Genomic DNA, 55,251 nt, shown 5'->3' on the forward strand with positions numbered 1-55,251 from the left:
ACTGCACTCGGCTCAACCTTGTGGATGCGAGCTCTCGCCAGCGGCGGGCTCTGGATACCGTTCGAGCTTCAAGAGTGAGTGTGGAAGGCCGGAGCAGTATCTACTTCACAGGCTCAGGGCCTCAGGGGGGGCACGGCTTCCTGACCTTCCCCCGATGATCAGTCGGGAACTATCACCCCGGATGGCGTGGTAGTCGAGATACAAGGGTGGGCTTCAGCCCACCAACCCACCACCACCACCACCACCACCACCTACCAACAAACCAACCAAACCAACGGAATGCCCGCGTGGGCTCGACGCGAAACGCCTCCCGCTCAACCCTCCGGCGCTTTTATCGGCCCCACGCTTTTATCGACCTATCCCTGGCCCTATAATCCGCGGTCATTTTTTGCACATCCGGTTCGCGCAATGTCCCGCAAGCTTTTCATCGAGACCCACGGCTGCCAGATGAACGAGTACGACAGCTCGCGCATGGTAGACCTGCTGGGCGAGCATCAGGCGCTGGAGCTCACCGAGAATCCGGCCGAAGCCGACGTCATCCTGCTCAACACCTGTTCGATCCGCGAAAAGGCCCAGGAGAAGGTGTTCTCCCAGCTCGGCCGCTGGCGCGAGCTGAAGCAGGACAACCCGGACCTGGTGATCGGCGTCGGCGGCTGCGTGGCCAGCCAGGAAGGCGAAGCCATCCGCGACCGCGCGCCCTACGTCGACGTGGTGTTCGGCCCGCAGACGCTGCACCGCCTGCCGGAAATGATCGATGCCGCGCGCACCACCCGCAAACCGCAGGTGGACATTTCCTTCCCCGAGATCGAGAAGTTCGACCGCCTGCCCGAGCCGCGCGTCGACGGCCCCAGCGCCTACGTCTCGGTGATGGAAGGCTGCAGCAAGTACTGCACCTTCTGCGTGGTGCCCTACACCCGCGGCGAGGAAGTCAGCCGGCCGTTCGACGACATCCTCGCCGAGGTGCTGCACCTGGCCGAGAATGGCGTGCGCGAAGTCACCCTGCTCGGGCAGAACGTCAATGGCTACCGCGGCGAGACCCACGACGGCAAGGTCGCCGACCTGGCCGACCTGATCCGCGTGGTCGCGGCCATCGACGGCATCGACCGCATCCGCTACACCACCAGTCACCCGCTGGAGTTCTCCGATTCGCTGATCCGCGCGCACGCCGAGGTGCCGGAGCTGGTGAAGTACCTGCACCTGCCCGTGCAGGCCGGCTCCGACCGGGTGCTGGCGGCGATGAAGCGCAACCACACGGCGCTGGAGTACAAGTCGCGCATCCGCAAGCTCAAGGCCGCGGTGCCGGACATCCTGATCAGCTCGGACTTCATCGTCGGCTTCCCCGGCGAGACCGAGAAGGACTTCGAGCAGACCATGAAGCTGATCGAGGACGTCGGCTTCGACTTCTCCTATTCCTTCGTCTACAGCGCACGCCCCGGCACGCCGGCCGCCGACCTGCCGGACGACACCCCGGAGGAGGTGAAGAAGCAGCGCCTGGCGATCCTCCAGCAGCGCATCAGCCAGCAGGGCTTCGAGAACAGCCGACGGATGGTCGGCAGTGTCCAGCGCATCCTCGTCAGCGATTACTCGAAGAAGGACCCCGGCATGCTCCAGGGCCGCACCGAGCACAACCGCATCGTCAATTTCCGCTGCGACAACCCGCGCCTGATCGGCCAGTTCGTCGACGTGCACATCGACGATGCCCTGCCACACTCGCTGCGTGGCTCGCTGTTGACCGAGGCCATCGCGGTGTGATCGCCGCCCGGCCGCTCCGCCGGCCGGGCGGGCCCACCCTCATGCGACGAGCGTCGCCTTTCGCCCCCGCGGAGGCGGCGCTATTCTCTAGTCATTCTCCTCAGCCTGAACGGGCCACATACCGACCTTGAACGCCGCCACAGAACCGCACCGTTTCACCCTCGAACCCTTCGAAGCACGTCGCTTCGCCAACCTCAGCGGCCAGTTCGACGAGCATCTGCGATTGATCGAACAGCGCCTGGCCATCGAAATCCGCAACCGCGGCAACCAGTTCGAACTGATCGGCCCGCCGGACGTCACCCAGTCCGCCGAGAACCTGCTGCGCCGCCTGTACCGGGAAACCAAGAGCACCGAGCTGTCGCCGGACATGGTGCATCTGTTCCTGCAGGAATCGGGCATGGAAGAACTGGCCAACCCTTCCGCGGAAAAGGGCGTCACCCTGCGTACCCGCAAGGGCAACATCCGCCCGCGCGGCGCCAACCAGCAGCGCTACGTCAAGTCGATCCTCGACAACGACATCAACTTCGGCATCGGCCCGGCCGGCACCGGCAAGACCTACCTGGCGGTCGCCTGCGCCGTCGATGCGCTGGAGCGCGAGCAGGTGCGTCGCATCCTGCTGGTGCGCCCGGCGGTGGAGGCCGGCGAGAAGCTCGGCTTCCTGCCCGGCGACCTGGCGCAGAAGATCGACCCCTACCTGCGCCCGCTGTACGACGCGCTCTACGAAATGCTCGGCTTCGAGCACGTGGCGCGGCTGATCGAGAAGCAGGTGATCGAAATCGCGCCGCTGGCCTACATGCGCGGCCGCACGCTGAACAACAGCTTCATCATCCTCGACGAGAGCCAGAACACCACGCTCGAACAGATGAAGATGTTCCTCACCCGGATCGGCTTCGGCTCCACCGCGGTGATCACCGGCGACATCACCCAGGTCGACCTGCCGCGCGGCACCCGCTCTGGCCTGGCCCATGTGATACAGGTGCTCAAGGACGTCAACGGCATCAGCTTCACCCACTTCCAGGCCAAGGACGTGGTCCGCCACCCGCTGGTGCAGCGCATCGTCGAGGCCTATGACGCCTACGAGAGCGGCCAGGCGGACGAGAGCAAGCGGGACGAACGCCGTGCTTGAACTCGACCTGCAGCGCGCCAGCCAGGCGCCTGCCCCCGACGACGACGCCTTCCGCCGCTGGTGCGAGCTGGCCCTGCGCCAGCGCCGCGGCGACTCCGAACTGACCATCCGCCTGGTGGACGAGGCCGAGGGCCGCGAATTGAATCGCACCTGGCGGCACAAGGATTACGCCACCAATGTGCTGTCCTTTCCGGCCGAAGTGCCGGAAGGCATCCTCGACATCCCGCTGCTCGGCGACCTGGTGATCTGCGTGCCGGTGGTCGAGCGCGAGGCGGCCGAACAGGGCAAGGCGCTCGAGGCCCACTGGGCGCACCTGGTCATCCACGGCTGCCTGCATCTGCTCGGCTACGATCACATCGACGACGACGAAGCCGAGGAAATGGAAGCGCTGGAACGGCAATTGCTGGCCGAACTGGGTCACCCCGACCCTTACACAGACGACGACACCGGCCCGATGGCCGAACGCAGGGAATCTTGAGTCGAACGACATGAGCGAAGACCGATCGAGCAACGGGCAGAGATCCTGGCTGGAACGCATCACCCAGGCCTTTGCCCACGAGCCGAAGAACCGCAAGGAACTGCTGGAACTTCTCCACGAGGCCCACGAGAACAAGCTGCTGGACAACGAGGCGCTGGCAATCATCGAAGGCGCGATCCAGGTCGCCGACCTGCAGGTGCGCGACATCATGGTGCCGCGCTCGCAGGTGATCAGCATCCGCGCCAACCTCACCCCGAAGGAATTCCTGCCGGCCATCATCGACGCCGCCCATTCGCGCTACCCGGTGGTCGGCGAGAGCGTCGACGAAGTGATCGGCGTGCTGCTGGCCAAGGACCTGCTGCCGCTGATCCTCCGGGACAGCCACGACGACTTCAACATCAAGGAACTGCTGCGCCCGGCCACCTTCGTGCCCGAGTCCAAGCGCCTGAACGTGCTGCTGCGCGAATTCCGCGCCAACCACAACCACATGGCCATCGTCATCGACGAGTACGGCGGCGTGGCCGGCCTGGTGACCATCGAGGACGTGCTCGAGCAGATCGTCGGCGACATCGAGGACGAGCACGACGTCGAGGAGGACAGCTACATCCGTCCGCTGCCCAACGGCGACTTCGTGATCAAGGCGCTGACGCCGATCGAGCACTTCAACGAATACTTCGATACGGACTTCCCCGACGACGAGTACGACACCGTCGCCGGGCTGGTGATGAGCCAGTTCGGGCACCTGCCCAAGCGCAACGAGGTGACCGAGGTCGACGGCTACCACTTCCGCGTGCTCAACGCCGACAGCCGCCGCCTGCACCTGCTGCGCATGGCACGCCTCGATACCCCACGCCGCCGCGACGAGTGAAGGTCCGCCTGGTCGCCTCGGTCGGGCCAGGCCTGCATCGCCGCGAGGGCGCGCCTCCCACAGGGTCCGTGACAACGCCGCCTTTGTGGGAGGCCCGACCTCGGGGCGAGCCTGCTAAATGAATGACAGTGTGACGGCACCCGGGCTTGCCGCCACGAGCCACTGCCGTTAGCCTCCTGCCGCCTCCCTGCGAAGGATTTCCAATGCGCTGGATCACCCGGGCCGGCTGGCCTGGCAACCTGCTGGCGATGGCCGCCGGCGCCCTCGCCACACTCTCGCTGTCGCCCTTCGACCTGTGGCCGCTGGCGCTGCTGTCGATCGCCCTGTTCTACCTCGGCCTGCGCGCCGTCGCCCCACGCCAGGCCACCGGCCGCGGCTGGTGCTACGGCTTCGGCCTGTTCGCCTCCGGCGCCAGCTGGGTCTACGTCAGCATCCATGACTTCGGCGCCGCAGTGCCGCCGCTGGCGGCCTTCCTCACCCTCGGCTTCGTCGCCGGGCTCGGGCTGTTCTTCGCCCTGGCCGCCTGGGCCTGGGTACGCCTGCTGCGCAATACCGAGCGACCGCTGAACGACGCGCTGGCCTTCGCCGCCCTGTGGGTCGCGCAGGAAGCCTTCCGCGGCTGGTTCCTCACCGGTTTCCCCTGGCTCTATGCCGGCTACAGCCAGCTCGACGCGCCGCTGGCACCGCTGGCGCCGCTCGGCGGCGTATGGCTGCTGTCCTTCGTCCTGGCCCTCGCCGCGGCGCTGCTGGTCAACGGGCCGCGGCTGTACCGGCACCGGCCGTCCCTGGCCGTGGCGATCGCCCTGCTGCTGGCGCCCTGGCTGTTCGCCCTGGCGCTCGCCGGCAAACCGTGGACGCAGCCGTCCGGCGCGCGGCTGAGCGTCGCCCTGGTGCAGGGCAACGTCGCCCAGAGCCTGAAGTGGGACCCGCAGCAGCTCGAGGCCCAGCTGGCTCTGTACCGCGACCTGACCCTGGCCAGCCCGCGCACCGACCTGGTGGTCTGGCCGGAAACCGCGGTGCCGGTGCTCAAGGAGTATGCCGAGGGCTACCTCGGGGTGATGGGCCGCGTCGCCGGCGACCGCCAGGCGGCACTGATCACCGGCCTGCCGGTGCGCCAGCCGAACCCGCAGGGCGAACTGCGCTACTACAACGGCCTCACCGTGGTCGGCCAGGGCGAAGGCACCTACCTCAAGCAGAAGCTGGTGCCGTTCGGCGAATACGTGCCGCTGCAGGACCTGCTGCGGGGGCTGATCGCCTTCTTCGACCTGCCGATGTCGGACTTCGCCCGCGGCGAGGCCGACCAGCCGCTGCTCGAGGCCAAGGGCCTGCGCATCGCGCCCTACATCTGCTACGAGGTGGTCTATCCGGAATTCGCCGCGGCGCTGGCGGCACGCAGCGACCTGCTGCTGACGGTGAGCAACGACGCCTGGTTCGGCCGCTCGATCGGCCCGCTGCAGCACCTGCAGATGGCCCGGATGCGCGCGCTGGAAGCCGGCCGCTGGATGATCCGCGCGACCAACAACGGCGTCACCGTGCTGATCGACCCGCAGGGGCGCGTCAGCGAGCGGGTGCCGGCCTTCGAGCAGACCGTACTGTACGGCGAGGTGACGCCCATGACGGGGCTCACGCCCTACCTGCGCTGGCGCTCCTGGCCGTTGATCGTGCTCGGCGCATTGCTGCTGGGCATGGCGATTTGGCACAGACACGCCGGCAGGGCCCGCTGAGGAAAAGCCTCCCTCATCCGGCCCTGCGGGCCACCTTCTCCCGGTGGGAGAAGGAAAAGGCACGGCGTAACCTGAAAGTCGCGCACGGGCCTGTAGGAGCGAGCTCGCTCGCGAATCGCGCCCGCACGGCGCCGCGGCCACCAACCCGCCAGTGCCCGCTGGGGTGGGGGCAATCTGCACGGTCCCTGCCCTCATCCGGCCCTATGGGCCACCTTCTCCCGCGGGGAGAAGGGAAGGGCACCGGCGCCTGTCGAAGACCCCGGCGCGCATATCTCATCCCGAAGCCATCGGTTACACTGCCGCACTTTTACCGACAGACTACACTTCGCCCGATGCCCAAGACGTTCCATGAGATTCCTCGGGTGCGCCCCACCACGCCCCTCCTCGATCGTGCGGCGACGCCCCAGCAGCTGCGCCGCCTGGGCGAGGCGGAACTCGAGACCCTGGCCGACGAACTGCGCCAGGAGCTGCTCTACGCGGTCGGCCTGACCGGCGGTCACTTCGGCGCAGGGCTCGGCGTGATCGAGCTGACCATCGCGCTGCACTACGTGTTCGACACGCCGGACGACCGCCTGGTGTGGGACGTCGGCCACCAGGCCTACCCGCACAAGATCCTCACCGGCCGCCGCGAGCAGATGGCGACCCTGCGCCAGAAGGGCGGCCTGGCTGCCTTCCCCCGGCGCTCGGAAAGCGAGTACGACACCTTTGGCGTCGGCCACTCCAGCACCAGCATCGGCGCGGCCCTGGGCATGGCCATCGCCGCGCGCATGCAGGGGGTCGACCGCAAGACGGTGGCGGTGATCGGCGACGGCGCGCTCACTGCCGGCATGGCCTTCGAGGCGCTGAACCACGCCTCCGACGTCGGCGCCAACATGCTGGTGGTGCTCAACGACAACGATATGTCAATCTCGCACAACGTCGGCGGGCTGTCCAACTACCTGGCCAAGCTGCTCTCCAGCCGCACCTACACCACCGTGCGCGAAGGCAGCAAGAAGGTGCTGTCGCGCCTGCCCGGCGCCTGGGAAATCGCCCGCCGCACCGAGGAATACGCCAAGGGCATGCTGGTGCCCGGGACCCTGTTCGAGGAGCTGGGCTGGAACTACATCGGCCCGATCGACGGCCACGACCTGCCGACCCTGGTGCACACCCTGCGCAACATGCGCGATCTGGAAGGCCCGCAGTTCCTGCACGTGGTGACCAAGAAGGGCAAGGGCTTCGCCCCGGCGGAACTCGATCCCATCACCTGGCACGCGATCAGCAAGCTGGAGCCGCAGGGCGCCCCGCCGAAGAAGCCCAGCGGGCCGAAATACTCCAACGTCTTCGGCCAGTGGCTGTGCGACATGGCCGAGGCCGACGCGCGGCTGATGGGCATCACCCCGGCGATGAAGGAAGGCTCGGACCTGGTGGCCTTCAGCGAGCGCTTCCCGGAGCGCTACTTCGACGTCGCCATCGCCGAGCAGCATGCCGTCACGCTTGCCGCCGGCATGGCCTGCGAAGGCGCCAAGCCGGTGGTGGCGATCTACTCGACCTTCCTGCAGCGCGCCTACGACCAGCTGATCCATGACGTCGCGGTGCAGAACCTCGACGTGCTGTTCGCCATCGACCGCGCCGGCCTGGTCGGCGAGGACGGCCCGACCCACGCCGGCAGCTTCGACCTCTCCTACCTGCGCTGCATCCCCGGCATGCTGGTGATGACGCCGAGCGACGAGAACGAGATGCGCCGCATGCTCACCACCGGCTACCAGCATCCGGGCCCGGCCGCGGTGCGCTACCCGCGCGGCAACGGCCCGAACGCACCGCTCGAACCGGGGCTCGAGCCGCTGGAGATCGGCAAGGGCGTGATTCGGCGGCAGGGCGCGAAGGTGGCCTTACTGGTATTCGGCGTGCAGCTGCCCCAAGCCCTGCAGGTCGCCGGCAGCCTCGGCGCGAGCGTGGCCGACATGCGCTTCGTCAAACCGCTGGACGAGACGCTGGTGCGCCAGCTGGCCGACAGCCACGAGCTGCTGGTGACCATCGAGGAAAACAGCGTGATGGGCGGCGCCGGCAGCGCCGTCGGCGAGTTCCTCGCCCGCGAGGGTATCCAGCGCCCGCTGCTCCAGCTGGGCCTGCCGGACCAGTACGTCGAGCACGCCAAGCCGGCCGAGATGCTCGCCGAGTGCGGCCTCGACGCCGCCGGCATCGAGGCCGCGGTGCACGCCCGCCTGGCCCTGCTCGGTCTGTAGACCGCCCGCCCCGGCTCGACAGCGGCTTGACCGGGGCCGCCCTTGCGCTTAGGGTGCCTGCGCTTCATCGCGCCACAGGTTCCAGGCCCCGCCTGGATTAAACGGGAAGTCAGGAACGAGCCCCGCTCGAAGGCCTGCGCTGCCCCCGCAACGGTAAACCGACCGCGATCGCCATGATCGCACGCCTCTCGACGACCACTGTGCCCCGGCATGGGAAGGTGAGACGGCTGTCGGCAGCCCGGAGACCGGCCTCGGCGCTATTGCGACTGGTGTTGCGGAGGGCATCACCGTCAAGCGCGCTCGCCTTCCGGTCGTCCGCCCTTGCCCTGCCCTCCTCGAAAGTCTGCCGACCACTTTTGAGGATTCCATGAAACTGTCCCGTCTCGCCCTGGCCGTGATGCTGCTGCCCTGCAGCGCGTTCGCCGAGGATTCCGCAGTGCAGCTCGACCCGCTGATCGTCACCTCGGGCCGCAACGCCGAACCACGCCAGCAGGCCACCGCCGCCAACACCCTGTTCACTCTCGCCGACATCGAGCGGCTGCAGGCACGCAGCGTGCCTGAACTGCTCGCCCGCGTGCCCGGGGTGGCCCTGGGCAACAGCGGCGGGGTGCCGCAACTGTTCGTACGAGGCGCCGGCACGGCGCAGGCCCTGGTGCTGGTCGACGGCCAGCGCATCGCCTCGTCCACCAGCGGCTTCGCCCGGCTGGACTACCTGGCCATCGACAACATCGAGCGCATCGAGGTGATTCGCGGGCCGCGCTCGGCGCTCTACGGCGCCGACGCCATTGGCGGGGTGATCCAGATCTTCACCCGCCGCGGCGAGCCCGGCCTGCACCCGCAGTTGCGCCTGGCCGCCGGCAGCCACCGGACCTTCCAGCGCAGCCTGAACCTGTCCGGCGGGGACCAGGCCACCCGCTTCAACCTCGGCGCCAGCCTCGACGAGAGCGCCGGCTTCGACCGCACCCACGATCGCCATGGCGCCGATCGCGACCACGACGGCCTGCGCAACCAGGCGCTGCACCTGAAGCTCGACCACCGCTTCGACGAACGCTGGCAGGTGGGCCTGAGCCTCAACGACCAGCGCGGCGAGAACGGATACGACGACGCCTACGACTTCGTCCCGGGCCACCCGCAGGACGAATTCCGCGTCAGCAGCTACAGCGGTTACCTCGAAGGGCAGGTCGGCGAACGCTGGAGCAGCCGCCTGGAACTGGGCCGCACCTACGACCGCAACAAGGTCACCGGCTCGGCCTTCAACGACAGCCGCCTGGAAACCACCCGGCATGCCGCCAGCTGGATCAACCGCCTGCAGCTTTCGAGCGCCCAGCAGCTCGCCCTCGGCCTCGACTGGTACGAGGATCGCCTGGAGGCCGACACCGCCTACCAGGAAGACAGCCGCCTGAACCGTGCCGTCTTCGCCCAGCACAGCTACGACAACGGCCGCTTCGGCACCGAACTCGGCGTGCGCCACGACGACAACCAGCAGTTCGGCTCGCAGGACAGCTGGAACGCCGCCTTCAGCCTGCCGGTCGGCGACGACCAGCGCTGGATATTGAGCTACGGCGAGGGCTTCCGCGCGCCGACCTTCACCGACCTCCACGCTCCGCCCGGCTGGGGCGCCAACCCCGACCTGGATCCAGAGCGCTCGAAGACCTATGAGCTGCAATGGCGCGGCGATTTCACCGCGGCCCGGCTGGAAGCCTCGGTGTACCGCACCGAGATCGAGGACCTGATCGCCTGGGACTCGATCGGCAACCGCATGGAAAACGTCGCCCGGGCGCGCATCAACGGTTTCGAGGCCGCGCTCGCCCACGAACTCGTCGGCTGGCAGGCGCGCTGGGCCCTGAGCCTGGTCGATCCGCGCGACCGCGACACGGGCCGTACCCTCACATTGCGCCCCCGCCGCACGCTCAGCCTGGACCTCGACCGGCGCTTCGGCGCCTTCAGCGCCGGCGCCAGCTGGCGCGCGGTCAGCCGTCGCTATGCCGACGCCGCCAACACCCGCGAACTCGCTGGCTACGGCGAGTTCGACCTGCGCGGCGCCTGGCAGAGCAGCAGCGACCTGCGCTGGGAGCTGAGCGTGCGCAACCTGCTGGACCGCGACTACGCGGTGGCCAGCTACGACCGTCCCACGGGCCCGAACTGGACCGACCCGAGCATGGCCCACCCCTACCGGGAAAGCGGCCGCACCCTGCTCGCCGCCGTGGTCTGGACGCCGTCGCTTTAGGCAGTCAGGGGCGCCCCCGCGACAACCGGCAAGGCTCACCCGGGGCAGGCCGGCACCCAGAAGAGCGATGCCCGGCGGAGCCCTCCGCCTCCCACAGCAATTCGCCAATAAGTGCAAATGCCGAAGATGAGCCTGCTCGCTCAGCGAACGCCAGCGTCCCGCCGGGCCTGGCTCAGCCGCTCGCACAGCGCTTCGGTGGCGTCGAGCATCTGCAGGCTGGGCCGTTCGAGGCCGCGGTCGGGCACCGCCCAGACCTGCCCGTTGCGCACCGCCTGCAACTGCGGCCAGGCCTTCCAACTGTCCGCCAGCGGCGGCTGGCTGGTGACGATCACCTGGGGATCGCGCGCCAGCACCGCTTCCAGGCTTACCTGCGCGGCCGGCTGGGACAGGTCGGCGAAGACATTGCGCGCGCCGCACAGGCGCAGGGCGTCGCTGATGATCTGCCGGCCGCCGACGGTGTACAGCGGCTGGTCCCAGACCTGGTAGAACACCCGCAGCGGCGCATCCGCGGCATGGCGCTCGGCCAGGGCACGCAGACGCCGGCGCAGCTGCTCGGCGCGCTCGCGTGCCAGCCGTTCCCGGCCGATGTGCCGGCCAAGCTGTTCGAGCTGCTCGGCCAGGTCTTCGAGACGCTGCGGGCGGACCTCCAGCAGCGGCAGGCCGAGCTGGCGCAGCTGCTGGCGCTGGGCAGCGCCGACGCTGTCCGGCCAGAGCAGCACCAGGTCGGGCGCGAGCGACAGCAGGGTTTCGATTTCCACGTTGCCGTAGCGCCCGACCGACGGGATACCGGCGAGTTCGGCAGGCCGCTCGCCGCCGTCGAGCACACCCACCAGGAGGTCGACGGCATCCAGTTCGAGCATCATCTCGCTCAGCGAGGGCGCCAGGCTCACCACCCGCTCGGCCGCGCCGGCAGTCCCGCCGAGCAGACACAGGCAGAACAGCAGCAGGCGCATCAGCGAAGCTGCCGGGGGACCCGGTACAGCCACCAGAGCACGAGACTGCCGGACAGCAGCAGCAGGCGGGCGACCGGCTCGAGGCCGAAGGGCGTGCCGAACGCACCGATCCAGGCCGGCAATGCGGCCACCACCAGCGCCTGCGTGCGGGTACGACGCAGACGCGCCCAGGCGGCCGGCTCTTCGGCGCCATCGAAGGCGCGCTCGGTGGCGATCAGGGCATGCTTGTAGCGGGTGAAGCAGGGCAGGCTGGCGAACAGCGAGAGCAGTCCGAGCATGAACAGCGGCATGGCCGGTAGATCGATTTGCCAGGCAGCGGGCCAGAAGGCGGGAATCAGCAGCGGCGGCAGGACCATCGCCAGCAGCGTCAGCGCGCCGTCGCGGCCGAGCCGGCGGCGCGCCGCCGTGCGCTTCACGACTGCTCGGCTTCGCCCTGGTGGATTTCGCCGAGCAGGTGCCCGAGCTTGCCCGCCTTGGTCGCCAGGTACTTGCGGTTGTGCGGGTTGTGCGCGATCTGCAGCGGCATGCGCTCGGCCACGCGGATGCCGAACCCCTGCAGGGCCTTGACCTTGCGCGGGTTGTTGGTCATCAGCTTGATGTCGCCGATGCCCAGGTGCTCGAGCATTGGCCGGCAGATGGCGTAGTCACGCTGGTCGGGCGCGAAGCCCAGGCGTTCGTTGGCCTCGACGGTGTCGGCGCCGGCGTCCTGCAGTTCGTAGGCGCGGATCTTGTTCAGCAGGCCGATGCCGCGGCCTTCCTGGCGCAGGTACAGCAGCACGCCGCGGCCTTCCTCGGCGATCGCCTTGAGCGCCGCCTCGAGCTGGAAGCCGCAGTCGCAGCGCAGGCTGAATAGCGCATCGCCGGTCAGGCATTCGGAATGCAGGCGGCCCAGCACCGGCTGCCCGTCGGCGACGTCTCCCATGGTCAGCGCCACATGCTCCTTGCCGGTGTCCTGGTCGAGAAAACCATGCATGGTGAACACGCCGAAGGGTGTCGGCAGTTTGGAAGCGGCGACGAACACGACAGACACCGGAGGAACTCCAGAAGGCAGAAAAGCGGATAGTGTAACAGCAGCCGGCCCGGGCGGCTGCACGCTCAGCGGCCGCGCAGGAACAGCTTGTCCAGCTCGTCCATGCCCAGCTGCGTCCAGGTCGGACGGCCGTGGTTGCATTGCCCGCTGCGCTCGGTGTGCTCCATGTCGCGCAGCAGCGCGTTCATCTCCGGAAGCGTCAGGCGCCGGTTGGCGCGTACCGCGCCATGGCAGGCCATGGTCGCCAGCAGTTCGTTGAGGTGCGCCTGGATGCGGTCGCTGGTGCCGTATTCGAGCAGGTCCGAGAGCACGTCGCGCACCAGCTGCGCGGCCTCGGCCTGCTTCAGCAGCGAAGGAATCTGGCGGATCGCCAGGGTTTCCGGGCCCAGGCGCTGTAGCTCGAAGCCCAGGCGAGAGAACCAGGCCTGGTGCTCCTCGGCGCAGTCGGCCTCGCGCTGGCTCACCGCGATCGATTCCGGTACCAGCAGCGGCTGGCTGCGCAGCCCTTCGCTGGCCATGGCGCTCTTCAGCCGCTCGTAGGTGATGCGCTCGTGCGCCGCGTGCATGTCCACCAGCACCAGCCCCTGGGCGTTCTCGGCGAGGATGTAGACGCCCTTGAGCTGCGCCAGCGCATAGCCGAGCGGCGGCACGTCGCCCTGCGCCTCGGGCAACGCCACGGCGGCAGCCGGCTCGCCGAGCGGTTCGAAATAGGCGCGGTAGCCCCCCTGCACTTCGGCGGCCGGCACCGCCGGCTGTGCGCGCGGCGCCTGGTAGCCGGCGCCGGCTCCGTGCCAGGCGGCGACCGGCTCGGCCTGCGGTCGCTCGAGCACGCTGGCCGCCAGGCTCATCTCGTTCTGCCCGCCGAACTCGCCGACCGCGAGGCCACTGGCCGTCGGCGAGCTCGGCAGGCCGGTGGGCGCCGCCAGCTGGTCTTCCGGACGCACGTCGGCGAGCGCCCGGTGCAGGGTGCCGTAGAGAAAGTCGTGCACCATGCGGCTGTCGCGGAAGCGCACCTCGTGCTTGGTCGGGTGGACGTTGACGTCCACCACGCCCGGGTCGATCTCGAGGAACAGCACGAAGGTCGGGTGCCGGCCGTTGAACAGCACGTCGCGGTACGCCTGGCGCACCGCATGGGCGACCAGCTTGTCGCGCACCATGCGGCCATTGACGTAGAAGTACTGCAGGTCCGCCTGGCTGCGGGAGAAGGTCGGCAGCCCGACCCAGCCCCACAGGCGCAGGCCATTGCGCTCGATCTCGATCGGCAGCGCCTGCTCGAGGAAGGCCGGCCCGCACACCGCGCCCACGCGCCGGGCGCGGCTGGCGTCGTCGGCCGCCTCGTGCAGGGCGAGGATGCCCTTGCCGTTGTGGCGCAGATGGAAGCCGACCTCGAAGTGCGCCAGCGCCAGACGCCGGATCACCTCCTGCAGGTGATCGAACTCGGTCTTCTCGGTGCGCAGGAACTTGCGCCGCGCCGGCGTGTTGAAGAACAGGTCGCGCACCTCCACGGTGGTGCCGACCGGATGCGCCGCCGGCTGCACCCGCGCTTCCATCTCGCGGCCCTCGGTCTCTACCTGCCAGGCCTCGGCGGCCTCGGCGGTGCGCGAGGTGAGGGTCAGGCGCGAGACGGAGCTGATCGAGGCCAGCGCCTCGCCGCGAAAGCCGAGGCTGATCACCCGCTCGAGGTCGTCGAGGTCGCGAATCTTGCTGGTCGCGTGCCGGGCCAGCGCCAGCGGCAGGTCGTCGGAAGGGATGCCACAGCCGTCGTCGCGGACCCGCAGCAACTTGATCCCGCCCTGCTCCACCTCGACGTCGATGCGCCGCGCGCCGGAGTCGATGCTGTTTTCCAGCAGTTCCTTGATCACCGAGGCCGGTCGCTCGACCACCTCGCCGGCGGCGATCTGGTTGGCCAGGCGGGGGCTCAGCAGGTGGATGCGCGGTGCACTGCTCATGGCTGGGCGGCCAGCTGGGTCGCCGGAATCTGCAGGGTCTGCCCGACCTTGATGACGTCGCTCTTCAGGCTGTTGGCGCTGCGCAGCGCGGCCAGGCTGACCTGGTAGCGCTGCGCCAGCAGGGCCAGGCTCTCGCCGGAGCGCACCACGTGCTCGCGCGGGCCGGCGGCGATCTTGCCCTGGTCGCGCAGCCAGGCGACGTAGGTGCCCGGCGGCGGGTTTTCCTGGAAGAACTGGCGCACGCCCGAATGCACCGAGCGGGCGATGGCCTTCTGGTGGCTGGCGGTCTGCAGCTTGGCGGCTTCCGAGGGGTTGGAGATGAACCCGGTCTCCACCAGGATCGAGGGGATGTCCGGCGACTTCAGTACCATGAAACCGGCCTGCTCGACCCGCTGCTTGTGCAGCGGCGTGATCCGTCCCATGTTCGTCAGCACCTTCTGCCCGACGTTCAGGCTCGACGACAGCGAAGCGGTCATCGACAGGTCGAGCAGCACCCCGGCTAGCATCTGGTCCTTGTCGCCGAGGCTGACGTTGCCGGCGCCGCCGATCAGGTCCGAACGGTTCTCGCTGTCGGCCAGCCAGCGGGCGGTCTCCGAGGTCGCCCCGCGGTCGGACAGGGCGAACACCGAGGCGCCGAAGGCCGACGAGCGCGGCGCGGCATCGGCATGAATGGAAACGAACAGGTCGGCGCCCTTCTGCCGGGCGATCTCGGTGCGCTTGCGCAGCGGAATGAAGTAGTCGCCGGTGCGCACCAGCTCGGCGCGGAAGCCCTTGTCGGCGTTGATCTGACGTTGCAGCTCCTTGGCGATCTGCAGCACCACGTCCTTCTCGCGCGCACCCTTGGGCCCCAGCGCGCCCGGGTCCTCGCCACCGTGGCCGGCGTCGATGGCGATGACGATGTCGCGCTTGCTGCTGGTGATCGGCGGCAGGGTGATCGCCGGCAGGGTCGGCGTCACCGGGGCCGCCGGCGTGCTGGCGGTGGTGGTGGCGGGCAGCCCGGCCGGGGACTTGTCGGGGTCGTGGTCGTAGAGGTCGACCACCAGGCGGTGGCCGTACTGCTGGTTCGGCTCGAGGGTGAAGCTCTTGGGGGTGACCGCGGAGGTCAGGTCGATCACCACGCGCAGTTCGTCGGCACTGCGCTGCGCCGAGCGCAACCCGCTGATAGGCGTGTTCTGCAGCGGCAGCTGGTCCAGCGCCGTCTGCAGGGTGGCGCCGTTAACATCGATGACGATGCGGTCCGGCGCAGAAAGGGTGAACAGATTGTGCTGCACCGGTCCGGACAGGTCGAACACCAGCCGCGTGTTGTCCGGCGCGCGCCACAGGCGGACGCTGCGAACGTCGGAGGCGGCCACGGCCTGGATCGCCACCATCAGGAGCGCAATCGCGCTCATCAATACGCGCAGGCGCATACCCAACCTCATGTTTACGACTCTCCGGCGGTCAGGGCGGCACACCATGCCTCGCCACGTGCGCCGTTGGGCGACAGGCTGAGCGAGCGCCCGGTTCCTTGCGGCGTAATGGTAATGTCCAGGTCCGCCTTTGGCAAAATGCCGGCGCCACGTTCCGGCCACTCGATCAGGCACAGGGCGTCGCCCTCGAAGTAATCGCGGATGCCGAGGAACTCTAGTTCCTCCGGATCGGCCAGGCGGTAGAGGTCGAAGTGGAACACCCGCGCCGCCCCGATTTCGTAGGGCTCGACGAGGGTGAAGGTCGGGCTCTTGACCTTGCCGGCATGCCCGAAGCCGCGGATCAGCCCGCGCGACAGGGTGGTCTTGCCGGCGCCCAGGTCGCCGTGCAGGTAGATGACACCCCGACCGCCGGTCACCTCGGCGAGGCGCGCGCCGAGCGCCAGCATGGCCGCCTCGTCGGCCGCATGGATCGTCACTTCAGGCATGGCGAGTGCTCCTCGAGCAGGGTGCGGATGGCGTCGGGCAGGTCGGCCGCGGCGAGCCCGCGCCCTTCGGCGCCGAGCCGCTCGCCGGCCGCGGCATGCAGCCAGGCGGCCAGGCAGCCGGCCGCATAGGGTTCCAGGCCCTGCCCGAGCAGCGCGCCGGCGAGCCCGGCGAGGACGTCGCCGAGCCCGGCGCTGGCCATCGCCGGATGGCCGCGGTCGCACAGGGCGAGCCGCCCGTCGGCAGCGGCGATCAGCGTGCCGGCGCCCTTGAGCAATGCCGCGCAGCGATAGCGCGAGGCCAGCGCCCGCACCGCCGCCGGCCGGTCGGCTTCGACCTCGCGCGCCGAGCAGCCGAGCAGCCGCGCGGCCTCGCCCGGGTGCGGGGTGATCAGGCAGCCCTCCGGCAGCGTCACGGCGCCGGCGGCCAGCAGGTTCAGCGCGTCGGCGTCCCACACCTGCGGCTTGCCGGCGTCCAGCAGGCTCGACAGCAGGCTGCGACCCCAGGGGCCCTGCCCCAGGCCCGGCCCCACCACCAGCACGTCGGCGCGCCCTATCAGTTCGCCGAGCCGGTAGGTGGATTCCAGCCCCCAGGTCATGACTTCGGGCCGGCGCACCAGCGCCGCGGTGACGTGCTCCGGCCGGGTGGCCAGGGTGACCATGCCGGCACCGCCGCGCAGCGCCGCTTCGGCCGCCAGCAGCGCCGCGCCGCCGGTGCCGAGGTCGCCGCCGACCACCAGCACCTGGCCGAACTGGCCCTTGTGCGCGGTGCGCGATCTCGGCTGCAGGCGCGGCAGGCTCGCCGGCGCCAGCCGGATGGCGGCGCTCGGCACGCCGGCAATGACCTCGGCGTCGGCCTGCAGGTCGTCGAACACCAGCTCGCCGGTCAGCGCCGGGCCTTGCCCGGTGAACAGCCCCACCTTCAGGCCGATGAAGGTGACGCAGAGATCGGCGCGCACCGCGGTGCCGAGCACACGGCCGGTGTCGGCATCCAGCCCCGATGGCAGGTCGATGGCCAGCACCGGCAATCCGCTGTCGTTGATCGCGGCGATCGCCTGCACATAGGGCTCGCGCACCTCGCCACTCAGGCCGGTGCCGAGCAGCGCATCCACCAGCACGCCCCGCAGCGGCGTTCCGGCGCGCCAGGCCTCGATCGGCACGCCGGCATCGCGCGCTTCGGCACAGGCGCTGGCGGCGTCGCCGGAAAGCCCCGCCGGATCGCCCACCGCCAGCACCCGCACGTCCCAGCCGGCGCGCCGCGCCAGGCCGGCGACCAGGTAGCCGTCGCCGGCGTTGTTGCCGCGCCCGGCCAGCACCGTCAGCGTGCCGGCGTCCGGCCAGCACCGGCGCAGGGCGCGCCAGGCGGCATGGGCGGCGCGGCGCATCAGTTCGAAACCGGGGGTTCCGGCGCCGATCAGCGCCGCGTCCAACGCCCGCAGCTGCTCGGCGCGGTAAAGGGAAGTGGGGAGGGAAGCTTCGCTGTGCACCATGTCCTTGCCTGTGTCGGAGGCGGTCGAGTCACGACCGTCGGTCCCGCGCCTGATAATCCATCCGCAGGTCTGGCAGAATCATACGCCCCCGCCGGTCCGCCCCCAATCTTCGCGATGTCCCAGCCATCCCTCGACCCCATCGAACTCGCCGCGTCCGTCAAGGCATGGGGACGCGAGCTCGGCTTCCAGCAGGTCGGCATCTGTGGTGTCGAGCTGGCCGAGCACGAGGCGCATCTGCAGCGCTGGCTGGCCGCCGGCTACCAGGGCGAGATGGACTATATGGCCGCGCACGGGCGCAAGCGTTCCCGCCCCGACGAACTGGTGCCCGGCACGCTGCGTGTGGTCTCGCTGCGCATGGACTACCTGCCGGGCGACACGCGGATGGCCGAGCGCCTGGCGCAGCCGGAGCACGCCTACGTGTCGCGCTACGCCCTGGGCCGCGACTACCACAAGCTGATCCGCAAGCGCCTGCAGCAGCTCGCCGAGCGCATCCAGGCGGCGATCGGCCCGTTCGGCTACCGCGCCTTCGTCGACAGCGCCCCGGTGCTGGAAAAGGCCCTCGCCGAGCAGGCCGGGCTCGGCTGGATCGGCAAGAACACCCTGGTGCTCAACCGCAAGGCCGGCAGCTGGTTCTTCCTCGGCGAGCTGTTCGTCGACGTGCCGCTGCCGGTGGACGAGCCGACCACCCGCGACCACTGCGGCAGCTGCCGCGCCTGCCTGGACGTCTGCCCCACCGGCGCCTTCGTCGGCGAGCGGCTGCTGGACGCGCGCAAGTGCATCTCCTACCTCACCATCGAACTCAAGGGGCCGATTCCCGTCGAGCTGCGCGCCCCGATGGGCAACCGCGTGTTCGGTTGCGACGACTGCCAGATCGTCTGCCCCTGGAACCGTTTCGCCCGCCCTACCGAGCAACCGGACTTCCAGCCGCGTCACGGGCTCGACAGCAGCGAACTGGCGAGCCTGTTCCGCTGGACCGAGGCCGAATTCCTCAGCCGCACCGAGGGCTCGCCGCTGCGCCGTGCCGGTTACGAGCGCTGGCTGCGCAACCTGGCGGTGGGCCTGGGCAACGCGCCTTCGACCATTCCCGTGCTCGAGGCGCTGCAGGCGCGCCGCGAGCACCCCTCGCCGCTGGTGCGCGAGCACGTCGAGTGGGCGCTGGCCCGCCACGCCGAACGCGCCCCGGCTTGACGCCCGTGCCAGCAGCGCCGGCAAAGGATAAGCGCGACGCCTCGCGCACCTCCGGCTGGTCGGAGCGCGCGAGCCGGCCCCTCATCCGGCCCTGCGGGCCACCTTCTCCCGCGGGGAGAAGGGAAAAACGCTGCTGCCCCTCGTGGGAGCGTCTCGACCGCGAACGCGCTGCACGGCGCACTCCTCTCCCTGTGGGAGGCGCGCCCTCGCGGCGACAGGGCAAGAGCCCGCCCCGAGGGTGGGCCTCCCGCATCTCCTCGTTCACCCCCGCAGGCCCGTTAGCCGACCGCCGTCCCGGAAGGGGCTGGTTGGGGCTCGATGAGCTGGCGCAGGGCCTCGCCGTCGAGCGTCTCTCGTTCCAGCAGGCAGCGCGCAGCGCGCTCGAGTTGGACCTGGCGTTCGGCGAGCAGGCGCAGGGCGCGCTGGAAGGCCCGCTCGACGATCGCCTGCACTTCGGAGTCGACCGCCGCGGCGGTGGTCTCGCCATAGTCGTGGGCGCGGGCCAGGCCGTACATCGCTTCGCCATCCAGCAGGCGCGGGCGCTCGCGTTCGAGGGCGACGTGCCCCAGCGCCTCGGACATGCCGTAGCGGGTGACCATCGCTCGGGCGATGTCGGTCACCTTGGCCAGATCGTCGGCGGCACCGGTGGACAGGTGGCCGAAGATCAGCCATTCGGCGGCGCGCCCGCCGAGCAGCACGGCCATCTTGTTTTCCAGCTCCTCGCGGGTCATCAGGAAGCGGTCCTCGGTCGGCCGCTGTATGGTGTAGCCCAGCGCGCCCATGCCGCGCGGGATGATCGAGACCTTGTGCACCGCATCCACGCCGGGCAGCGCCATGGCCACCAGCGCATGGCCCATCTCGTGGTAGGCGACGATCTCGCGCTCGCGGGGGTTGAGCAACCGGTTGCGCTTTTCCAGGCCGGCGACGATGCGCTCGATCGCCGCATTGAAGTCGTCCATGGTCACCGCGTCGGCGCCGCGCCGGGTCGCCAGCAGCGTGGCCTCGTTGACCAGGTTGGCCAGGTCCGCGCCGGTGAAGCCCGGCGTCAGCGCGGCGATCGCCTGCGCATCGACGTCCGCCGCCAGCCGCGCGCGCTTGAGATGCACAGCGAGGATCTGCGCGCGGCCGACCTTGTCCGGCCGGTCGACCAGCACCTGGCGGTCGAAACGGCCGGCCCGCAGCAGCGCCGGGTCGAGGATTTCCGGGCGGTTGGTCGCGGCCAGCAGCACCAGCCCGGTGGAGGTGTCGAAGCCGTCGAGCTCGACCAGCAGCTGGTTGAGCGTCTGCTCCTTCTCGTCGTGCCCACCGCCCAGCGGCCCGGCGCCGCGGGCGCGACCGAGCGCGTCCAGCTCGTCGATGAAGATGATCGCCGGCGCCTTGGCCCGCGCCTGCTCGAACAGGTCGCGCACCCGCGCGGCGCCCACGCCGACGAACATCTCGACGAACTCCGAGCCGGAAATGGAGAAGAACGGCACCCGCGCCTCGCCGGCCACGGCGCGGGCCAGCAGGGTCTTGCCGGTGCCGGGCGGGCCGACCAGTAGCACGCCCTTGGGCATCCGCCCGCCGAGCCGCCCATAGGCCTGCGGGTTGCGCAGGAAATCGACGATCTCGCGCAGCTCGTCCTTGGCCTCGTCGACCCCGGCGACGTCGGCGAAGGTCACCTTCATGTCGGTCTCGACGTAGATCCGCGCACGGCTCTTGCCGATCTGCATCATGCCGCCGCCGAGCCCGCCGCCCAGGCGGCGCAGCAGGACCAGCCAGACGCCGATGAACAGCGCCGCCGGCAGCAGCCAGGACAGCAGGTCGCGCACCAGCGTGCTCTCGATCTTGCCGCCGTAGCGCATGTCAAACCCCTGTAGATGCTCGGACAGGTCCGGTTCGACGCGCACGGCGATGAAGCGCTGGGTGCCGGAGGGCAGCGGTTCTTTCAGCGTGCCCTCGACGAAACGCTCGGAAACCGCCACCTGCTCGAGCTTGCCGTCGCGCAGGTAGCGCTCGAATTCGCTGTAGGGAATCTCCGCGGCCGGCGGGTTCAGCGCCAGCAGGTACTGCAGGCCGGCGAACACCAGCACGGCGACCAGCCAGTAGCGGATGTGGAATTGCGCCTTGTCGTTCATGGCTCGGCTCCTCGGTAGCTCGCCCACGATTGTCCTCGGCCCGGATACCGCCCGCCTGGACCTGGATCAGCGAAACGCTTCTCCCGCCCCGCCCTCAGTCGTCGGGCGTGACGATGTGGTGCTCGCCCCAGCGCGGCAGCAGATCCTGCGGGACGCCGAGCAGGTCGAGGATGCGCGCCACCACGAAGTCGATCAGGTCGTCGACGGTCTGCGGCAGATGATAGAAGCCCGGCGACGCCGGCAGGACGGTCGCGCCGAGGTTGGACAGCCTGAGCATGTTCTCCAGGTGGATGCTCGAGTAGGGCGTCTCGCGCGGGACCAGGATCAGCGGGCGGCGCTCCTTCAGGCAGACGTCGGCGGCGCGCTCGATCAGGTCGTTGCAGGCACCGCAGGCGATCGCCGACAGGGTGCCGGTGGAACAGGGCACCACCACCATCGCCGCGGGCGCGCCGGAGCCCGAAGCCGGCGGCGCCAGCCAATCCTGCCCGCCGAACACGCGGATCTGCCCGGGCGCGGCGCCGGTGTATTCGGTGAGGAACGCCTGCATGGCCTGCGGCTTGGCCGGCAGCACCACGTCGGTCTCGGTGGCGATGACCACCTGCGCGGCCTGGGAGATCAGGACGTGCGCCTCGCGCTCCTCCTGCACCAGGCAGTCGAGCAGGCGCAGGCCGTACTGCGCGCCGGAGGCGCCGGTCATGGCCAGGGTGATGCGTTCGGGTCCGCTCAAGGTCATGCCTCCGTCGTTGAACCGGGTTGGCAGGGACATCCCCTCTCCCCTCGGGAGAGGGCCGGGGTGAGGGTTGCGTGCCATCGCCCTCATCCGGCCCCTTCGGGCCACCTTCTCCCAGCGAGGCAGGGCGCGGCCCCTGTTCGCGAGCAAGCTCGCTCCTACGTCAGGCCGTTTCTTCCCAATCCTGCGTCTGAAATGCCTTCGGCGATTTCCACCCTACCCGGAGTCACCCGTAGGGTGGAAAACCGCGAAGCGTTTTCCACCCTGAGCGATCAGCTCAGCGCCTCGGCCAGCTTGCCGTGCAGGCCGCCGAAGCCGCCGTTGCTCATGATCACCACCTGGGTGCCGGCGGTGGCATGCTGCTTCACCTCGGCGATGATCGCCTCCAGCGAGTCGCACACCCGGGTCGGCACCGGCGAGCCGGCGACCGTGCCGGCCAGGTCCCAGCCCAGGCTCGGCGGCGCGTACCAGATCGCCCGGTCGGCCTGGCGCACCGAATCGGCCAGGCCTTCACGGTGGGCACCAAGCTTCATCGAGTTCGAGCGCGGCTCGACCACGGCGATGATCGGCGCCGTGCCGACGCGCTTGCGCAGGCCGTCGAGCGTGGTGGCGATGGCTGTCGGGTGGTGGGCGAAGTCGTCGTAGAGGGTCACGCCGGCAACCTCGGCGACCTTTTCCATCCGCCGCTTGACGCTCTTGAAGCGGCACAGCGCATTGGCCGCCTGGCCCGGCAGGATGCCCACGTGACGCGCCGCGGCCAGCGTGGCCAGGGCGTTGGCGACGTTGTGCCGGCCGGTCAGCGGCCAGTCCACGGTGCCCTGCAGCTCGCCCTGGAACAGCACCTCGAAGCAGGAGCCGTCCTCGGCGAGCAGCCGCGCCTGCCAGTCGCCGCCCTCTCCGGTGGTCTGCACCGGCGTCCAGCAGCCCATGCCGATCACCCGCTCGAGCGCCGCCTCGCCGGTGGGATGGATGATCAGCCCCTCGCCCGGCACGGTGCGCACCAGATGATGAAACTGACGCTCGATCGCCGCCAGGTCCGGGAAGATGTCCGCATGATCGAATTCGAGATTGTTCAGGATCGCGGTCCGCGGGCGGTAGTGGACGAACTTCGAGCGCTTGTCGAAGAAGGCGCTGTCGTACTCGTCCGCCTCGACCACGAAGAACGGCGAATCGCCCAGCCGCGCGGAAACGCCGAAATTCTGCGGCACGCCGCCGATGAGAAAGCCCGGCATCATCCCGGCGTCTTCCAGAACCCAGGCGAGCATGCTGCTGGTGGTGGTCTTGCCGTGGGTGCCGGCCACGCCGAGGACCCAACGGCCCTGCAGCACATGGTCGGCCAGCCACTGCGGGCCGGAGACGTAGGGCAGCCCGCGGTCGAGCACATACTCCACGGCCGGGTTGCCGCGCGACAGCGCGTTGCCGATCACCACCAGGTCGGGATTGGGAATCAGGTGCTCCGCCTCGTAGCCCTGCATCAGTTCGATGCCCTGGGCTTGCAGTTGGGTGCTCATCGGCGGATAGACGTTGGCGTCGGAGCCGGTGACCTGGTGGCCGAGCTCCTTGGCGAGCACCGCCAGCGAGCCCATGAAGGTGCCGCAGATGCCGAGAATATGGATGTGCATGACAGTCCGTCTGAAGCGGTCGAAACGATGCCGGCAGGTTAGCACAGCCAGCGGTCGCGGCCCTCGTCCGGCCGAGCAACGGCGCCCGGTGGCAGCCGCGCAGTGACCGGCCGCCAGCACGCTCGCGGTGCACGCAGGCAGCACCCCACGCCCGGTTTCGGGGCACGACCACCCGGCCCTCGACGTCCCGACGCGCCAAGGCCGAGGCACGCGCCTTGCTTGAGCTAGCCTGAATGCATCGCCCCTTTCACGGAGACACCCGATGGCGAATTATGCCCATACGGTCGGCGGCCAGACCTGGCGTTTCGACGGCCTGCGCGAGCTGATGGCCAAGGCCAGCCCGGCCCGCTCGGGCGACCGGCTGGCCGGCCTGGCCGCCGACAGCGACGCCGAGCGGGCGGCCGCGCAGATGGCGCTGGCGGAGGTCCCGCTGCGGCGCTTTCTCGACGAAGCGTTGATTCCCTACGAGCAGGACGAGGTCACCCGGCTGATCTTCGACGGCCACGACGCCGGCGCCTTCGCCCCGGTGGCCCACCTGACGGTCGGCGACTTCCGCAACTGGCTGCTCTCGGAGCAGGCCGACGAGGCCGCGCTGGCCGCCCTGGCGCCGGGCCTGACGCCGGAGATGGTGGCCGCCGTGTCCAAACTCATGCGCGTGCAGGACCTGGTCCTGGCCGCGCAGAAGACCCGGGTCGTCAGCCGCTTTCGCAACACCCTCGGCCTGCGCGGGCGGATGGCCACGCGGCTGCAGCCCAACCACCCCACCGACGACCCGGCCGGGATCGCCGCCAGCATCCTCGACGGCCTGCTCTACGGCAACGGCGACGCGGTGATCGGCATCAACCCGGCCACCGACAGCACCGCCGGCATCTGCGAGTTGCTGAAGATGCTCGACGCGGTGATCCAGCGCTACGAGATTCCCACCCAGGCCTGCGTGCTGACCCACGTCACCACCTCCATCGAGGCCATCGAGCGCGGCGCGCCGGTGGACCTGGTGTTCCAGTCGATTGCCGGCACCGAGGCGGCCAACGCCAGCTTCGGCATCAGCCTGGCGACTTTGCGGGAAGGCTACGAGGCCGGTCTCTCGCAGCGCCGCGGCACCCTCGGCGACAACCTCATGTACTTCGAGACCGGCCAGGGCAGCGCGCTCTCGGCCAACGCCCACCACGGTGTCGACCAGCAGACCTGCGAGGCGCGCGCCTACGCCGTGGCGCGGCATTTCAAGCCGCTTCTGGTGAACACCGTGGTCGGCTTCATCGGCCCCGAATACCTGTACAACGGCAAGCAGATCATCCGTGCCGGGCTGGAGGACCACTTCTGCGCCAAGCTGCTCGGCGTGCCGATGGGCTGCGACATCTGCTACACCAACCACGCCGAGGCCGACCAGGACGACATGGACATGCTGCTGACCCTGCTCGGCGCCGCCGGGGTCAACTTCATCATGGGCATCCCCGGCTCGGACGACGTGATGCTCAACTACCAGACCACCTCCTTCCACGATGCGCTCTACCTGCGCCAGCTGCTCGGGCTGCGGCCCGCGCCGGAGTTCGAGGACTGGCTGGCGCGCATGGAGATCCTGCGCCTGGACGGCAACCGCCTGCAGCTCGGCGACGGCCTGCCCCCGGCCTTCCGCCGGGCGCTGGCGCAGCTGGGTTGATGGGCAGCGGGCTTTGCCTCGCTCGAGGGCTGCAGAAGCAGCGGACCAGCACCAAACCAACCCCCTCTCCCCCGGGAGAGGGCCGGGGTGAGGGCCAGCGTGCAGGGCGCTTCCCTCATCCGCCCCTGCGGGCCACCTTCTCCCGGCGGGAGAAGGGCAGAGGCCGGCACGAGCCCGCGCGCGAACAACGACTCAGGCTTTCGCGAGCAAGCTCGCTCCTACGATTGGCACTGGATACGAACCATGAACGACCGCACCGCCCCCCAAAGTCCCTGGCAGGCCCTCCGCCGCCTGACGCCCGCGCGCATCGCCCTCGGCCACGCTGGCGGCAGCCTGCCCACCGCGGCCCAGCTGGACTTCCAGTTCGCCCACGCCCAGGCGCGCGACGCCGTGCACGCGGCGCTGGACCTGCCGCCACTGACCGAGGCCGTCCGGGCGCTCGGCCTCGAGCCCCTGTGCCTGCACAGCGCGGCGGCCGATCGCCAGCTCTACCTGCAGCGGCCGGACCTCGGCCGCCGTCTCGACCCAGCCTCGGCCGAACTGCTCGCCGGGCACAGCGCGACGGAAGGCTACGACCTGGTGGTGGTGATCGCCGACGGGCTTTCGGCATTGGCGGTGCAGCGGCATGCCCTGCCGATGCTCGAGCGCATCGCCGAACAGGCCCGCGCCGAGGGCTGGCGGCTGGCGCCGGTGTGCCTGGTGGAACAGGGCCGGGTGGCCATCGCCGACGAAATCGGCGAGCGCCTCAACGCGCGCATGAGCGTGATCCTGCTCGGCGAACGGCCGGGCCTCAGCTCGCCGGACAGCCTCGGGCTGTATTTCACCTACGCTCCGCGGGTGGGCCGCCACGACGCGCAGCGCAACTGCATCTCCAACGTGCGCCTGGAAGGCCTGAGCTACGCCCTGGCCGCCCATCGCCTGGGCCACCTGATGCGCGAGGCCTGTCGGCGCCAGCTGTCCGGCGTGAAGCTGAAGGACGAGGCGGAGGTGCCGAGCCTGGAGGGCGGCACCGGGGCCGGCAATTTCCTGCTCGGCTGAGACTTGCCGGTGCCGTGGACGCTGCTTAAGGTTGGGGCCGTCCCGTCACGAGTCCACCTCATGCTGTCGCTGCGTAACTGGCGCCGCCGGCGCATCCTCTCGCGCCACCTGATCGACGCCGACACCTGGCAGCAGGTGCTCGACCGGCTGCCGATCCTCGACGGGCTGGAGCCCGCCGACGCCGCCCTGCTGCGCGAGCGCGCCTCGCTGTTCCTCCATGACAAGCGCCTGACCCTGCTCGGCGACCTGCAGCTCGACGCCCCGCAGCGTGCCAGCCTGGCGGCGCTGGCCGAGCTGCCACTGCTCCGGCTCGAGGACCTCGGCTGGTATCAGGGCTTCCACGAACTGCTGATCTACCCCGAAGACTTCGCCAGCCCGCAGAAGCACCGCGACCCGGCCTCCGGCGTGGTCCACGAATGGGACGACGAGCGCAGCGGCGAAGCCTGGCATCAGGGCCCGGTCATCCTCGCCTGGCCGGGCATCGAGCAGAGCGGCAACTGGGATGGCTACAACCTGGTCATCCACGAGATGTCGCACAAGCTCGACATGCTCAACGGCGCGGCCAACGGCCTGCCGCCGCTGCACCGCGACATGCGCATCGCCGACTGGGCGCAGGCCATGCAGGCGGCCTACGATGCCCTCAACACCCAGCTCGACGCCGATCCGGACGCCGAGACGCCGATCGACCCCTACGCCGCCGAAGACCCGGCGGAGTTCTTCGCGGTGACCAGCGAATACTTCTTCAGCGCCCCCGACCTGCTGCACCAGGCCTTCCCCGAGGTCTACCGCCAGCTCGCCCTGTTCTACCGCCAGGACACCCTCGCCCGCTTCCTGCGTCTGCAGCAGGAGGCCGAGCGCACGCAAGGCGCCTGAGCCCCCCTCATCCGGCCCTGCGGGCCACCTTCTCCCAAGGGGAGAAGGGAAAAGCAGCGGCGCTGCGCCTGTGCTCGCGGTGACATACCTGTAGAAGCAGGCTCTGCCTGCGACCTCGGCCTGCTCGTTGCCATGTCTTACATTGCCCTCTCCCGCCGGGGAGAGGGCCGGGGTGAGAGGCCCGCTGCACGCCGCTCGCATTCACCAAACAATGCACGCTGTCCGCATGTCTCAACACAAAACCCATTGCACCGCCCTGCCTGCACCCATGACCCGCGGCCGTTCAACCCCATTGGCAGGCAGGGTAAGATGCGCGCCTTTTTTGGCCTGCGGCACCGGAATGGGCTTTGCTTGCGCAAGGGCATCGCCGCCCGCCGGCCGCGACCGGCATACAAGGGGGATCACCAATGCTGGAAAAGCTGTTCCAACTGAAGGCGCACCAGACCACGGTGCGCACCGAGATCCTCGCCGGTCTCACCACCTTCCTCACGATGGCCTACATCCTGTTCGTCAACCCCAGCATCCTCGCCGAAACCGGCATGGATCACGGCGCGGTGTTCGTCGCCACCTGCCTGGCCGCGGCCATCGGCTCGGCGATCATGGGGCTGCTGGCGAACTACCCGATCGCCCTGGCGCCGGGCATGGGTCTGAACGCCTTCTTCACCTACACCGTGGTGCTGACCATGGGCTACACCTGGCAGACGGCGCTGGGTGCGGTGTTCCTCTCGGGCGCGATCTTCTTCCTGCTGTCGATCTTCAAGATCCGCGAGTGGATCATCCACAGCATCCCGCTGGCCCTGCGCTCGGGCATCGCCGCGGGCATCGGCCTGTTCCTGGCGATCATCGCGCTGAAGAACGCCGGAATCGTGGTGGACAACCCGGCGACCCTGGTCGGCCTCGGTGACCTCTCCGCCGGCGGCCCGCTGCTCGCCTGCCTGGGCTTCTTCCTGATCGCCGCGCTGGCCTACCGGCGCGTCACCGGCGCGGTGATGATCGGCATCCTGCTGGTCACCGGGCTGTCGATCCTGTTCGGGCTGTCCGAACTCGACGGCGTGGTGTCCATGCCGCCGTCGCTGGCGCCGACCTTCATGCAGCTGGACCTGGCCGGCGCGCTGGACATCGGCCTGCTCAGCGTGATCTTCGCCTTCCTCTTCGTCGACCTGTTCGACACCTCCGGCACCCTGGTCGGGGTGGCGCAGAAGGCCGACCTGCTGGACAAGGACGGCCGCATGCCCAAGCTCGGCCGCGCGCTGCTGGCCGACAGCACCGCGACCATGGCCGGCGCCGCGCTCGGCACCTCGACCACCACCAGCTACATCGAATCGGCTGCCGGCATCAGCTCCGGCGGGCGCACCGGCCTGACCGCCTGCGTGGTGGCCGTGCTGTTCCTGCTCAGCCTGTTCTTCGCGCCGCTGGCCGGCGCGGTGCCGGCCTACGCCACGGCACCGGCGCTGCTGTTCGTCGCCGTGCTGATGATGAGCAGCCTGGCGCAGATCGACTGGGACGACCTGACCGTCGCCGCGCCGGTGGCCATCGCGGCGCTGGCCATGCCACTGACCTTCTCGATCGCCAACGGCATCGCCTTCGGCTTCATCGCCTGGACCGCGATCAAGCTGCTGGCCGGCCGCTGGCGCGAGCTGAGCCCGGCGCTGGTGATCCTCTCGGTGCTGTTCGTGATCAAGCTGGGCTGGTTCAACGGCTGAGGCGCGGCCGTCAACGCCATGTCTGGTGGGCTGAAGCGGAACGCCGCCCGGCCCACCCTACGGGGGTAGGGTTCGGGTGGGCTTCAGCCCACCATCTCGCCCGCGAGTCGGCACGCATCGCCGGCGCCCTGACAAGACCGGCCTCCCCCCGTACAATCGGCGCCCCGCCGTGAGCGGGCTCCCGTCCTCGACTGCCGCGCGGCCTGCCGCCGGCCATCACCACGCAAGCGGCCGCCGCCATGACCCGTCCTCACTTCGATCCCTCGACCTACGACGCCCAGCTCGCCGAGAAGACCGCCCGACTGGTCGAGCTGCTGGCGCCCTTCGCCGCGCCCGAGCCCGAGGTGTTCGCCTCGCCCCCCGAGCACTACCGGCTGCGCGCCGAATTCCGCCTGTGGCGCGAGGGTGACCAACGCCACTACGCCATGTTCGAGCCGGGCGACAAGCACACGCCGATCCTGCTCGAGGACTTCCCCGTGGCCAGCCTGCGCATCAATGAGCTGATGGCGCCGCTGAAGGCCGCCTGGCAGGCCAGCGAGGCGCTGAGCCTCAAGCTGTTCCAGGTCGAATTCCTCACTACCCTGGCCGGCGACGCGCTGGTCACTCTCGCCTACCACCGGCCGCTGGACGACGCCTGGCAGACCGATGCCGAGCGCCTGGCGGTGACGCTCGGCGCCAGCATCGTCGGCCGCTCGCGCGGCCAGTGCCGGGTGATCGGCCGCGACTACGTGGAGGAAGCGCTGGAAGTGGCCGGGCGCATCTACCGCTACCGGCAGCCGGAGGGCGCGTTCACCCAGCCGAACGGCGAAGTCAACCGCCGCATGCTGGCCTGGGCCTTCGACGCCCTGGGCGAGCGCCAGGACGACCTGCTCGAATTGTATTGCGGCAACGGCAACTTCACTCTGCCGCTGTCGACCCGCGTGCGCCGGGTGCTGGCCACCGAGATCAGCAAGAGCTCGGTGAACGCCGCGCTGGCCAACCTGGCCGACAACGCCATCGACAACGTCACCCTGGTGCGGCTGTCCGCCGAGGAGCTGACCCAGGCGCTGAACGAGGTCCGTCCGTTCCGCCGGCTGTCCGGCATCGACCTGAAGGGCTACGAATTCGGCACGCTGTTCGTCGACCCGCCGCGCGCCGGCATGGACCCGGACACCTGCGAACTGGCCCGGCGCTTCGGGCGTATCCTGTACATTTCCTGCAACCCGGAAACGCTGGCGGCGAACATCGCCCAGCTGCAGGACACCCACCGCATCGCACGCTGCGCGCTGTTCGACCAGTTTCCTTACACCCACCACATGGAAAGCGGGGTGCTGCTGGAGCGGCGTTAGGGGCTTGCCGGGTTTCAGCGGGCCAGCCAAACGGCTGGCCGCACGGGCCGCTAATCCGGCCGGCGCGGCTCTTCGGGGGCGTCGGTCAGCATGGCGGGCGCGTCCCGGTGGTCGTCGTCCGGACCGGGGTCGTCCGAGGGCGCATCGCCAAGGCGGAACGGCTGCGGCTCCTCGTCGACCAGGCGCCGGGTGGGCGGCGGCACCGGCTCGGCATCCGGCTCCGGTCGCTCGCGTATCACCAGCCAGGCCAGCGCGGCGAGCAGGGCTGCCACGACACGATAGAGCAGCGACAGCAGGTCGAAGCCGGCCAATTCGCCGCCGTCCAGCCACAGCGAGCCGAACCGCCCCGCCACCAGCGCGATCATGACGAACACCAGCATCATCAGCGCCGGCCGCGCGCGCACCTCGTCCCGCGCGGCCCAGAGCAGGAAGAGTCCCAGCCCCAGCTGCAGGCCGCCGTAATACACGCGCATGTGGCTGACGGACGCGCTTTCCATCAGCAACATGCCGTTGAGGTTGGCCATCTCGTAGGGGCGGACCCAGTAGGCCAGGCTGAAGCCCAGCATGACCACCGCCTGTATATACAGCACGATCCTGGCGAATCGCATGGAGCTCTCCCAAGGCAGCCGCACCGCTGCGGGGCAGCGGCACGGTGAGTGAAAAGACCCGACAAACGGCATTTCGTTCGCCCGTGGTCTCCGCCGCCGTGCGCAAGTCGGTCTGCCGCTGCGACAACCGGACCGTGCCACCCGAGCGGTCCAGCCGCTATGCTGGGGCGCCCTCAACAAGGAGCCCGTCATGCGCCGCCTACTGCTCATCGCCACCCTGTTCGCCGGTTTCGTCCAGGCCGCCGAGCCCCTGACCATCGACGTCCACCGCGACCCCAGCTGCGGCTGCTGCAAGGCCTGGATCAAGCATCTGGAGGCCAACGGCTTCGAGGTGCACGACCATGTGGAGCAGGACATGGCCGCCGTCAAGACGCGCCTCGGCGTGCCGCACCGCCTCGGCTCCTGCCATACCGGCGTGATCGATGGCAAGTTCGTCGAGGGCCACGTGCCGGCCCGCGACATCCTCGCCCTGCGCCAGCGCGACGACCTGCTCGGCGCCGCGGTGCCCGGCATGCCGGCCGGCTCGCCGGGCATGGAAATGGGCGATCGCCAGCAGCCCTACCAGGTGGTCGGCGTGACCCGCGAGGGCCAGGAGCAGGTGCTGGCCGACTACCCGGCCCGCTGATCGTCCCCCGCCGGGGCGACAGCGTCCCCGGCGGCGCCCTTCCACCCGAACCGGCCGCGCGCCTCGCGCCGCCCGGCGAACCTTTCGCGCCCGCCCAGGGTCGTTTTCTCCGAGGGCCGTGCCGATGTCGGCCGTGCATCATCCATCGTGCCCGACTTCGAGGAGATTCCAATGCGCTGGCAGAAGGCTCGTCGCAGCGACAACGTGGTGGACGCCCGCGGGCGCTCCGGCCGAGGCCTGCGTGTCGGCGGCGGACTGGGCCTCGGCGGCATCGCCGTGGTGGTGGTGCTCAGCCTGCTGATGGGCCAGGACCCGCTGCAGGTGCTCGACCAGCTCGCCGGCGAAGGCGCCGGCGTGCAACCCGCGCCGACCCAGCAGGTCGGGCCGCCGCCGGTGGCCGACCCCGAGACCGAATTCGTCCGCGCCATCCTCGGCGACACCGAGGACACCTGGGCCGCCCTCTTCGCCCAGGCCGGCGAGCAGTACCGCGAGCCGCGGCTGGTGCTGTTCCGCCAGGGCGTGAACTCCGCCTGCGGCTTCGCCAGCTCCGCCACCGGCCCCTTCTACTGCCCCGGCGACGAGCAGGTCTACCTCGACCTCAGCTTCTTCCAGGAGATGGAGCAGCGCTTCGCCGCCGCCGGCGATTTCGCCCAGGCCTACGTGATCGCCCATGAGGTCGGCCATCACGTGCAGACCCTGCTCGGCGTTTCCGAACGCATCCAGGCCGCGCGCCAGCGCGGGGTACGCCTGGAGGGCGACAATGGCCTGCTGGTACGGCAGGAATTGCAGGCCGACTGCCTGGCCGGGGTCTGGGCGCATCACGCGCAGCGCCGACACCAGTGGCTGGAGCCGGGCGACCTGGAGGAAGCCCTGGGCGCGGCCAACGCGATCGGCGACGACCGCCTGCAACAGCGCAGCAGCGGGCAGGTGGTGCCGGACGCCTTCACCCACGGTACCTCGGAGCAGCGGGTGCGCTGGTTCCGCACCGGTTTCGAGCGCGGCGAACCCGGCGCCTGCGATACCTTCGGCGCCGGCTCGCTGTAGTAGCTACCAGTTGGCCTGCAGCTGGCGCAGCAGCGCCGCGCAATCCTCGGCATGCAGGTCGGTCAGGTCCGGCCAGGGGTTGTCCGGGCTGTTGACCAGCACGCCGCGGGCACCGGCGGCGCGTGCGCATTGCAGGTCGAAGCGGTAGTCGCCGACCATCACCAGCTCGGATGCCGGCACGGCCCAGCAGTCCGCCAGCTTCAGCAGGCCGCCCGGGTCGGGCTTCGGCGGCGCCTCGTCACGGCCGAGCACGTCGCCCTCGGCGAAACAGTCGCCCATGCCCACCGCCGCCAGGGTCACCAGCGCCAGCTCGCGGGCGTTGCGCGTCAGCAGGCCGAGCCGGCAGCCGCGCGCCCGCAGCGCATGCAGCAATTCCCGCGCGCCGCCGGCCGGACGCGCCGCATAGGCCAGCTCACGCTCGTGCTCCAGCAGCCAGGCGCGCTTGGGCGCGGCCTCCGCGGCCGGCAGCCGGGCCAGGTGCTCGAGGATGTCCTCCTCCGGCGGGATGTCCAGCGCACGGCGAATCGCGGCGAAATCGTGTACGGCAATGGTCAGGGTGCCGTCCATGTCGAACACCCAGTGCCGCGCGTCGGCGAAGCTCATTTCGCCTCGCCGCGCTGGCGCATCAGCCCTTCCTGCGCCACCGAGGCCACCAGTTGGCCCTGGCGGTTGAAAATGCTACCGCGGGCGAAGCCGCGGCCGGCGCCGGCCCAGGGCGAGTCGGAGGTGTACAGCAGCCACTCGTCGACGCGCAGGTCGCGGTGGAACCAGATCGCGTGGTCGAGGCTGGCGAGCTGCATGTGGGGCTGCCAGAAGGTCACCGCATGCGGCTGCAGCGCGGTGCCGATGAAGCCGAAGTCCGAGGCGTAGGCCAGCAGGTACTTGTGCAGCGCCGGAATGTCTGCGAGCCGGCCATCGGCGCGGAACCAGACGTGCTTGATCGGTTCCATGGGCTCCGGTTTCAGCGGGTTCTGGTAGGTAACGGGGCGAATCTCGATCGGCTTGGGACAGAGGAACTTCTCGCGCATCTTCTCCGGCATCAGGTGCGCGACCTGCGCAGCCAGTTCCATTTCGGTCGGCAGGCCTTCGGGCCCCACCACCTCGGGCATCGGCAGCTGGTGCTCGAAGCTTTCCTCGTCGATCTGGAACGAGGCGCTGCAGGTGAAGATGGTCTGGCCCTTCTGCACCGCGCTGACGCGGCGGGTGGTGAAACTGCCGCCGTCACGCACCCGGTCGACCAGGTAGACCACCGGCAGCTGGGCATCGCCGGGGCGCAGGAAGTAGCCGTGCAGCGAGTGCACGTGGCGCTCCGGGGCGACCGTCTGGCTGGCGGCCGAGAGCGCCTGGCCGAGCACCTGGCCGCCGAACAGCTGGCGGAAGCCCAGGTCCTGGCTGTTGCCGCGGAACAGGTTCTCTTCGATCGGCTCCAGCGTCAGCAGCTCCACCAGGGCTTCGAGTATCTGGGACATTCTGGCTTCCTTGAATTGGGGCACGGGGCAAGCGCGCAATGGTACGGTTTCGTCAGGGTGCGCTCCAGTCGGGGGCCGTCTCGGCCCGCAGCCGCAGCGGGTGGCCGGGCGGCGAACGCATCCGGTGTCACCCGATACCGATGCAGATTCGATGCCTGCCCGACCTGCGGCTTCAGCCGTTCGGCCGTCGGGGCGCCTTGAGGACGGCGGGGAGCGGCGGCCATACTGGCGCGCCGCATCCGAGACGACGCACATGCCCTTGCCGCTGGTCTACCACGAGGACTACAGCCCGCCGCTGCCGGCCGGTCACCGGTTCCCCATGGAGAAGTTCCGGCTGTTGCGCGATCACCTGGTCGACAGCGGTTTGACCACCGACGCCGCGCTGTTGCGCCCCGAGCTCTGCCCGCGCGAGCTGCTCACCCTCGCCCACGAGCCGGGCTATGTCGACCGCTACTGCAGCGGCGAGATGACCTGCGAGGAACTGCGCCGCCTCGGCCTGCCCTGGAGCGAGGCACTGGCGCGGCGCACCGTGCGCGCGGTGGGCGGTTCGCTGCTGGCCGCCGAACTGGCGCTCGAGCACGGGCTGGCCTGCCACCTGGCCGGCGGCACGCACCACGCGCACCGCGATCACGCCTCGGGCTTCTGCATCTTCAACGACCTGGCGATCATCGCCCTGTCGCTGCTGGAAAGCGGCCGCGTCGATCGCGTGCTGATCTTCGACTGCGACGTGCACCAGGGCGACGGCACCGCGCGCCTGCTGGAGCAGGTGCCGGACGCGGTCACCGTGTCGCTGCACTGCGAGAAGAACTTCCCCGCGCGCAAGGCCCGCAGCGACTGGGACATCGGATTGGCGCCGGGGCTCGGCGACGAGGCCTACCTGCGGGTGGTCGACGACGTGCTCGGCTACCTGCTGCCGCTGTACCAGCCGGACCTGGTGCTCTACGACGCCGGCGTGGACGTGCACCGCGACGACGCCCTGGGCCTGCTGCAACTCACCGACGCCGGCCTGGCCGCCCGCGACTCGCGGGTGATCGACCACTGCCTGGGCCGCGACATCCCGGTGGTGGGCGTGATCGGCGGCGGCTACGACAGGGACCGCGCCGCCCTCGCCCGCCGCCACGGCATCCTCCACCACAGCGCCAGCCAGCTGTGGGCGGAGCGCGGGCTCGGCTGATTCGCGTCTGGATGCATCGAGGGCCAACCGTCGTACCGGCGCAGGCCGGTACCCAGCGGGGCAACGCAGATGCTTCGCAAGCCACGGCCCCCCTCGAGCGCACGGACGAACCGGCCGACGGAACTTCCTTCGCGGCGCAGAACCCCAATTCAACGACAGCTGCGCTTCGTCATCCGATCGCCAGTGCACTGGCGACCACCTACCCGTGCCGCGTTCATAAGAACAAGGGGTCACCCGATGCCTTCAACCAATACGCTGCCGCCCGTCCGCTCCCGCTCGTCCCGCCCCGATCACGCCTGGGGCGCGGTGTTCGCCGGCCTGGTGCTGGCGCTGGCCGTTTCGCTTTTACTGCACCTGCTCGGCCTGGCGATCGGCCTGGCCAGCCTGGAGCCACTCGCGGAGAACGCTCCGTTCGCCGGCCTGCTCAGCGCCGCCGGCCTGTGGTCGCTGCTCACCGCAATGCTGGCGCTGGCGATTGGCGGTTTCGTCGCCGGGCGTCTGGCGCCGCGGCACGGCCTGCTGCACGGGTTGCTGGTATGGGCAGTGTCGGCGCTGGCGGCCGTCTACCTGCTGACCAGCCTGGCGGGCTCGCTCGGTGCCGCCGGTGCCAGCCTGCAGGCGATGGGCGCGGACCTCTCGGCCCTGATGCCGCAGGCCGCGCAGCCGGTCCCGGAAGCAGGCGCAGGCGCCCCGGACGCCACTGCCCAGCTGCGCCGGCCTGACGAGCAGAGTGCCCGCGTGCTCGGCGAAGCGGCGGCCGAGCGCGCCTCGCAGGTGAGCTGGGCGCTGCTGATCGTGCTGCTGGTCAAGGCGGTGATCGCGGCCCTGGCCGGCGCCCTCGGCCAACGCAGCCGACGCCGGGAGGCCTGACCGGCCGCGTCGCCTGCGCGGCGGGCAGCCGCTAGAATGTGCGCCCTTCGCGAACAAGGGCGCACCGGCCATGGCCTCTCCAACCCGTACCTTTCATATCGCCGTCATCGGCGGCGGTCCCGCCGGGTTGATGGCCGCCGAAGTGCTGGCCGGCGGCGGCGCGACCGTCGCGCTGTACGATGCCATGCCGTCGGTGGGCCGCAAGTTCCTGCTGGCCGGCGTTGGCGGCATGAACATCACTCATGCCGAAGCCTTCGAGCCCTTCGTTTCGCGCTACCGGGCCCGCGCGCCGGAGCTGCGGCGCCTGCTCCAGGCCTTTCCGCCGCAGGCCCTGCGCGACTGGATCCATGGCCTCGGCATCGACACCTTCGTCGGCAGCTCGGGGCGCGTGTTCCCCACCGACATGAAGGCCGCACCGCTGCTGCGCGCCTGGCTCAAGCGCCTGCGCGAAGCCGGCGTGAGCATCCACACCCGCCACCGCTGGCTGGGCTGGACCGCCGAAGGCGCGCTGCGCTTCGCCACGCCCGAAGGCGAGCGCACGCTGACCGCCCACGCCACCGTGCTGGCGCTGGGCGGCGGCAGCTGGGCGCGACTGGGCTCGGACGGCGCCTGGGTGCCGCGGCTGGAAGCGCTCGGCGTCCCGGTCGCGCCGCTGCGGCCGGCCAATTGCGGTTTCGAGGTCAACGGATGGAGTTCGCTGCTGGTCGAGCGTTTCGCCGGCGCGCCGCTGAAGGCGGTCGGCCTCGGCCTGCCCGGCGGGCCGTCGCGCAAGGGCGAGTTCATCCTCACCACTACCGGCATCGAAGGCAGCCTGGTCTATGCCTTCTCCGCGGAAATCCGCGAGGCCATCGAACGCACCGGGCAGGCGACGGTGCTGGTCGACCTGCTGCCGGACCGCCCGCTGGCCGCCGTGGAAGCCGCGCTGGTCCGCCCGCGCGGCACGCAATCGATGGCCAACCACCTGCGCCGCCAGCTGCGTCTGGAAGGCGCCAAGGCAGCACTGCTGCGCGAGCTCACCGGCCCGGAAAGCTATGCCGATCCGCAGGCGCTGGCCCGCGCGATCAAGGCGCTGCCGCTGACACTGGCCCGCCCGCGCCCGCTGGACGAGGCGATCAGCAGCGCCGGCGGGGTGCCCTTCGAGGCGCTCGACGCGCGGCTGATGGTGCGCGCCCGTCCCGGCCTGTTCTGCGCTGGGGAAATGCTCGACTGGGAAGCGCCGACGGGCGGCTATCTGCTCAGCGCCTGCTTTGCCAGCGGGCGGGTGGCGGCCGAAGGGGCGCTGGCCTGGTTGCAGGAACACAATCGCTAATGGCCTGAATCTGTCATACCGGCGCAGGCCGGTATCCAGGTGCGGTATCGGGATTCAGGCCCAACACATTCCACGCCCCCTGCCCACCGGCCTGGGCCCCGGCCTTCGCCGGGGCGACGGGGCTTAGGGTTGGCCGTTCACGCCACCATTACGCTGCCTGCAGTCTTCGGGGGCAGCTAGCGTTATGCGCCGCTCCCACTCCAAATCACCCGCCACATTCCCACCGTCGTACCGGCGCAGGCCGGTACCCAGTGGAGCAACGCGGCAGGTCGGCAGGACTGCGAGGGGCAGGCCCGCACGATCAGCCAGGCAGCGGCACCGCGAGAATGCGCCAGTCGGAGCCGAAGGCGCGGATGTCCTGAATACTCAGCTCGGGCGCCTCGGCCATGCGCTCCAGCGGCCAGTCCAGCAGCGGGCGGGCCGAGGAGCCGAGCAGCTTGCCGGCGACGAACAGGTGGTATTCGTCCACCAGCCCCTGTTGGGCGAAGGCGCCGGCCAGCCGCGGGCCGGCCTCGACCAGCACCTCGTTGACGCCGCGCCGGCCGAGCTCGCGCAGCAACGCCGGCAGGTCGACCTGGCCGTCGGCGCCGGGCAGCGCCAGCAGTTCGTGCCCGGCCGCCTGATAGGCAGCGGACGCGGCCGCGTCGCGGCTCACCACCAGCGCCGGGCCGACGGTGAAGAACGGCCTGTCCAGCGGCACCCGCCGACGGCCGTCGATCAGCACGCGCAACGGCGGGCGGCGCAGCGCCAGCGCGGTCAGCTCCGGAGCGAGCCCCAGTTCGTCAGCGCGCACCGTGAGCCGGGCGTCGTCCTGCAGCGCGGTGTCGGCGCCGCTGAGCACCACGCTCGAACGCGCGCGCAGCCGCTGCACCTCGCGCCGCGCCGCCGGCCCGGTGATCCACTGGCTCTCGCCGCTGGCCATCGCCGTGCGGCCGTCGAGGCTCATCGCCAGCTTCACCCGCACGAACGGCAGGCCGCTTTCCATGCGCTTGATGAAGCCGGGGTTGAGCGCCCGTGCCTCGGCCTCCAGCACACCGCTGGCGACCTCGACACCGACGCCGCGCAGGCGCGCCAGCCCGCGGCCGGCGACCAGCGGGTTGGGGTCCTGCATGGCCGCCACCACTCGCGCCACGCCGGCGCTCACCAGCGCCTCGGCGCAGGGCGGTGTGCGGCCGTGATGACTGCAGGGCTCGAGGGTGACGTAGGCGGTCGCGCCACGGGCGGCCTCGCCGGCCTGGCGCAGCGCGTGCACTTCGGCGTGCGGCTCGCCGGCGAACGGGTGCCAGCCCTCGCCGATCACGGCGCCGTCCTTGACCAGCACGCAGCCGACCCGGGGGTTGGGATGGGTGGAATACAGGCCCTTGCGGGCCAGTCGCAGGGCGCGCGCCATCCAGGCCTGGTCGGGCGCCTGCATCAGACTTTCGAGGGCTCGCGGGACAGCCGCTCGATTTCCTCGCGGAATTCGTTGAGGTCCTGGAAGCGGCGGTAGACCGAGGCGAAGCGGATGTAGGCCACCTCGTCGAGCTTCTGCAGCTCGGCCATCACCAGCTCGCCCAGCACCCGCGACTTGACCTCGCGTTCGCCGGTGGCGCGCAGCTTGTGCTTGATGTGCGCGATTGCCTCCTCGAGGCGCTCGACGCTGACCGGGCGCTTCTCCAGCGCGCGCTGCATGCCGGCGCGCAGCTTGTCCTCGTCGAACGGCTGGCGGCTGCCGTCCTGCTTGATCAGCCGCGGCATGACCAGTTCGGCGGTCTCGAAGGTGGTGAAACGCTCGCCGCAGGCCAGGCACTCACGACGCCGACGCACCTGGTCGCCCTCGGCCACCAGCCGGGAGTCGATCACCTTGGTGTCGTGCGCGCTACAGAAGGGACAGTGCATGGGAAGGCGGGGCTGGTCAGACGTCGGGACGCCATGGTAGCGCATCCGCCCGGCAAGACAAGCCGACGGCTTTGCTGCTATACAGGCGGCCATTGCGTCTTCGCGAGGAAGCCCTCCGTGCCGTTACGCCCATTGCTCCTGCCGGTCCTGGCGGCGCTGCTGGCCGCCTGCGCCGGCCCCGAACCGGCTCCCGCCCCGCCGGCGAAAACCATCGACACCACGCCCACCAGCCAGCCGCTCAATACCCTCAGCGGCAGCCTGCTCGGCGTGCCCGCCGGGGCCGAGGTGGAACTGGCGCTGATTGCCGTCGACGCCCGCCAGCGGCCGGACCGGCTGCTGAGCAGCCTGCGCCTGAAGGGCCGCGGCTCGGAGCTGCCATTCGCGCTGAAGTTCAACCCCGAGATCTTCGGCCAGGGCCACCACGTCGAGCTGCGCGGGCGGGTCACCGACCACGGCGAGCTGATCATGCGCCTGCCGGCGCAGACCATCACCCGCGGCACCAACCAGGCCCTGGGCCCGCTGCAGGTGGTGCCGGCGCCGTGACCCCGCCGCCCGAGCTGCAGCAGGCGCTGGGCCAGCTACTCGGCGACGCGCGGCTGAGCGCCACGCCGCTGCCCGGCACCGACCTTTCGCTCTGGCTGATCGACGCCGACAACATGGACCGCGCCTTCAGCCCGGAGGAAACCCGGCGCATCCTCGAAGAGCCGCCCTACTGGTGCTTCTGCTGGGCCAGCGGGCTGGTGCTGGCGCGCTGGCTCGCCGAGCGGCCGGAGTGGGTGCGCGGCAAGCGCGTGCTGGACTTCGGCGCCGGCTCGGGGGTCGCCGCCATCGCCGCGGCACACGCCGGTGCCCGCGAGGTGGTCGCCTGCGACCTCGATCCGCTGGCTCTGGCCGCCTGCCGGGCGAACGCCGAGCTCAACGGCGTCACGCTCGGCTATTCGGCGGACTTCTTCGCCGAGGCCGACCGCTTCGACCTGATCCTGGTCGCCGACGTGCTCTACGACCGGGCCAACCTGCCGTTGCTCGACCATTTCCTCGACCGCGGCCGCGAGGCGCTGGTGGCCGATTCGCGGGTGCGCGACTTCGCCCATCCGCACTACCGCCGCCTCGAGGCGCTGGAAGCCTGCACCTGGCCGGATCTCGCCGAACCGGCCGAATTCCGTCGGGTCAGCCTCTATCACGCCACCCGCGAGGCGCACGCCCGGGCCCCGGCCGCTGTCCAAGCCTGACCGCCTCGACGGGACACGCCGATGCCCGACTCCGCCCTGCGCCTGTTCTTCGCCCTGCCCTGCCCGCCGGCGCTGGCCGCCGAGGTCTGCGCCTGGCGCGACCGCCTGGCCGCCAGCGGCCGCCCGGTGCGCCGCGACAACCTGCACGTGACCCTGGCGTTTCTCGGCAGCCAGCCGGCCAACCGCCTGCCCGCGCTGTACGAGCTGGCCGCCCGGCAGTCGGGCGAGCCCTTCACGCTGCATTTCGATCGCCTGGAACGCTGGCGCAGCGGCCCGCTGGTGCTGACCTGTGGCGAGCCGCCGGCGGCGCTGATGGTGCTGGCCGCGCGCCTGCAGGCGGCCCTGGCCGAAAGCGGCGTGACGCTCGACGCGCGCCCCTACCGGCCGCACCTGACGCTGATGCGCGACGCCCGGCCATTCACCGGCGTCGAGCCCGACTTCAGTCTCGCCGTCGAGCGCTTCGCCCTGTACCGCTCCGAGCAGGGTCCCGACGGGGTCCGCTACGCGTGCCTGCGGGACTGGCCGCTGGCCCCGCCCGCCGGCGCCTGAGACTTGCCGAGCGCCGGGCGGTGCTTGAAACTCGCGGTCCGCGGCCCAACCTTTGGGCCCATTGCCTCTTACCTCCCGGCGGGCCCCATGAGCGACACTCCGTACATCTTCGACATCGACGGCGTCCAGAGCTTCCAGCAGCTGGTCATCGACAACTCCTTCCAGAAACCGGTGCTGGTGGACTTCTGGGCCGAGTGGTGCGCGCCCTGCAAGGCACTGATGCCGCTGCTGGCGAAGATCACCGAGGAGTACCAGGGCGAGCTGCTGCTGGCCAAGGTCAACTGCGACGTCGAGCAGGACATCGTCGCCAGCTTCGGTGTGCGCAGCCTGCCGACCGTGGTGCTGTTCAAGGACGGCCAGCCGGTCGACGGTTTCGCCGGGGCGCAGCCGGAATCGGCGATCCGCGCCATGCTCGAGCCGCACGTGCAGATGCCCGCCGCGCCGCAGGCCGACCTGCTGCAAGCCGCGCAGGCGCTGTACGCCCAGGGCCGCTTCGGCGAGGCCGAGAGCCAGCTGAAGACGCTGCTCGGCGAGGACAACGGCAACGCCGAGGCGCTGATCCTCTACGCCCGCTGCCTGGCCGAACGCGGCGAGCTGGGCGAGGCGGAAACCGTGCTCGGCGCGGTCACCGGCGAGGAGCACAAGCAGGCGCTAGCCGGCGCCCGCGCGCAGCTGACCTTCCTCCGCCAGGCCGGCGAACTGCCGGACAGCGCGACCCTCAAGAGCCGGCTGGCACAGGACCCGAACGACGACGAGGCGCTCTATCAGCTGGCGATCCAGCAACTGGCGCGCGGGCAGCACGAAGCGGCGCTGGACGGCCTGCTCAAGCTGTTCGTGCGCAACCGCAACTACGCCGACGGCCAGCCGCACAAGACCCTGCTGCAGGTCTTCGAACTGCTCGGCAACGCCCACCCGCTGGTGACCAGCTACCGCCGCCGGCTGTACCAGGCGATCTACTAATCCGGACCCTGCCGGTCGGGATAGCCGACCCAGCGGAACAACGGCGCGCCCTCGCCCTGGCTGACGGTGACCGCCGCGCTGTGGCGCAGCCGCACCAGCAGGCGCTTGGCCCCCTGGTCACCACCGGCCAGCGCGCGCAACTGGGCGAGCAGCGCCGGCCCCTCCATCTCGCCGAGGTCGCGCAGCAGCTGCTGGGCTGCCTGCCACAGCGGCTCCTGCGGCGAAGGCGGCGGCTCGGCGGCGGCCGATCGCGTGCCGGCCACCGACAACTGCTCGGCCACGCGCTGCCAGTCCTGCGCCTCCAGCTCGACCTGCAGATCCACCGACCATTCGCCGATCCGGCCACGCACTCGAATCATGGGCAACCTCCTCTAGACCGCTGCATCCTCCCATGCCCGCACGGGGCTGGCCACCGCGGTGGGAAAGTTGTTATAACGTAACACCCCAATCGGAACGGAAACCGCACCATGCGAGCCTATCTGCTGCCCTGCCTTCTGTTGCTGCCCCTGACCGCCTTCGCCGCCGACGACCACGATCACCACGCGCACGACCACGCCCATAGCCATGAGCACGCACACGAGCATGAGCATGAGCATGAGCATGAGCACGGTGCGCTGGGCGCCCACGAGCACGGCGCGGCCGAACTGGACGTGGCGCTGGAGAACAACGAATTGACGCTGGCGCTCGACAGCCCGGCGGTCAACTTCCTCGGTTTCGAACACGCACCCGGGACGCCGGAAGAGCAAGGCAAGGCCGCCGACGTGCGGATGATGCTGGAGCGCCCGCTCGAATGGCTCGGCCTGGCCGAGGCCGCCGGCTGCGAGGTGATCGAGCAGAGCATCCAGGGCCAGGCGATCGGCCTCGGCCACCCGGGCTACGGCGAGCGCAGCGCGCAGCCGGCGGCCGAACAGGACGGACACAGCGACCTGGAGGCGAGCTACCGCCTCAAGTGCCAGGCCCCCGACGCGCTCGACGGCCTCGACCTGCGCGCGCTGTTTGCGAAGTACTCGGGACTCGAGCGCTTGCAGGTCCAGTTCGTCGGCCCCGACGGCCAGGCCGGCGCCGAGCTGACGCCGAGCCAGCCTCGCCTGAGCTTCTGAGGGCCTGATCCACACCATGAGTGAACCCCTGCTGCACCTCACCGACGTCGGTTTCGCCTGGCCCGGCCAGCCGGCGCTGCTGGACATCCCGGCCTTCAGCCTGGCGCGCGGCGAAACACTGTTCCTGCATGGCCCCTCGGGCAGCGGCAAGACCACCCTGCTCGGCCTGCTGGGCGGGGTGCACAGGGCCGACCGCGGCAGCATCCGCCTGCTCGGCTGCGAGCTGGGCGGACTGTCCTCGGCGGCGCGCGATCGCTTCCGCGCCGACCACAGCGGCTACCTGTTCCAGCAGTTCAACCTGCTGCCGTTTCTCGCCGTGCGCGACAACGTCACCCTGCCCTGCCGCTTCTCGCGGCTGCGCGCCGAACGCGCGCGGCAGCGCCACGCGGGCGTGACGCAGGCGGCCACCGAACTGCTGCGCCGCCTGGGCCTGCCGGACGACCTGCACGCACGCCGCGCCAGCAGCCTGTCGATCGGCCAGCAGCAGCGCGTCGCCGCGGCGCGGGCGCTGATTGGCCAGCCGGAGCTGGTCATCGCCGACGAACCGACCTCGGCGCTCGACGCCGACAGCCGAGAGGCCTTCATCAACCTGCTGTTCGAAGAATGCCGCGCGGCGCAGGCCAGCCTGCTGTTCGTCAGCCATGACCGCAGCCTGGCGCCGCTGTTCGATCGCAGCCTGTCGCTGCTCGACCTGAACCGCGCCGCCCGCCTGCCGGAGATTCGCTGATGCACCTGCTGCGCCTCGCCCTGGCCAGCCTGGCCAACCGCCGCTTCATCGCCGTGCTGACGGTCTTCGCCATCGCCCTGTCGGTCGCCCTGCTGCTGGCCGTCGAACGCGTGCGCACAGAGGCGCGCGCCAGCTTCGCCAGCACCATCAGCGGCACCGACCTGGTGGTCGGCGCCCGCTCCGGCTCGGTCAACCTGCTCCTGTATTCGGTGTTCCGCATCGGCAATGCGACCAACAACATCCGCTGGGAAAGCTTCGAGCACTTCGCCAACCACCCGCAGGTGAGCTGGGCCATCCCGCTCTCGCTCGGCGACTCGCACCGCGGCTACCGCGTGCTCGGCACCAGCCAGGCGTACTTCGAGCACTACCGCTACGGCCGTCGCCAGGCCCTGCAGCTGGCCGAGGGCCGCCCGTTCGGCGGCGACCCGTTCGAGGTGGTTCTCGGCGCCGAGGTGGCGCGCACGCTGGGCTATCAACTTGGCAGCGAGCTGGTGCTGGCGCACGGCGTGGCCCGGGTCAGCCTGGTGGAGCACGACGACAAGCCGTTCACCGTGGTGGGCATACTCGCCCCCACCGGAACGCCGGTGGACCGCACCCTGCACATCTCGCTGGCCGGCATGGAGGCGCTGCACGTCGACTGGCGCAACGGCGTTCCCGCCCAGGGTGCGGCCCGGATCGATGCCGAACGCGTGCGCGCCCTGCTGCGCGATTGCCAGAACGGCCCAGACGACGCCTGCCGGAGCATCCTGCAGCCTAAGGCGATTACCGCCTTCCTGCTCGGGCTGAACAACCGCGTCGCCACCTTCGGCCTGCAGCGCGCGATCAATGAGTACCGCGGCGAGCCGCTGCTGGCGATCCTCCCCGGGGTGGCGCTGCAGGAGCTGTGGAGCCTGATGAGCGTGGCCGAGCGCGCGCTCTTCGTGGTCTCACTGTTCGTGGTGCTGACCGGCCTGGTGGGCATGCTCACGGCGATCCTCGCCAGCCTCGCCGAGCGCCGGCGGGAAATGGCGATCCTGCGTTCGGTGGGCGCGCGGCCATGGCACATCGGCGGCCTGCTGATGCTCGAGGCCACCGCCCTGGCGCTGGCCGGCATCGCCCTCGGCCTCGGCCTGCTCTACCTCGGCATCGCCCTGGCGCAGGCGCCGCTGCAGGCGCACTATGGGCTCTACCTGCCGCTGGCGCTGCCGAGCCTGCACGAATGGCAGCTGCTGGGCGGTATCCTCTGCGCCGCTATCCTGATGGGCCTCGTACCGGCCTGGCGCGCCTACCGGCAGTCGCTGGCGGACGGGCTGTCCATCCACCTGTGAGAGCTTCCATGCGTTCTTCGTTTGCCGCCTTCGCCCTGTGCGCCGCCTGCCTGGCGGCGTCCTTCACGACCCTGGCCGAGCCGCGCGAGCTGCAGTGGCACGAACTGGTGCCGGCGGATGCGCCGCCGCCCGAGCCGCCGGTGGCGCTGCACGACCTGTCGCAACTGGCCGACGTGTTGGCCGCGGAAAGCGGGCCGGCGGCGCAGCAGCAGTCGCCCGCCGCGCCGGTGGTGCCGGAACTCGACGGGCAGGAGGTGCGCCTCCCGGGCTACGTGGTGCCGCTGGAAATGCTGGACGACGGGCGCGTGGTGGAATTCCTGCTGGTGCCCTACTTCGGCGCCTGCATCCATGTGCCACCGCCGCCCTCGAACCAGATCGTGCATGTGCGCACCGACCAGGCCTTCCAGCTCGAAGCGCTCTGGCAGCCGTTCTGGGCCGAAGGCCGGCTGCGCGTGGAACAGGTCAGCAGTGACCTCGCCGAGGCCGGCTACCGGATGCAGGCCGAGCGCATCTACCCCTACGAACTCTCCGGCGGCTGAGGCCGCGGGTCAGTCGACCCGGGCCAGTTGCCGCCGCTCGCGCTCGAAGCTCAGCTCGCCTTCGGCCCACTCGCGCCAGGCGCGTACCTGCGAGCGCTCGGCGCCGGCCTGTTCGGCACGCTTCAGGGCATCCAGCCCGGCCTGCCAGCGCGCCTGCTCGAGCTCCAGCTGGGCGAGGTTCATCCAGTGCTTGGCGCTTCCGGAGCGGCCGGCCAGCCGCCGGTAGATCTGCGCCGCCTGGTCACGCTCGCGGGCCTGCCACCAGAGCATGCCGAGCCGTTCCTCGCGCGTCGCGGTACGCGCCAGCAGGCCGCTCTTCAGCATGCCTTCGAGCATCCGCGCACCCTGCCACGGCTGCCCGGCGGCGCTGGCCATCAGCACCAGGTTGTCCAGCTGCGATTCGTCGAAGGCCACGCCCTTGAGCTGGGCGGCGCGCAGGGTGCCGAGCGCCTTCTCCTCGTCGCCGGCGAGCTGCTGCAACCCGGCCAGCTGCCACCAGTCGCGCGCGCGGTCCGGATGCCGGGCCAGCAGCCGACGCTGCCAGCGCTGGGCGGCGTCGTAGCGCTCGAGCTCGGCGTTTCCGGCGACCAGGAACTGTAGCCAGGCGTCGTCTGCCTGCGGATGGGTCTTCAGGTAGCGCTCGGCGAGCGGCAGCGCCTTGCTGTGCTGGCCGAGGCCCTGGTAGGCCTGCACCAGCATCTTCAGCAGGTCTTCGTCGGGGTTGGCCGGCAGCGGGCTGAGCAGCTGCACCACCTTGCCGAAGCGGCCTTCCACCAGATTCAGGCGCGCCAGGTTGAGGCGTTCGTTGGCTTGCGCGGTGGCGTCGAGCTTGCCGCTGTCGACGGCCTTCTCCAGCCACTGCAGGGCCTGGCGATTGTCGCCGCGGGCCCAGGCGAGGTAGCCGAGGCTGCGCCACAACAGTGCCTGCTCGAAACTGCCGGGGCGGGCCTCGGCGCCTTCCAGCGCCTCGCGCGCGGCCTCGTAGCGCCCCGCCTCCTGCGCGTGCCGCGCCGTCTCGAGCGCGCGCAGCACGGCGGCGTCGATGCTCTGGGCGGCCTGGACCGGGGTCAGGGTGATGAGGAGCAGGAGCAGCAGGTATCGCATCTCAGTCTCCTTGCAGGCGGAAATGAAGGGTCTTCATCGCTTCGCGCGACACCGCCGAGCCGTTCTCGGTGCGCGGCGCGAAGCGCCAGCGCGAAGCGGCGCGACGGGCCTCGCGATCGAACACGTTGCGCGGCGAGGCTTCGAGGACGCGGATGTTTTCCACCCGGCCTTCGGCAGTGATGGTGAAGGCCAGCTTGATATGGCCCTCGATGCCCTGCTGCCGGGCTCGGTAGGGGTACTCGGGGCGCACGTCGTTGAGCGGCATCACCTCCTGCTCAGGGCCGCCGGCCTGCCCGCCTCCGGCGGCAGCATCGCTGGCCGGCGCGGGGGCTGCCGGCGCCGGCGCGGGAGCAGGCGCGGCGCTGAGCCCGGCCAGGTCCGGCGTCGGCGCGGCGGCGACAGCCAACCCGGTGTTCAGGGTCGGCAGCTGCAGGTCGAGCTTCGGCAGGTTGCTGCTGGTGGTCATCGGCCTGGGCGTCTGCGGCGTCGGCGGCTGGGGCGTCTCCGGCCTCGGCGGCTGGGGCGCCTGCCGCCGCGAACGCGGCGCGCTCTGTTCGTTGCGCCCGTCCATGCGGATGAAACTGGCGACCGTCACAGGCTCCTCGACCACTTCGCTACGCGGCGGGCTGACCATGCCGAGCATGAGCAGGAACAGCCCCAGCGCCACCAGGCAGGCGGCGACGAACGACACCGCCAGGCGCATCAGCGCGCTCCCGTGGTCGCCGCCAGGGCGACGTCTTCGACACCCGCCTGGCGGGCCTGATCCATGACCTCGACCACCAGCCCGGTGCGGGCGTCCTGGTCGGCCTGGACCACCACGGCGCCGTCCGGCTGGTCGACGCGCAGGCGCTCGACATGGGCGCGCACGCTGCGCACGTCGACCACCTGCTTGTCGATCCATACCTCGCCGTTGGCGGTGACGGCGATGAGGATGTTGCCCTTGTCCTGGGCGCTGGCGGTGTCCGCCTGCGGGCGGTCGACTTCGACGCCCGACTCCTTGATGAAGGAGCTGGTGACGATGAAGAAGATCAGCATGATGAAGACCACGTCGAGCATCGGCGTGAGGTCGATGCCGGTGTCTTCTTCCTGCTGGTAGTGATGGCGACGCATGCGCATCGTGGTTTTACCTCAGTCGTGACGCAGCTGGTCGGCCAGCCGGTCGAGCGCCTGGCGGGCAATGCGCTCGAGGCGCGCCAGGCTGAACAGTCCCGTGATCGCCAGCACCATGCCGGCCATTGTCGGCAGGGTCGCCTGCCAGACGCCCGCGGCCATCCCGCGCGGGTTGCCGGTGCCGGCGAGCGCCAGCACGTCGAATACCGCGATCATCCCGGTGACGGTGCCGAGCAGGCCGAGCAGCGGGTATAGCGCCACCAGGGTCTTGCTCAGCCGCAACGGCCCGGCCAGCTGCTGCTGCGCCTGCGCCAGCCAGGCCTGGCGCACCGCACGCTGCCAGCGACCATCCGGCCCCCGCAGCTGCTGCCAGGCCTGCCGGCGCGCCTCTACCCAGCGCGGAAACACCCGGCGCATGAACCACAGGCGCTCGAACGCCAGCGTCCAGTACAGGACGCAGAGCGCCGCCAGCGCCCACATCACCACACCGCCGGCCGCCATGAAGTCGAGCAGCGCATGGCCGCCGTCGATCAGTCGCAACCACTGGGTGTGGAAATCAGTCACGGCGCGGCGCTCCGGACAGGTGCAGCGCAATCAGCCCGGCGCTCTGCTGTTCGAGCAGCTGGATCAGCGCCTTGCTGCGGCTGGCCAGCAGGCTGTGCAGGAACAGCAGCGGAATGGCCACCACCAGCCCCAGGACGGTGGTCACAAGCGCCTGGGAGATGCCGTCGGCCATCAGCCGGGAGTCGCCGCCGCCGCTCTGGGTGATCGCCTGGAAGGTCACGATCATGCCGGTGACGGTCCCCAGCAGCCCGAGCAGCGGCGCCACCGCGCTGAGCAGCTTGAGCAGCGGCTGGCCGCGCTCGAGCGGCGGGGTCTCCTGCAGGATCGCTTCGTCGAGTTTGAGCTCTAGCGTCTCGAGATCGCTGAGCTGGGGATTGGGGCCGAGCACGCCGATGACACGACCGAGCGGGTTGTCGTCCTGCGGGCGGCTCAGGTCATCGAGCTGCCGGTTGATCCGGCGCCTGATGCGCGCCAGGTAGATCATCCGCCAGGCGGCGAGAATCAGACCGAATACCCCGAGCACGACGATCACCCAGCCGACCAGCCCGCCTTGCTGCAGACGATCCCACAGCTGTGGCTGACGCTGCAGCTGCACCAGCAGGGTGCCACGGGTGGGGTCGATCGGCAGGGTCGAGAGCGCCGCGTCGGTCGTCAGATAGTCCTCGACCAGATCGCCGCTGCCCGGCTGTCGCGGCGGTGCCAGCAGCTGGCCGGCGTCGGCGTCGTAGCGCAGGAAGCGCTCGCCGGCGAAGGCCGAGAAGCCGCCGACGCGCAGCACCGGCTGGGTCACGCGCTGGCCGTCGGACTCGACCACCGGCAGCTCGACCTGCTCGATGCGGCCGCTGGCGGCGAGGTCTTCCAGCACGGTCATCCAGAAGCCTTCCAGGTCCTCGGCAGACGGCAGCGCCCGGCTCTCGGCCAGGTGCAGCAGCCGCTGCAGGCGCTCCGGGTACTGCACATTGAGCAGGCTGTCGCGCCACTGCCCGGCGATGTCGCCGGCGCTCTGGCGGACCACGCCGAACAGCTCGCCCAGGTGCCCGACGCGCTGGGCGAGGAGTTTCTCCTGCTCGGCCAGCTCGGTTTCCTGGCGGTCGAACTCGGCCTTCAGCCGCTCCGCTTCGGCCTGCTGTTCCTTGAGGGCCTGGCGCGCCTGCGCCAGCCGCGCCTGCTGCTGGCCGCGGTCGGCGAGAAACGCCTGCTCGCGCGCCTGCATGGCGCTGACCTCGGCCTGGCGCTCGCTGCGAATGCGCTGCAGCAGCTGGTCGGGCGTCAGCGGCTCGGCGGCCTGGGCCAGGCCGGCGAACAGGCCGGCGAGCAGCAGAATGATCGGGCGGGTCATCGAGCGGACTCCTGCTCCAGGGTGCGGACGGGCAGTTCGAGGTAGGCCGGGGCCTGCTGCTGGCGGGCGATGGCGATGGCCTGGGTGATCGGCCGGCGGGCGCTCGAATCGAGCGTCTCCCACTGGCGGGTGGCGGGGTTCCACCAGCCGCTCTCGTGGGCATCGAGGGTCTGGTAGTAGAGCATGGTGCGACCGAGGCGCAGGAACTCGACGCTGCGCGGCTCGCCCTCGCCCGGCAGTTCGCCGCGCCAGGCCTCCAGCGTGCGGCCGTAATCGCTCTCGATCTGGTAGGCCTCGAGGATGCGCCGGTACTTCTCGGCCAGACTGACGTCGGCACGCGGCAGCAGTTCACGCAGGCCGTCCAGCCGGTCGGCGCGCTCCTGCGGGAGGAACGGCAGGTCGGCGGCGACGAATTCGCCGAGCACCTCGACCATCCGCCGCATCAGAGGGGTGACGGCCTCCTGGGTGCGCTCGATGCCTTCGAGCTGCCGTTCGAAGCTGGCCAGCTCCTTGCGCTGCGCCTCGGTGAGCTCTCGGAGCTGGGCGTTGTAGGCCTTCAGCGCCTCGGCCTGCTGCAGCGCGCTGCGGAACTCGGTCAGCGCCTCCCGAGTCGCATCGTCCAGTTGTTCGATGCGCGCCTGCGACGCACTGGCCTCCTCGGCCAGCCGCTGGCTCTCGTCGAGCGCCGCGTCAAGCGCAGCGGCCTGGGCCTGCGCGCAGCACAGTGTAGCAACCGCCAGCGAGCGGAATAGGAATGCGGGCATGAGGGTCCTTGCAAAGCGACTGTAATACAGAAAGAGAAACATTATCATCTGCACCGGTGAGCAACGCAACCCGGACGAAGTGCCGCGGTCAGGCGGGCGCTTTATTGAGCTGGATCAAGATGGCTCGGGGCTCGAGTCATAAGAATGACGTCACTGCAACAGACCGCCCACGATGGAGCTCACTATGCGCAAGTCCCTGTTCACCCTGTCCGCGCTCGCCCTGGCGCTGGCCGCCCCCCTCGCCCAGGCCCACCAGGCCGGCGACATCATCGTCCGCGCTGGCGCGGTCACCGTGGATCCGCATGAGGACAGCAGCGACATCTACGTGGGCGCACTGGGCACCAGCGTAGCCGGGACCAAGGCCACACTGGACAGCAACACCCAGCTCGGCCTGAACTTCGCCTACATGCTGACCGACAAGGTCGGCATCGAGCTGCTGGCGGCAACGCCGTTCAGCCATGACGTCGGCGTCAAGGGCATGCCGGGGGGCTTCGCCGGCCTGAACGGCAAGCTCGGCAGCCTCAAGCACCTGCCGCCGACGCTGAGCGTCATCTACTACCCGCTAGACAGCGGCTCGTCCTTCCAGCCCTACCTGGGGGCCGGCATCAACTACACCTGGTTCTTCGATACCGAGCTGAGCAGCAGCGCTGAAGGCAAGGGTTTCAGCGGTCTCGATGTCCAGGATTCCTGGGGCCTGGCCGCTCAGGTGGGCATGGACTACATGCTGACCGACAGCCTGATGCTCAACGCCCAGGTGCGCTACATCGACATCGACACCACCGGCACCACCAACTTCGGTGGCGCCAAGGTCAAGGTCGATCTGGACGTCGACCCCTTCGTCTACATGGTCGGCCTCGGCTACAAGTTCTAATCGCCGACCGCGGACAGGAAAGGCGCCCGATGGGCGCCTTTCCTTTTTCCCTCAGGACCTGGCGGGAGCTTCCAGCAGCGCGGCCAGCCCGTCGCGCAGGCTGGTCACCGACGACGCCCGATAGCGCGCCAGCAGCCGCCGGTTGTCCGCACGCGAGTGGCGGATGTCACCGGCGCGCGCGGGGCCGTGACTCACCGGCGGCAATCCCCCGAGCAGATCGCCCAGGGTCGCCAGCAGCTCGTTGAGCGAGGTCGCCCGATCGAGCCCGACGTTCACCGGCTCGCTGCCCGGCTCGCTGGTGTCCAGCGCCTGCAGCAGCAGCGCGACCAGATCCTTCACGTAGAAGAAGTCGCGGGTCTGCTCGCCGTCGCCGAACACGGTGATCGGCAGCCCCAGCCGGGCGCGCTCGGCGAAGATGCTGATCACGCCCGAGTAGGGCGAGGACGGGTCCTGCCGCGGCCCGTAGATGTTGAAGAAGCGGAAGATCGCCGGCTCCAGGCCATGCTGGCGCCGGTAGAAGTCGAGGTAGTGCTCGCTGGCCAGCTTGTCGGCCGCATAGGGGGTCAGCGGCGCCTTCGGCGTGTCCTCGTCGATCGCCCGCCCCTCGCCGTGGTTGCCGTAGACCGCGGCGCTGGAGGCGAATACTACCCGGCGCACCCCGGCCTGACGCATCGCCTCGCAGAGGTTCAGGGTGCCGATCAGGTTGCTCCGGTGGGTGCCCAGCGGGTCCTCCACCGAGGCCTGGACCGACGCGACGGCCGCCAGGTGGGCCACCGCTCGGCAGCCGGCGACGGCCCGCTGCACCTGCGCCAGGTCGCCGACGTCGCCCTCGACGATTTCCAGCCGCTCGCTGTCCGGCAGGTTGGCGCGCTTGCCGGTCGACAGGTTGTCCAGCACGCGAACGCGCTCGCCCCGCGCCAGCAGCGCCTCGGCCAGGTGCGAGCCGATGAAGCCGGCGCCGCCGGTGATGAGAATGGGAGAGTCAGGCATGGCGGTAGTAGCGCTCCAGCAGGCTCGGCAGCCCGGCGCGCCAGGCGCGCGGCTTGATGCCGAAGGTATTGAAGATCTTCTTGCAGGCGAGCACGCCGTGCTGCGGCTCGTCGGCGGCGTCCTCGCACTCGGCGTGGGCCCGCGGATACAGACGCTCGGCGTGCAGGGCACGATGCCGGGAGGCCTCGCCGAGCACCGCCTGGGCGACTACCAGCGGGGTGGCGGCTTCGTGGCCGCCGTAGTGGTAGGTACCCCACAGCGGCGCGTGGCAGTCGAGCTGCTTGAGGACCGCGAGAATCACCCGCGCGGCATCGTCCACCGGCGTCGGATTGCCGCGGCGATCGTCGGCCAGGTAGAGCGCCTCGCCCAGCTCGACGCGTTTCAGGAAACGTCCCAGCACCCCGTCGCGGCTGTCGTCGAGCAGCCAGCCGAAGCGCAGCAGCACGTGCCGCGGGCAGATGGCCCGCACCGTCTGCTCGAACCGGCACAACGCCCGCCCGCGCTCGTCCAGCGGCGAGGGCTCGTCCTTCTCGCCGTAGGCGGTCGCCCGGGTGCCGTCGAAGACCCGGTAGCTGGAGGGCTGCAGCAGCACCATCTCGTAGTGCTGGCAGAGTTCGGCGAGGCGCTCGACCCCGCGGGCCTGCCCGGCGAATACCGAGGGCTCGACCGTACCGGCCTGGAACCAGTCGAAGTAATAGGCCAGGTTGACCACCGCATCGGGGCGGTGCTCGTCGAGCAGGCGGGTCAGGGTGGGGGCGTCCCAGCCCGACTCGGGCGGGCGCGGGGCGAGAAAGCCGATGTCCTCCTCGGCGCCGAGGCGGATCAGCGCCTGACCCAGGGCATTACCGCCGCCCAACAGCATCAGGCGCATTCGCATGAAAGGGGGCCACCTCGCGGGGGTGAGCGTACGGGGGTACGTGAATTTCGTAGGAACGGGCAATTCTGTTCGGCACATCTGCCAGCGTCAAGCCGGGGCGCCTGTTGACGGCAGGCACGACCGCGTGGTCGATTCGTGGCTGGCGGCCCGAATGAAAAAACGCAGCCGAGGCTGCGTTTCGTTTCATCGAGAGCCGATCAGAACGGAATGTCGTCGTCGAAGCTGTCGTAGTCCTGTGCCGGCTGCTGCTGGGCCGCCGGCTGCTGCTGGCGGGGAGCCGACTGCTGCTGGGGCTCGCGCTGCGGGCGCGGCTGGCGCGGGGCGTCGTCGCCACCGCTGCCGCCACGGCCGCCGAGCAGTTGCATGGTGCCGTTCATGTCCACCACGATCTCGGTGGTGTAGCGGTCCTGACCGTCCTGTCCCTGCCACTTGCGGGTCTGCAGGCGGCCTTCGATGTAGCACTGCGAACCCTTGCGCAGGTACTCGCCGGCGATTTCCGCGACCTTGCCGAACAGCACCACGCGGTGCCACTCGGTGCGCTCCTGCAACTGGCCGGACTGCTTGTCCTTCCAGCTGTCGGTGGTGGCCAGGGTGATGTTGGTCACCGCATTGCCATTGGGCATGTAGCGGGTTTCCGGATCACCGCCGACATTGCCGATCAAGATGACTTTGTTTACCCCTCTGGCCATGGGTAACTCCTTTGCTTGGTTTTCGCGCCGGCGGCTGCACCGGCGCGATGAAGATTGAGTCGAAGGTCGGCCATCTTACTCCACCCTCCCCGGCCGGCCAACCGACCGTTCGGTGCGGCGCGACCTGCATCACCGTCGATCAGGCCAGCATCGCCACGCGTTCGAGTTCGGCGCGGTCCAGCCGCTGGGTATCGACCTTGACGTAGGCGGCCGCCTCGTCGTCGACCACCACCGCGTCGGTGACTCCCGGTACCGCGCACAGCCGCGCGGCCAGGTCCGAGAGCGCCAGCGCCGCGGGGCTCAGCGGCAGGCGCAGGCTGGTGACGTAGGGCGGCTCGGCCATGCGCAGCACCACCACCAGCCAGAGCAGGCAGAGCAGCGCGCAGCCCCCGAACACGTAGCCGAGCCCGCCCAGCTGGTAGAGCCAGCCGCCGAGCACGCCGCCGAGCGCCGCGCCGAGAAACTGGCTGGTGGAATAGACGCCCATCGCGGTGCCCTTGCCGCCGGCCGGCGCGACCTTGCTGATCAGCGACGGCAGCGAGGCCTCGAGCAGGTTGAAGGCGGTGAAGAACACCACGATGCCGATCACCAGCGGCAGCAGCCCGGTGCCGAACGTGAGGAAGAACAGCTCGCAGAGCAGCAGGCAGGCCACGGCGCCGAGCAGCACGCGGCGCATCTGCCGCTTCTTCTCGCCGTAGATGATGAACGGCAGCATGCCGAAGAAGCCCACCAGCAGGGCGGTCAGGTACACCCACCAGTGCTCGCCCTTGGCCAGCCCGCCCTGCTCGACCAGCGCCAGCGGCAGCGCGATGAAGCTGGCCATGAGGATCGCGTGCAGGGCCAGGATGCTGAAGTCCAGCCGCAGCAGGTCGGGATGGCGCAGCGTCGGGGCCAACGCCTGGCGCGCCACCCCGGACTCGCGGTGACGCAGGTGCGTCTGGGTGCGCGGCACCAGCGCCACCAGGCCGATGCCGGCCAGCGCCATCAGCGTGGTGACCCAGAACAGCCCGGACAGGCCGAACGCCCGGGTGATCAGCGGTCCGACCACCATCGCCACGGCGAACGACAGGCCGATGCTCATGCCGATCATGGCCATCGCCTTGGTGCGGTGCTGCTCGCGGGTCAGGTCGGAAAGCAGCGCCATGATCGCCGCCGAGATGGCACCGGCGCCCTGCAGCACGCGCCCGGCGATCACGCCCCAGATGGAGTCGGCGCTGGCCGCCAGCGCCGCGCCGGCGGCGAATATCAGCAGGCCGACGTAGATGACCGGGAGGCGCCCGATGCGATCGGAAAGCATGCCGAACGGAATTTGCAGCAGCGCCTGGGTCAAACCATAGGCACCGATGGCCATGCCGATCAGGGTGGGAGTGGCTCCCTCGAGATCCATGCCATAGGTCGCCAGCACCGGCAGGACCATGAACATGCCGAGCATGCGGAAGGCGAAGAGCAGCGCCAGCGTGCCGGCTGCACGTGTTTCCCGGGCACTCATGCGGTCGCTGTGGGGATCCTGCATCTGGAGTCTCGCTCGATTGAACCGGGCGGCGATTCTAGCAGCACGCCCCCGTCGGGCACAGGCGCGGTACTTTGCC

53 protein-coding genes and 1 riboswitch are annotated in these 55,251 nt (G+C 70.2%); of the genes, 27 read left to right on the plus strand and 26 right to left on the minus strand.

All coding sequences use genetic code 11. The features are described 5' to 3' along the window. Positions 1-408: 408 nt before the first annotated feature. The 7 genes from miaB (at position 409) to H610_RS0105180 (ending at position 10,397) form a co-directional block, all read left to right on the plus strand. On the plus strand, positions 409-1,752 hold the full coding sequence (gene miaB / locus H610_RS0105150; RefSeq protein WP_028238688.1) for a tRNA (N6-isopentenyl adenosine(37)-C2)-methylthiotransferase MiaB: 1,344 nt from the start codon (positions 409-411) through the stop codon (positions 1,750-1,752). A 127-nt stretch (positions 1,753-1,879) separates the two neighbouring features. Next, a complete protein-coding gene (locus H610_RS0105155) occupies positions 1,880-2,878 on the plus strand; it encodes a PhoH family protein (RefSeq protein WP_028238689.1) in 999 nt (332 codons plus the stop codon). Continuing rightward, positions 2,871-3,356 (plus strand): rRNA maturation RNase YbeY, encoded by a 486-nt coding sequence (gene ybeY, locus H610_RS0105160; RefSeq protein ID WP_028238690.1) that lies wholly within the window; start codon positions 2,871-2,873, stop codon positions 3,354-3,356. The genes H610_RS0105155 and ybeY overlap by 8 nt, the downstream gene beginning before the upstream one ends. Positions 3,357-3,366: 10 nt before the next feature. Next, on the plus strand, positions 3,367-4,224 hold the full coding sequence (locus H610_RS0105165) for an HlyC/CorC family transporter (protein WP_028238691.1): 858 nt from the start codon (positions 3,367-3,369) through the stop codon (positions 4,222-4,224). 203 nt (positions 4,225-4,427) lie between these two features. Next, on the plus strand, positions 4,428-5,948 hold the full coding sequence (gene lnt / locus H610_RS0105170) for an apolipoprotein N-acyltransferase (protein ID WP_028238692.1): 1,521 nt from the start codon (positions 4,428-4,430) through the stop codon (positions 5,946-5,948). Between the two features lie 332 nt (positions 5,949-6,280). Further along, entirely contained in the window at positions 6,281-8,170 is a 1,890-nt protein-coding gene (dxs, locus tag H610_RS0105175) for a 1-deoxy-D-xylulose-5-phosphate synthase (protein ID WP_028238693.1), read from the plus strand. A 58-nt stretch (positions 8,171-8,228) separates the two neighbouring features. After that, positions 8,229-8,438, plus strand: a riboswitch (cobalamin riboswitch). Positions 8,439-8,537: 99 nt separating this feature from the next. Continuing rightward, positions 8,538-10,397, plus strand: coding sequence for a TonB-dependent receptor domain-containing protein (locus tag H610_RS0105180; RefSeq protein WP_028238694.1), 1,860 nt, complete (start codon positions 8,538-8,540; stop codon positions 10,395-10,397). 140 nt (positions 10,398-10,537) lie between these two features. On the opposite strand, the gene H610_RS0105185 is transcribed toward H610_RS0105180, so the two are convergent. The 7 genes from H610_RS0105185 to H610_RS0105215 form a co-directional block, all read right to left on the minus strand. After that, complete coding sequence (locus H610_RS0105185; protein ID WP_028238695.1) at positions 10,538-11,350, minus strand: cobalamin-binding protein; 813 nt, start codon at positions 11,348-11,350, stop codon at positions 10,538-10,540. After that, positions 11,350-11,766, minus strand: a complete 417-nt coding sequence (locus H610_RS0105190; protein WP_028238696.1) for a hypothetical protein — start codon at positions 11,764-11,766, stop codon at positions 11,350-11,352. The genes H610_RS0105185 and H610_RS0105190 overlap by 1 nt, the downstream gene beginning before the upstream one ends. Beyond that, positions 11,763-12,380, minus strand: a complete 618-nt coding sequence (gene ribA, locus H610_RS0105195) for a GTP cyclohydrolase II (protein WP_028238697.1) — start codon at positions 12,378-12,380, stop codon at positions 11,763-11,765. Before ribA ends, H610_RS0105190 begins: the two co-directional genes overlap by 4 nt. 65 nt (positions 12,381-12,445) lie before the next feature. Next, positions 12,446-14,329: a DNA mismatch repair endonuclease MutL gene (mutL, locus tag H610_RS0105200; RefSeq protein ID WP_028238698.1), complete on the minus strand. Its 1,884-nt coding sequence runs from the start codon at positions 14,327-14,329 to the stop codon at positions 12,446-12,448. Next, positions 14,326-15,750: an N-acetylmuramoyl-L-alanine amidase gene (locus H610_RS0105205; protein WP_201768347.1), complete on the minus strand. Its 1,425-nt coding sequence runs from the start codon at positions 15,748-15,750 to the stop codon at positions 14,326-14,328. The genes mutL and H610_RS0105205 overlap by 4 nt, the downstream gene beginning before the upstream one ends. Before the next feature lie 2 nt (positions 15,751-15,752). Next, on the minus strand, positions 15,753-16,223 hold the full coding sequence (tsaE, locus tag H610_RS0105210; protein ID WP_028238700.1) for a tRNA (adenosine(37)-N6)-threonylcarbamoyltransferase complex ATPase subunit type 1 TsaE: 471 nt from the start codon (positions 16,221-16,223) through the stop codon (positions 15,753-15,755). Continuing rightward, positions 16,211-17,710, minus strand: coding sequence for a bifunctional ADP-dependent NAD(P)H-hydrate dehydratase/NAD(P)H-hydrate epimerase (locus H610_RS0105215; RefSeq protein ID WP_028238701.1), 1,500 nt, complete (start codon positions 17,708-17,710; stop codon positions 16,211-16,213). The genes tsaE and H610_RS0105215 overlap by 13 nt, the downstream gene beginning before the upstream one ends. A gap of 114 nt (positions 17,711-17,824) precedes the next feature. Here H610_RS0105215 and queG point away from each other — a divergent pair, with 114 nt between their 5' ends. Beyond that, positions 17,825-18,898 (plus strand): tRNA epoxyqueuosine(34) reductase QueG, encoded by a 1,074-nt coding sequence (queG, locus tag H610_RS0105220; RefSeq protein WP_028238702.1) that lies wholly within the window; start codon positions 17,825-17,827, stop codon positions 18,896-18,898. 278 nt (positions 18,899-19,176) lie between these two features. Here the strand turns inward: queG and ftsH are convergent, their stop codons facing one another. From ftsH to mpl, 3 genes are all read right to left on the minus strand, one after another. Next, positions 19,177-21,015, minus strand: coding sequence for an ATP-dependent zinc metalloprotease FtsH (gene ftsH, locus H610_RS0105225; protein ID WP_028238703.1), 1,839 nt, complete (start codon positions 21,013-21,015; stop codon positions 19,177-19,179). A 94-nt stretch (positions 21,016-21,109) separates the two neighbouring features. Continuing rightward, positions 21,110-21,742, minus strand: coding sequence for a flavin prenyltransferase UbiX (gene ubiX, locus H610_RS0105230; RefSeq protein ID WP_028238704.1), 633 nt, complete (start codon positions 21,740-21,742; stop codon positions 21,110-21,112). Positions 21,743-22,017: 275 nt separating this feature from the next. After that, on the minus strand, positions 22,018-23,367 hold the full coding sequence (mpl, locus tag H610_RS0105235) for a UDP-N-acetylmuramate:L-alanyl-gamma-D-glutamyl-meso-diaminopimelate ligase (RefSeq protein WP_028238705.1): 1,350 nt from the start codon (positions 23,365-23,367) through the stop codon (positions 22,018-22,020). A gap of 262 nt (positions 23,368-23,629) precedes the next feature. Here mpl and H610_RS0105240 point away from each other — a divergent pair, with 262 nt between their 5' ends. The 5 genes from H610_RS0105240 to trmA all read left to right on the plus strand — a co-directional run bounded on the left by H610_RS0105240 (position 23,630) and on the right by trmA (position 29,966). Continuing rightward, complete coding sequence (locus H610_RS0105240) at positions 23,630-25,024, plus strand: ethanolamine ammonia-lyase subunit EutB (protein ID WP_028238706.1); 1,395 nt, start codon at positions 23,630-23,632, stop codon at positions 25,022-25,024. Between the two features lie 243 nt (positions 25,025-25,267). Further along, a complete protein-coding gene (eutC, locus tag H610_RS0105245) occupies positions 25,268-26,062 on the plus strand; it encodes an ethanolamine ammonia-lyase subunit EutC (RefSeq protein WP_028238707.1) in 795 nt (264 codons plus the stop codon). A 60-nt stretch (positions 26,063-26,122) separates the two neighbouring features. Beyond that, the gene (locus tag H610_RS0105250) at positions 26,123-26,935 is read left to right on the plus strand and encodes a M90 family metallopeptidase (RefSeq protein WP_028238708.1); all 813 of its coding nucleotides are present in this window, start codon (positions 26,123-26,125) and stop codon (positions 26,933-26,935) included. A 407-nt stretch (positions 26,936-27,342) separates the two neighbouring features. Further along, positions 27,343-28,638: an NCS2 family permease gene (locus tag H610_RS0105255; RefSeq protein WP_028238709.1), complete on the plus strand. Its 1,296-nt coding sequence runs from the start codon at positions 27,343-27,345 to the stop codon at positions 28,636-28,638. 239 nt (positions 28,639-28,877) lie between these two features. Continuing rightward, on the plus strand, positions 28,878-29,966 hold the full coding sequence (gene trmA, locus H610_RS0105260; protein ID WP_028238710.1) for a tRNA (uridine(54)-C5)-methyltransferase TrmA: 1,089 nt from the start codon (positions 28,878-28,880) through the stop codon (positions 29,964-29,966). Between the two features lie 50 nt (positions 29,967-30,016). On the opposite strand, the gene H610_RS23285 is transcribed toward trmA, so the two are convergent. Next, positions 30,017-30,574, minus strand: a complete 558-nt coding sequence (locus H610_RS23285; protein WP_043237703.1) for a DUF4345 domain-containing protein — start codon at positions 30,572-30,574, stop codon at positions 30,017-30,019. Positions 30,575-30,764: 190 nt separating this feature from the next. Between H610_RS23285 and H610_RS0105270 the strand changes: the two genes are divergently transcribed. Together H610_RS0105270 and ypfJ are read left to right on the plus strand one after the other, a co-directional pair. After that, complete coding sequence (locus H610_RS0105270) at positions 30,765-31,199, plus strand: DUF411 domain-containing protein (protein ID WP_028238711.1); 435 nt, start codon at positions 30,765-30,767, stop codon at positions 31,197-31,199. A gap of 171 nt (positions 31,200-31,370) precedes the next feature. After that, positions 31,371-32,243 carry a KPN_02809 family neutral zinc metallopeptidase gene (ypfJ, locus tag H610_RS0105275; RefSeq protein WP_028238712.1) on the plus strand — a complete coding sequence of 291 codons (873 nt, stop codon included), beginning with the start codon at positions 31,371-31,373 and terminating at the stop codon, positions 32,241-32,243. A 3-nt stretch (positions 32,244-32,246) separates the two neighbouring features. Here the strand turns inward: ypfJ and H610_RS0105280 are convergent, their stop codons facing one another. After that, entirely contained in the window at positions 32,247-32,846 is a 600-nt protein-coding gene (locus tag H610_RS0105280; protein ID WP_028238713.1) for an HAD family hydrolase, read from the minus strand. Next, positions 32,843-33,712 carry an acyl-CoA thioesterase II gene (gene tesB, locus H610_RS0105285; RefSeq protein ID WP_028238714.1) on the minus strand — a complete coding sequence of 290 codons (870 nt, stop codon included), beginning with the start codon at positions 33,710-33,712 and terminating at the stop codon, positions 32,843-32,845. The genes H610_RS0105280 and tesB overlap by 4 nt, the downstream gene beginning before the upstream one ends. Before the next feature lie 253 nt (positions 33,713-33,965). On the opposite strand from tesB, the gene H610_RS0105290 reads away from it, so the two are divergent. The 3 genes from H610_RS0105290 to H610_RS0105300 all read left to right on the plus strand — a co-directional run bounded on the left by H610_RS0105290 (position 33,966) and on the right by H610_RS0105300 (position 37,065). Further along, positions 33,966-34,886 carry a histone deacetylase family protein gene (locus tag H610_RS0105290; RefSeq protein ID WP_028238715.1) on the plus strand — a complete coding sequence of 307 codons (921 nt, stop codon included), beginning with the start codon at positions 33,966-33,968 and terminating at the stop codon, positions 34,884-34,886. A 237-nt stretch (positions 34,887-35,123) separates the two neighbouring features. Continuing rightward, a complete protein-coding gene (locus H610_RS24520; RefSeq protein ID WP_152529047.1) occupies positions 35,124-35,756 on the plus strand; it encodes a hypothetical protein in 633 nt (210 codons plus the stop codon). Positions 35,757-35,826: 70 nt separating this feature from the next. After that, entirely contained in the window at positions 35,827-37,065 is a 1,239-nt protein-coding gene (locus H610_RS0105300) for a BaiN/RdsA family NAD(P)/FAD-dependent oxidoreductase (protein WP_028238717.1), read from the plus strand. Between the two features lie 301 nt (positions 37,066-37,366). Here the strand turns inward: H610_RS0105300 and ribD are convergent, their stop codons facing one another. Together ribD and nrdR are read right to left on the minus strand one after the other, a co-directional pair. Next, the gene (gene ribD / locus H610_RS0105305; RefSeq protein ID WP_028238718.1) at positions 37,367-38,479 is read right to left on the minus strand and encodes a bifunctional diaminohydroxyphosphoribosylaminopyrimidine deaminase/5-amino-6-(5-phosphoribosylamino)uracil reductase RibD; all 1,113 of its coding nucleotides are present in this window, start codon (positions 38,477-38,479) and stop codon (positions 37,367-37,369) included. Continuing rightward, positions 38,479-38,943 carry a transcriptional regulator NrdR gene (gene nrdR, locus H610_RS0105310; protein ID WP_028238719.1) on the minus strand — a complete coding sequence of 155 codons (465 nt, stop codon included), beginning with the start codon at positions 38,941-38,943 and terminating at the stop codon, positions 38,479-38,481. Before nrdR ends, ribD begins: the two co-directional genes overlap by 1 nt. A 117-nt stretch (positions 38,944-39,060) precedes the next feature. On the opposite strand from nrdR, the gene H610_RS0105315 reads away from it, so the two are divergent. The 4 genes from H610_RS0105315 to trxA all read left to right on the plus strand — a co-directional run bounded on the left by H610_RS0105315 (position 39,061) and on the right by trxA (position 41,681). Further along, positions 39,061-39,486, plus strand: a complete 426-nt coding sequence (locus tag H610_RS0105315) for a YbaY family lipoprotein (protein WP_028238720.1) — start codon at positions 39,061-39,063, stop codon at positions 39,484-39,486. After that, entirely contained in the window at positions 39,483-40,172 is a 690-nt protein-coding gene (locus H610_RS0105320; RefSeq protein ID WP_028238721.1) for a class I SAM-dependent methyltransferase, read from the plus strand. The genes H610_RS0105315 and H610_RS0105320 overlap by 4 nt, the downstream gene beginning before the upstream one ends. Before the next feature lie 21 nt (positions 40,173-40,193). Then, positions 40,194-40,721, plus strand: coding sequence for an RNA 2',3'-cyclic phosphodiesterase (gene thpR, locus H610_RS0105325; RefSeq protein WP_028238722.1), 528 nt, complete (start codon positions 40,194-40,196; stop codon positions 40,719-40,721). An 87-nt stretch (positions 40,722-40,808) separates the two neighbouring features. Then, entirely contained in the window at positions 40,809-41,681 is an 873-nt protein-coding gene (trxA, locus tag H610_RS0105330; RefSeq protein ID WP_028238723.1) for a thioredoxin, read from the plus strand. Here the strand turns inward: trxA and H610_RS0105335 are convergent. Continuing rightward, positions 41,678-42,040 (minus strand): hypothetical protein, encoded by a 363-nt coding sequence (locus H610_RS0105335; RefSeq protein WP_028238724.1) that lies wholly within the window; start codon positions 42,038-42,040, stop codon positions 41,678-41,680. The genes trxA and H610_RS0105335 overlap by 4 nt on opposite strands. A gap of 108 nt (positions 42,041-42,148) precedes the next feature. Here H610_RS0105335 and H610_RS0105340 point away from each other — a divergent pair, with 108 nt between their 5' ends. Genes H610_RS0105340 through H610_RS0105355 form a run of 4 tightly spaced genes read left to right on the plus strand, consistent with a single transcriptional unit; the run spans position 42,149 to position 45,354 of the window. After that, positions 42,149-42,781 (plus strand): DUF2796 domain-containing protein, encoded by a 633-nt coding sequence (locus H610_RS0105340; protein WP_028238725.1) that lies wholly within the window; start codon positions 42,149-42,151, stop codon positions 42,779-42,781. 16 nt (positions 42,782-42,797) lie between these two features. Further along, on the plus strand, positions 42,798-43,508 hold the full coding sequence (locus tag H610_RS0105345) for an ABC transporter ATP-binding protein (protein ID WP_028238726.1): 711 nt from the start codon (positions 42,798-42,800) through the stop codon (positions 43,506-43,508). Then, positions 43,508-44,815: an ABC transporter permease gene (locus H610_RS0105350; protein WP_028238727.1), complete on the plus strand. Its 1,308-nt coding sequence runs from the start codon at positions 43,508-43,510 to the stop codon at positions 44,813-44,815. Before H610_RS0105345 ends, H610_RS0105350 begins: the two co-directional genes overlap by 1 nt. 8 nt (positions 44,816-44,823) lie before the next feature. Continuing rightward, positions 44,824-45,354, plus strand: a complete 531-nt coding sequence (locus tag H610_RS0105355) for a DUF3299 domain-containing protein (RefSeq protein WP_084166377.1) — start codon at positions 44,824-44,826, stop codon at positions 45,352-45,354. Between the two features lie 9 nt (positions 45,355-45,363). Here H610_RS0105355 and H610_RS0105360 read toward each other — a convergent pair whose 3' ends face one another. The 6 genes from H610_RS0105360 to H610_RS0105385 are packed head-to-tail and all read right to left on the minus strand — an operon-like array spanning position 45,364 to position 50,235. Next, on the minus strand, positions 45,364-46,458 hold the full coding sequence (locus H610_RS0105360) for a tetratricopeptide repeat protein (RefSeq protein ID WP_043237707.1): 1,095 nt from the start codon (positions 46,456-46,458) through the stop codon (positions 45,364-45,366). A gap of 1 nt (position 46,459) precedes the next feature. Continuing rightward, on the minus strand, positions 46,460-47,161 hold the full coding sequence (locus H610_RS0105365; RefSeq protein WP_028238730.1) for an energy transducer TonB: 702 nt from the start codon (positions 47,159-47,161) through the stop codon (positions 46,460-46,462). Then, on the minus strand, positions 47,161-47,574 hold the full coding sequence (locus H610_RS0105370; protein WP_028238731.1) for an ExbD/TolR family protein: 414 nt from the start codon (positions 47,572-47,574) through the stop codon (positions 47,161-47,163). The genes H610_RS0105365 and H610_RS0105370 overlap by 1 nt, the downstream gene beginning before the upstream one ends. 12 nt (positions 47,575-47,586) lie before the next feature. Beyond that, positions 47,587-48,069, minus strand: coding sequence for a MotA/TolQ/ExbB proton channel family protein (locus tag H610_RS0105375; protein ID WP_152529048.1), 483 nt, complete (start codon positions 48,067-48,069; stop codon positions 47,587-47,589). 55 nt (positions 48,070-48,124) lie between these two features. Continuing rightward, positions 48,125-49,471 (minus strand): MotA/TolQ/ExbB proton channel family protein, encoded by a 1,347-nt coding sequence (locus tag H610_RS0105380; RefSeq protein WP_028238733.1) that lies wholly within the window; start codon positions 49,469-49,471, stop codon positions 48,125-48,127. Then, positions 49,468-50,235, minus strand: coding sequence for a DUF3450 domain-containing protein (locus H610_RS0105385; RefSeq protein ID WP_028238734.1), 768 nt, complete (start codon positions 50,233-50,235; stop codon positions 49,468-49,470). Before H610_RS0105385 ends, H610_RS0105380 begins: the two co-directional genes overlap by 4 nt. A gap of 184 nt (positions 50,236-50,419) precedes the next feature. On the opposite strand from H610_RS0105385, the gene H610_RS0105390 reads away from it, so the two are divergent. After that, positions 50,420-51,106: an OmpW/AlkL family protein gene (locus tag H610_RS0105390; RefSeq protein WP_028238735.1), complete on the plus strand. Its 687-nt coding sequence runs from the start codon at positions 50,420-50,422 to the stop codon at positions 51,104-51,106. A 51-nt stretch (positions 51,107-51,157) separates the two neighbouring features. On the opposite strand, the gene H610_RS0105395 is transcribed toward H610_RS0105390, so the two are convergent. From H610_RS0105395 to H610_RS0105410, 4 genes are all read right to left on the minus strand, one after another. Further along, entirely contained in the window at positions 51,158-52,096 is a 939-nt protein-coding gene (locus tag H610_RS0105395) for an NAD-dependent epimerase/dehydratase family protein (RefSeq protein WP_028238736.1), read from the minus strand. Beyond that, a complete protein-coding gene (locus H610_RS0105400) occupies positions 52,089-52,973 on the minus strand; it encodes a sugar nucleotide-binding protein (RefSeq protein ID WP_028238737.1) in 885 nt (294 codons plus the stop codon). Before H610_RS0105400 ends, H610_RS0105395 begins: the two co-directional genes overlap by 8 nt. Positions 52,974-53,170: 197 nt before the next feature. Next, entirely contained in the window at positions 53,171-53,662 is a 492-nt protein-coding gene (ssb, locus tag H610_RS0105405) for a single-stranded DNA-binding protein (protein WP_028238738.1), read from the minus strand. Positions 53,663-53,801: 139 nt separating this feature from the next. Continuing rightward, positions 53,802-55,175, minus strand: coding sequence for an MFS transporter (locus H610_RS0105410; protein ID WP_028238739.1), 1,374 nt, complete (start codon positions 55,173-55,175; stop codon positions 53,802-53,804). Between the last annotated feature and the right edge of the window lie 76 nt (positions 55,176-55,251).

It is taken from the genome of Stutzerimonas azotifigens DSM 17556, assembly GCF_000425625.1.
Lineage (GTDB): Bacteria > Pseudomonadota > Gammaproteobacteria > Pseudomonadales > Pseudomonadaceae > Stutzerimonas > Stutzerimonas azotifigens.

Coding starts and splice junctions, on each gene's coding strand:
- ypfJ (WP_028238712.1), top strand. CDS start 31,371: ATGCGCTGGCAGAAGGCTCGTCGCAGCGACAACGTGGTGGACGCCCGC.
- H610_RS0105185 (WP_028238695.1), bottom strand. CDS start 11,350: ATGCGCCTGCTGCTGTTCTGCCTGTGTCTGCTCGGCGGGACTGCCGGC.
- H610_RS0105165 (WP_028238691.1), top strand. CDS start 3,367: ATGAGCGAAGACCGATCGAGCAACGGGCAGAGATCCTGGCTGGAACGC.
- nrdR (WP_028238719.1), bottom strand. CDS start 38,943: ATGCACTGTCCCTTCTGTAGCGCGCACGACACCAAGGTGATCGACTCC.
- H610_RS0105215 (WP_028238701.1), bottom strand. CDS start 17,710: ATGGTGCACAGCGAAGCTTCCCTCCCCACTTCCCTTTACCGCGCCGAG.
- H610_RS0105410 (WP_028238739.1), bottom strand. CDS start 55,175: ATGCAGGATCCCCACAGCGACCGCATGAGTGCCCGGGAAACACGTGCA.
- miaB (WP_028238688.1), top strand. CDS start 409: ATGTCCCGCAAGCTTTTCATCGAGACCCACGGCTGCCAGATGAACGAG.
- H610_RS0105180 (WP_028238694.1), top strand. CDS start 8,538: ATGAAACTGTCCCGTCTCGCCCTGGCCGTGATGCTGCTGCCCTGCAGC.
- H610_RS0105375 (WP_152529048.1), bottom strand. CDS start 48,069: ATGGCGGCCGGCGGTGTGGTGATGTGGGCGCTGGCGGCGCTCTGCGTC.
- H610_RS0105345 (WP_028238726.1), top strand. CDS start 42,798: ATGAGTGAACCCCTGCTGCACCTCACCGACGTCGGTTTCGCCTGGCCC.
- H610_RS0105350 (WP_028238727.1), top strand. CDS start 43,508: ATGCACCTGCTGCGCCTCGCCCTGGCCAGCCTGGCCAACCGCCGCTTC.
- H610_RS0105385 (WP_028238734.1), bottom strand. CDS start 50,235: ATGCCCGCATTCCTATTCCGCTCGCTGGCGGTTGCTACACTGTGCTGC.
- ftsH (WP_028238703.1), bottom strand. CDS start 21,015: ATGAACGACAAGGCGCAATTCCACATCCGCTACTGGCTGGTCGCCGTG.
- H610_RS0105255 (WP_028238709.1), top strand. CDS start 27,343: ATGCTGGAAAAGCTGTTCCAACTGAAGGCGCACCAGACCACGGTGCGC.
- H610_RS0105335 (WP_028238724.1), bottom strand. CDS start 42,040: ATGATTCGAGTGCGTGGCCGGATCGGCGAATGGTCGGTGGATCTGCAG.
- H610_RS0105280 (WP_028238713.1), bottom strand. CDS start 32,846: ATGAGCTTCGCCGACGCGCGGCACTGGGTGTTCGACATGGACGGCACC.
- dxs (WP_028238693.1), top strand. CDS start 6,281: ATGCCCAAGACGTTCCATGAGATTCCTCGGGTGCGCCCCACCACGCCC.
- H610_RS23285 (WP_043237703.1), bottom strand. CDS start 30,574: ATGCGATTCGCCAGGATCGTGCTGTATATACAGGCGGTGGTCATGCTG.
- H610_RS0105355 (WP_084166377.1), top strand. CDS start 44,824: ATGCGTTCTTCGTTTGCCGCCTTCGCCCTGTGCGCCGCCTGCCTGGCG.
- H610_RS0105340 (WP_028238725.1), top strand. CDS start 42,149: ATGCGAGCCTATCTGCTGCCCTGCCTTCTGTTGCTGCCCCTGACCGCC.
- H610_RS0105380 (WP_028238733.1), bottom strand. CDS start 49,471: ATGACCCGCCCGATCATTCTGCTGCTCGCCGGCCTGTTCGCCGGCCTG.
- trmA (WP_028238710.1), top strand. CDS start 28,878: ATGACCCGTCCTCACTTCGATCCCTCGACCTACGACGCCCAGCTCGCC.
- thpR (WP_028238722.1), top strand. CDS start 40,194: ATGCCCGACTCCGCCCTGCGCCTGTTCTTCGCCCTGCCCTGCCCGCCG.
- H610_RS0105270 (WP_028238711.1), top strand. CDS start 30,765: ATGCGCCGCCTACTGCTCATCGCCACCCTGTTCGCCGGTTTCGTCCAG.
- eutC (WP_028238707.1), top strand. CDS start 25,268: ATGAACGACCGCACCGCCCCCCAAAGTCCCTGGCAGGCCCTCCGCCGC.
- H610_RS0105240 (WP_028238706.1), top strand. CDS start 23,630: ATGGCGAATTATGCCCATACGGTCGGCGGCCAGACCTGGCGTTTCGAC.
- H610_RS0105205 (WP_201768347.1), bottom strand. CDS start 15,750: ATGAGGTTGGGTATGCGCCTGCGCGTATTGATGAGCGCGATTGCGCTC.
- mpl (WP_028238705.1), bottom strand. CDS start 23,367: ATGCACATCCATATTCTCGGCATCTGCGGCACCTTCATGGGCTCGCTG.
- queG (WP_028238702.1), top strand. CDS start 17,825: ATGTCCCAGCCATCCCTCGACCCCATCGAACTCGCCGCGTCCGTCAAG.
- trxA (WP_028238723.1), top strand. CDS start 40,809: ATGAGCGACACTCCGTACATCTTCGACATCGACGGCGTCCAGAGCTTC.
- H610_RS0105395 (WP_028238736.1), bottom strand. CDS start 52,096: ATGCCTGACTCTCCCATTCTCATCACCGGCGGCGCCGGCTTCATCGGC.
- lnt (WP_028238692.1), top strand. CDS start 4,428: ATGCGCTGGATCACCCGGGCCGGCTGGCCTGGCAACCTGCTGGCGATG.
- H610_RS0105390 (WP_028238735.1), top strand. CDS start 50,420: ATGCGCAAGTCCCTGTTCACCCTGTCCGCGCTCGCCCTGGCGCTGGCC.
- H610_RS0105400 (WP_028238737.1), bottom strand. CDS start 52,973: ATGCGAATGCGCCTGATGCTGTTGGGCGGCGGTAATGCCCTGGGTCAG.
- tesB (WP_028238714.1), bottom strand. CDS start 33,712: ATGTCCCAGATACTCGAAGCCCTGGTGGAGCTGCTGACGCTGGAGCCG.
- H610_RS0105360 (WP_043237707.1), bottom strand. CDS start 46,458: ATGCGATACCTGCTGCTCCTGCTCCTCATCACCCTGACCCCGGTCCAG.
- tsaE (WP_028238700.1), bottom strand. CDS start 16,223: ATGCCTGAAGTGACGATCCATGCGGCCGACGAGGCGGCCATGCTGGCG.
- H610_RS0105370 (WP_028238731.1), bottom strand. CDS start 47,574: ATGCGCATGCGTCGCCATCACTACCAGCAGGAAGAAGACACCGGCATC.
- ribD (WP_028238718.1), bottom strand. CDS start 38,479: ATGCAGGCGCCCGACCAGGCCTGGATGGCGCGCGCCCTGCGACTGGCC.
- mutL (WP_028238698.1), bottom strand. CDS start 14,329: ATGAGCAGTGCACCGCGCATCCACCTGCTGAGCCCCCGCCTGGCCAAC.
- H610_RS0105365 (WP_028238730.1), bottom strand. CDS start 47,161: ATGCGCCTGGCGGTGTCGTTCGTCGCCGCCTGCCTGGTGGCGCTGGGG.
- H610_RS0105250 (WP_028238708.1), top strand. CDS start 26,123: ATGCTGTCGCTGCGTAACTGGCGCCGCCGGCGCATCCTCTCGCGCCAC.
- H610_RS24520 (WP_152529047.1), top strand. CDS start 35,124: ATGCCTTCAACCAATACGCTGCCGCCCGTCCGCTCCCGCTCGTCCCGC.
- H610_RS0105290 (WP_028238715.1), top strand. CDS start 33,966: ATGCCCTTGCCGCTGGTCTACCACGAGGACTACAGCCCGCCGCTGCCG.
- ssb (WP_028238738.1), bottom strand. CDS start 53,662: ATGGCCAGAGGGGTAAACAAAGTCATCTTGATCGGCAATGTCGGCGGT.
- H610_RS0105300 (WP_028238717.1), top strand. CDS start 35,827: ATGGCCTCTCCAACCCGTACCTTTCATATCGCCGTCATCGGCGGCGGT.